Raw genomic sequence first — 52,963 nt, 5'->3', positions numbered from 1 at the left:
TTATCCCTGCACCGCCATTCTTTGCTTCTGTCCAGGCCCGGTTCATCCGCTCATTAGGCCAATTATTATTTGCCGTATTTCAATCCTTAATCTTGTCCCACGGCGTGGAACGGTCATAGAAGGTATCGCACAGTTTGAATTCACTATCCTTGAAAAAACAACCGTTGTCCTCCATCGTATCGCGAACCGTCATTTTGGCTAGATCCATCATATTATGATCCCGGCTGAGGTGGGCAAGATACACTCGCTTCGTATCCCCTGTCATCAGCTCGCTGAGCGCATCTCCTGCCGATACATTAGACAGGTGGCCCATATCGCCGAGAATGCGGCGCTTGGTATTCCACGGATACCGTCCCATTCTCAGCATTTCAATATCATGATTAGCCTCAAGCACGAGTACATCGGAGCGGTCTATTGCTTGTTTCACCTTGTCACTCACATATCCGAGGTCTGTAGCTACGCCCAGCTTCTCATCTCCATCATAGAAGCAGTAGCCTACCGGCGCCGCAGCGTCATGCGAAATCTCAAAAGGCTCCACTCGCAGCGTTCCGAAATCCTTCACCTCGTGGCTGTCCAGTACAATCCGGTTTTCCTCTGCAATCTTGCCGACTGAACGGTTGATGGCTTCCCAGGTCTTCTCATTCGCATAAATGGGAAGATTATATTTACGAGCGACGGCACCGAGTCCTTTAATATGGTCTGAATGCTCATGGGTAACGAGAATCCCGTCAATCTCCTCTCCGGACATATCCCGCTCCTTCAGAAGCTCATCAATTCGCCGTGCACTCAGCCCGGCATCAATCATCAGTGTCGTATCCTCATTCCGAACAATCGTGGCGTTGCCCGTTGAGCCGCTCGACAGCACGGAAAATGATATCCCCATAAGTCTGTTACTCCTTTGCTTTCTCGGTCTTGGTTGTGAACACATCTCCACTTATCCCCTGGACGTAAATCATCTCTCCACTATCCAGCGTAAATCGCCATGCCGGAGCTGCAAATTCAACATCCGTATTAAACATCTGTCCGTAATAACCAAGCTGTATATCCTTGACTGCCGATTTTGGCGGAATGAAATTCCGCTCGATAAGTGTCCCTAACGCTTTCGAAGCAGATAGCACCTTCTGTTCCTCCATATCGCTGGTGGATTGAATTTGCAGCTCCGGGCTCCGGAAATATTCAATCCTCTGGCTCTCATGGAACAGCTCCAGCTCCACATTGAACAGCGGCCACTCTCCAAGAACCAGTGGACGAAACACAAAAGCATTCTCCTTATCGGACGGCGGATCATGACGATACTGCTTCATATTCGGTATTTGTCCCTCCAGCAGGCTGATCAATTCCTTCTGATCCGAGTAGATCAGCTTCGTTTCTACAGAATTGTTCAGCTTCACCGGCTTTCCTTGCTCCGGAAGACTGTAGGAAAAGGCAATCTTCGGCAGCTGAGGTGTTCCTGAGGGAATCGGGCTTAACACCTGGATACGGTTCTCTTCCATAATTCGCTGTGTATTTTCAGGCAGAGAATTAAAGCCCGGATTGGAGCCGGCCTGCTCCCTGTAATCAATCCACAGCTGGTAACCCAGCACCAGATTCAGAAGCAGGAACGCGTAGATTAACACATTTTTAGCCCGTCCCCAATCCATAAGCTTCCCTCCTTTACCTTCCATCGTAATTTTAATCTACTACCTGCATGCTTCCGTTCGAGAGCTGAACGCCCCATGCAGGCTTGAGCCAGAGTCCCGTCTCTTTTAATATCGGTAAATATACCGGCTCTACATCTACGACCCTCATGTTTCCAGCCAGTATGCCCAGCTTCTCCTGCAGCTCCTCTCCGGCAGGCAGCTTCACAAGCTTCTTCTTCAGCTCTTCCGACTTCACATACAGCAGGGAACGCTCATAGGAGGTCACGGTTCCATTTTGAAGCTCCACCTTCATGGTTCCAAAATGGAAGTCCGCTGTATTTAGAATCGGGTACCCGCGGTGGTACTGCTGAAACTCTACCAGCGTCAAGCCTTCATTGTCTTCCGATTGGTTCACCCGGTAAGAGCCGTTCCAGCCGCCATGCTGATTCACAAAATCAACGGCTGACAACACATCTTTACCCGGACTGCTCTCACCCGATGGCGGCGCCGCAGGATCTGTATAGCTCATCCAGTTCTGTCTTTCATCAACCTGGAGGCTGCGCTTGCTGTCTGTATAAATTTCAGAGCCATCCCGCTCCTGTATATTCCTTGTGATGCTCGGATCGAAGAATAAACTCCGCTGCATCTGCTCCACCGTGTACATATCGATGGCAAGCTCTACATTTACCATATTTAGCGGTTGCTCCGGTATATACAGCGATGTTCCTTCGAGCATGGTGTACGGAACCCAGTCCTGTCCAAAATCCACCAGCTGGTGAATATCCTGCACGGTCAGGTCAACCTGGGCAGCCTCATAGACGACACCGCCCTCGGTACTGAAGAAGAGCGCATGTACCTTAGGCTCTCCATCAATGCTGTACACCCATAATTTATCAATATTTTCTCCTTCGAACAGAGAATCGGGCTTGATCTGCATCACTTTCTGAAGCAGCGTTACCGGCATGCCGGAACCAAAGCTCATCTCAATCCCTTTACTGCTGGACCGGAGCTTGGACCAATCCATATTGTTCACCGTGCGCCGCTGAAAGCCCTCAAATTCACGGCCCTTAAGCCGATTATAGACAAGATCATAGAACATCTGGTCCGGGTAGAATACCGTATGCTTGTCCTCGCCCATATGAATGATCATTTTCTTCGGATAAATCAGGTTTTCCACCTTCTCATCCGGACCCATCGTCTCTGTCTTGATGTATGCATTCTCGGTTCGCGCAACAGACTCGCTGCCAGGGAGGCGATAGATAAGGAAATAACTCTGAACCAGGCTGCCCAGCACCAATACAAGCAGAATGGCTGTCTTTATTCGCTCTTTCATTCCGTCGCCCCCCCTTCATCATTCAGAGGCAGCGTAAAAGTGACCTTCGTCCCTTTTTCAAGCTCGGATTGGAGGGAAATGGACCCGCCATGTACTCGCACAATTTCCCGGGCAATGGACAGACCCAGCCCTGTACCTCCCATATTTCGCGTCCGTGCTTTATCAACCCTGTAGAATCGTTCAAAAATCCGGTCCAAATCCTTCTTGGGTATGCCGATTCCTGTATCTTCTACGGATAATGACAGCATGCCATCCTCCGTGATGTCGGCCTCCATCGTAATCGTGCCTCCGTCAGGCGTATATTTAAGTGCGTTCGAAATCAGATTGTCGAGCACCTGATCAATTCCATCCCGGTCAAGCATCGCCGTGGATACTCCAGGCTTCGCGTCAATAATCGTATGCACATTTTTCTGCTGCATTTGAAACGAGAACCGGTCCTCTACATCCTCCAGCATTTCGACTATATCCACCCGCTGCTTGCGCAGCGCACTTTCCTTGGAATCCATCCTGGACAGATGAAGAAGATCGGTGACAAGCCGAATCATCCGGCCTGTCTCATTCTGAATGACACCAACAAAGCGCGGACCCATCTGCTTATCCTCCAGCGCTCCATCCTCCAGCGCCTCGGTGTAGCTCTTAATCGTCGTGAGGGGTGTCCGCAGTTCATGTGAGACATTCGCAACAAACTCACGGCGGGAAGCCTCCAGCTTCTCCTGCTCGGTAACGTCCTGCAGCACTGCAATCGTACCGGTAATGCCGATCTCACGGCGATGAATCGGGGTAAAGGTTACCCGCATCATAAAGGGCTGGCCGCTTTCGCCTGGTGTAAACTCCAGCAGCTTCGAATCACTGACGCCGCGGGCCAAGGATTCTGCTTCGATCTCCGAAAGCCCCAGCAGGGGACCGATTTCACGGCCGGCAAGCTCTTCCCCCTCCACGCCAAGCATCTGTCCTGCACGGCGATTCATGAGAATAATACGGCCCGCCTCATCGGTAGCAATAACCCCGTCACTCATATTCGTAAGAATCGAAGCCAGCTTCTCCTTCTCTTCTTCATTCTGGGAGAGAGCTTCCCGAAGCCGGCTTGTCATATAATTAAAGGTCTGGCTCAATTGCCCGATTTCATCGCTTCCGAATACCGGCGTCTTCTCTGTAAAGCGCCCTTCGGCCACGGCTCTTGCATGGCGGGTCAATTCCTTGATCGGATGGGTTATGGTATGGGACAGAATGACCCCAAGCACCGCCGTCAGGCCAAGAGCCAGCAGTATACCGGATATAAAAATACTATTAATCCGCTGCATGGTTCCATACAGCTCGCTCATGCTTGCTACGATATAGATCGCACCGACGATTTTTCCATTGTGTATGACTGGCTTGGCGACCACTTTCTTACGGGTGCCGTCATCGTCAATGATATATTCCTCATTATCTACAATGCCCTGAAGCGCACGGCTGACGACCGTCTGGGTATTCTTATTGCCGACATAGTCCGCATGAGATAACAGCGATGTTGTCAGCACTTTACCCGTGGCATCCAGCACCTGAATTTCGGCCCCGTCCATATTGAACAGGTTGCTCACCATAACCTGCAGGCTTTCTTCCGGGTTCTCATCCGGTTCACCGCCAGCGAGCGTCTTGGCTGCAAGCACAGACATCAGCTCCGCCCGCTCCTGCAAATCCGTCGTAAAGTTGCTCGTTAATGAATTTTTCATCGCACTTACGAAGTAAACACCGATCAGCTGCATCGCAATCAGGATCAGCAGCACATATATAATAATGACCTTCGCCTGAATCGTGCGGAAGAAGGACAACCACTTCATTACAGCCCTCCACTTTTAGGACTGCGCATTAAATAGCCAAGCCCCCGCCGGGTCAAAATATACTCCGGCTTGCTTGGATTCTCCTCAATCTTCTCACGCAGCCGGCGGATCGTCACATCAACCGTACGGACATCGCCGAAATACTCGAAGCCCCATACGGCCTGCAAGAGATGCTCCCGTGTCATGACCTTGCCGGCATTCTTGGCTAAGTAATAAACAAGCTCATACTCCCGGTGCGTCAAATCCAGCGCTTCCCCGCTCTTATATACCATATACATATCTGTATCTATAAATAGTTCAAACAATCGCAATCCTTGCTTGGCTGCTTCAGACGAACCGTTGTTATCCGCTGGGATATCGGTCTTATGCTGCCGCCGCATCTGGGCCTTCACCCTTGCCAGAAGCTCTCTTGTACTAAACGGCTTGGTTACATAATCGTCAGCACCAAGCTCAAGCCCGAGCACTTTATCGATTTCGCCGTCCTTGGCCGTAAGCATGATGATGGGAATATGCAAGCCAGCCGTCCGAACCTCGCGGCATACATCCATTCCGTCTTTACCAGGCAGCATCAGGTCGAGCAGCATCAGATCCGGACGCTTTGACAATGCAATCTCAACTGCACTGATCCCGTCGGAAGCGCAAATCACCTCATAGCCTTCTTTTTCGAGATTAAACTTCAATATATCAGCGATGGGCTGTTCGTCATCCACCACCAGAATGGTTCCCTGCATATCGCTATTCACCTCATACTTTCGCTTAAAAGATCTTCTCTCTATTTTATCATACCTGAGGTACCGGTACATCCACCTGCCGAAGTATAACCATCGATTCTAATCAATTTTGCATATACAGCTCTCAATAAATAACATGGCCGCCCCCATATCAGGAGCGGCCATGTTAACTAAGTTATGATATATGAACCAATTATGGCTTATGTCATCATTAGTAAGCCTAGTATAACACAGGTTTATAAATATTTCATTGGATTTAATTGCACACCATTTTTACGAATTTCAAAATGGAGATGTATGCCTGTTGAGCGCCCCGTACTGCCCATAATACCAAGCTTTTGGCCTTGGCCTACCGATTGGCCGCTGCGTACCGCAATACTGCTCATATGACCGTAAAGCGTCTGATATCCATTGCCGTGATCCACGATTACGGCATTTCCATAAGTCCCTTTCCGACCGGCAAATACAACCTTGCCTCCGGCTGAAGCCATAATCGTACGACTGCCAACCATATCTGTTCCTTCATGGGTGCGGCCCCAGCGCTGACCGTAAGAGCTTGTTATCCGCGCACCGCTGACCGGCCATGCGAACATACGTCTTGATGAAGAAACTTTCGCTTCTGCTCCGGATGTCGTTACCACCCTTTTCTTCACTTCGACTTTTGTTCCCTTATATACAACCTCTGGCAATGCTTCCTTAACCACCTGCTGACCTGTCCACTGCTTGGAGACAACCTTGCCATTCTCCTTGGTTACAACATAGCTAACCATCTTCTCGCCATCGCGTCCCGGACGAACAACCTTCCGTTTGCCCTTCGGTAATTCAGCGCTCTCGCGAACAATCGTCTCGGGCTTGCTTGGCATCTTCTCGGTCACCGTTTCAACCGTGCGTACCGTTAATGGAGCTACCGGTCTGCTTAGCTCAAGCTCGGCACCGATTTGAAGATATTTCTCCTGAAGGCCGGGATTCAGTGCAATAACCTCGGCACTCTTCATACCGTGAGCCTTGGCAATAGAAGAAACGGTATCCCCTTCTTTTACCTTATAAGTAACGGGTTCATCCTTCGTAGCTGTCAGTGCTTTAACTGCTTTTTCCACATCCAGCACTTTGTTCGGATCAGCCTTCGTATTCGCAAGGGTAAGCTTCTCTTTCACTTCAACTGACTTTACTTGTGCGCTGTCATCAGCTGACGTCTTTTTATAAGAAACGGTTCTAATTTTCGGGCTTGCCTCAGCAGCCGCCGGTGCATATTTCGCCTTCGCTGCTTCAATTGCCGCTTGAGCTGTCCGCTGGTCCTTAACAATGGCTACTGTCTCACCGTCAACCTTCAGCTCAACGCCACGGGCGTATGCCTTCAGCATCCCATCCAGCTTCGCAAGGGTCTCTTCACTCTGGACAACCGGCTTGAAACCCCGGTCAGCCTCCGATCTGATCCCATCCGTGTTCAGTACCATCTGCGCATGAGGATACTTTTCCTGGTAGGCTTTCTGCTTCTGTTCAAACAGCTTGTCCAGCTGTTCATCATCCTGAATCGTACCAATATTCTCACCGTTTACATATACGTGATAAAACGATACGGTGTTTGCATTTACGTATTCACGACCTACGAAAAATAATGATCCTGCTATAAGCAGCGTACCTGTCGGAATCAAAATCCATTTACGGGAAGGAAACCAACCTTTTTGTTTTGTTTCTGTCTGAGTGTCGGATTCATGTCCAGAGTTTTCGTTATCGTTGGCAGCACGGTCAGCTTTAAGTACGTTTTTAACGCTGTCATACCACCTCGTAAATTTAAAACCTTTCATGCTCTTCTCCTTTTTCAGCCCTCAATCCCTATGTACGCTCATTCTATGTTGTCGATTCTCATTGAGCAGACAAAATTAAGTTTTGCTGTAGCTTATTATTCATCATACTATAATCCGCTAAAAGGTTTCAAAATCTTAACCTTTTCAACACTAATTAACTGTAACACAGCTTTTACAGTCCTTTCAAGTCTGGTTAAAGCAGAAAAAACCCACGCGGGACGTGGGTTTTGGCGATTTTCCTGAAATTGTTGTGTTTCAAGTTATGACTGAATGTTTACAATTCAAAGCCTGCAAGCCTTCATGGGATTACTTCTGAAGCATCGTCATTAATTTCTCGAACTCTTCTTTGCTTAAATATTGGGAGATTCCCTTCTCTATCTCATCCAGCTCAACTGCGGTTAATCCATCCTCCATTGAAACCGATATTTTTTGCATAATCTCTTGCGGCAGCTTGGTCATCAATAGTGTGAAAATTTCCTCTTTCTCCTGAGTCGTAAGGCTGCTCTTCTTATCCACCATCTCGTCTGGAGTCATCACGATCTGCTGCTCAACCGCCGATTCATTTATACTGTTTCCCATTACAGGCAACGAATTATCCGGAGGAGTATCTCCATCCACCTCCCGGTTAACTTCCTTTGGATCAGTCCCATCCCCCTCTGAACCCTTCCTGCCTGATTCTTGTGGTTCCTGCCTCGTCTTGCCCTCGCCCGAGGTATTCATTCCGAAAAAGCTTTTCATAATCCCCGCTGCCCCAAGCGGCTGCCCTTCCAGCTGTATATTAAAGCTGGCGAGCACGGATTGCAGATAGGCGTTCACGACAATTCCTGTCGTTAAGATTGATAGTGTACTAACCAGCACGGCCGTAAGGCTTATTTTAAGCAGCCATTTCATCAGCTTCATGCTCTCCACCTCCTTCTAATGCATGGCCCGAATTGATATCGTTATCATGACTTCCTTATTCAGTATGGACGGCATGCCGGAGGTTCAACCTCTTAAATTGTCTCATTTACCACTTTTTTATAACACTTAAGACTGTTATTTATGTAATTTTGGGTAAAACCAGGCTCGTGCTATGATGACTATGATTCACCATTTTTCATAACATTCGAGGAGGCAATTCCATTATGGTTAACATTCTTATTGCAGACGACGATTCCCACATACGGGAACTGCTCCGGTACCATCTTCAGCTCGAGGGCTATGTTGTATTCGAGGCATCTGATGGTAAGGAGGCTTCTGCATGTCTAGCCAAAGAACATATCCATCTGGCCATTGTCGACGTCATGATGCCGAATAAGGATGGGTATCAGTTAACCGAAGAAATCCGGAATGACTACGATTTTCCCGTAATTTTATTAACAGCCAAAGACCAGCTCCTCGATAAAGAAAAAGGCTTTGCCGTGGGCACGGATGACTATGTCACCAAGCCTTTTGAACCGAAGGAGTTAATATTCCGCATTAAGGCTCTGCTGCGCCGTTACCAGATGGTTAGTGCAGACAAGATCCACCTTAACAACACAACGATCGACCGTAAAAGCTATGAGGTATACGGGCACGACAAGGTGCTGATGCTCCCCATGAAGGAGTTTGAACTGCTGTCACAGCTTGCAAGCTATCCGGATCGGACCTTTACCCGGGAAGAGCTGATTCAGCTCATTTGGGGCTCAGACTTCGATGGGGATGACCGGACGGTAGATGTACATATCAAGCGGCTCCGGGAGCGTTTTGCAGACCGAAGTGATGATTTCACCATCCGTACGGTGCGCGGAGTCGGCTATAAACTGGAGGCTGCGTCCAAGTGAAGACTTTATATTCACGAATCGTCATTACAACAATATGTATTATGGTGCTGAGCAGCCTTATCGCGTTCATCTTGTCGAATGTGTATTACCAATTTAATTTGAAGCCTTATAATGACCAGAAGATTACTGCAATGGCCTATGATATTCAGGAATTTTATAAGCAAAACCCGGACATTGATGTGGAAAATTATCTAGTACATATAGGGAAGCTCGGTTATCAGATATATCTTGTAAGCGAGGATGGCCAAGGTGCCTTCTATGGCGGGGAATTTAGAAAAAAAGAGATCGCTCCCGGTATCGTGCAGCAGGTTACTCACGGTGAAACTTATCATGGTGTTCTGAACTTTTCATCCAATCTGTTCATTACCGGTTTCTTTGATAATGATCTGAAGAATTCCATCGGCGTGCCGATCGTTATCGATGGCGTTAATCATGCTCTCTTCCTTCGGCCAGATGTAACCGTCCAGTTCGGTGAAATGCGGATTTTCTTCTCACTCATTCTGATCATTTCGATCCTGCTGAGTATCTTCCACGTTGGTATCATTACCAACTATATCGTGGAGCCGATTGTGCGTCTGACGGATGCCACCAAGCAAATTTCGCAAGGAAAATACGATCTGAAATTAAATGTAAAAAGAAGAGATGAAATCGGGCAGTTAGCAGATCATTTCTCTCATATGGCGAAAGGTCTTGAGCAGCTGGAACAGATGCGTCAAGAATTCGTATCCAACGTGTCCCATGAAATCCAGTCGCCGCTCGCCTCCATTCAAGGCTTCTCTCAGACGCTGCAGACATCCGAGGGGCTTTCAAGTGAACAGCGCCAGCACTATTTATCGATTATTGAAGATGAAAGCCGGCGCATGTCTCAACTAAGCAAGCAGCTGCTCATGTTAGCCTCCCTTGATAAAGAGGAGCATATTTTAGAGAAGACAACCTTCGATCTGTCTGCCCAGATCAAGCAGGTACTGTCCGTTACGGAATGGAGCTGGCGCAGCAAGGATCTCGCGATTGATATGGAGCTTCCTTCTCTGTTTATATACGGAGATCAGCAAATGCTGCATCAGGTATGGATGAATCTGATCACGAACGCCGTGAAATTTACCGATGCCGGCGGTACCATTTCGGTGCGTGTGTCCAGACATGACGATATATGCAAAGTGGAAATTTCGGATACCGGCATGGGGATTTCCAAGTCCGATCTTCCTCATATTTTTAACCGGTTCTATAAAGCAGACAGCTCCCGTAACCGGAAGGAGACTAGCACCGGACTTGGCCTATCCATCGTGAAGAAGATTGTGGACCTCCATCAGGGACATATTGAAGTAAAGAGCGAACCAGGCAAAGGAACGACATTCTTCGTTACCCTCCCTATTATTTAGCAATTTTTTCATCACCCTAGTTCATGTTCCATTCACATTGCGCTCCTATACTGTACTCACAGCCAGGATCCTTATGGTTCCTTGGCAGAGTTTACAGAAGTGGAGTTGAAGCAATCATGTTTCTTGCCTTACGTGAGCTTAAACATGCCAAGATGCGTTATTTACTCATCGGATTCATTATGGTTCTGATCGCATGGCTTGTTCTATTCGTAACCGGTCTGGCTCAAGGGTTAGCGTCAGATAATGCGTCTTCCATCCAAAATATGAAGGCCAACCATCTTGTCATACAGAAAGAAGCCGATAACCGGCTGAACCGTTCCATTCTGACAGAGAAGGATTTCGAGGATATCCAGAAGTACACCGGTGATGATTCCATCACCCCGCTCGGTGTTCAGATGACGACGGTCACCCGCAGCAACTCTACTGCCAAAGTGGACGCTGCCCTCTTCGCCATCGATACGAACCGGATGCTTGCACCTGAAGTGGTGGAAGGCTCGATGATCAGCGAAGAGAAGGCTGACGAAATTTTGGCTGACCGTTCCCTTAAGGAAGAGGACTTCAAGCTGGGTGATCAAGTAGTCGACCAAACTTCTGGCAAAACCTTCACCATCGTAGGTTTTACAGAAGGCCAATCCTTCAGCCATGCCCCCGTTCTGCATATGAACTATAAAGGCTGGGAGTCGATTCATACGGCGGGAGCCGGCCGCGGATTATTCTTTAATGCGATTGCTCTTACCGCGAGCAGTGAACAGGCTGATGCGCTGAATGAGCAGTTCCCGGGCGTTGATGTTATTACTAAAAAGGATGCGCTGCAGGGTATTCCGGGCTTTAAAGAAGAGCAAGGCTCCCTTACGATGATGATTGCGTTTCTGTATATCATTGCCGCCTTTGTGTTAGCCGTATTCTTCTATGTTATTACCATTCAAAAAATGAACCAGTTCGGCGTTCTTAAAGCCATCGGTGCACAAACAGCCTTCTTGGCTAAGAACCTTATTTCGCAGGTCCTGCTTCTATCGGTTGTCAGTCTGGTTATTAGTATCGCACTTACCTATGGTGTAGCGGCTATCATCGGCAGCGGGCTTCCGTTTGTTCTTTCACCATCCATGGTTCTTCTTACATCCGGACTGTTCCTGCTCGTATCACTGATCGGGTCGCTGTTTTCTCTTTACCGGGTGATCAAAATTGATGCGATTGAAGCGATTGGGAGGGCTGAATAATGCGTAATAAGTTAGTACTTGAACATGTCAGCAAGGAGTTTGGAGACGGCGATACATCGGTAAAAGTGCTTGATAATGTGTCGCTGCAAGTGAAGGCAGGCGAATTCGTAGCGGTTGTCGGACCCTCAGGCTCTGGTAAAAGCACCTTCTTATCCATCGCAGGTGCACTCTTATCGCCGACCAAAGGACGGATTATAATCGGGGACCAAGAAGTCGGTAAGCAATCCGCGAAGCAGATGAACAAGATTCGCCTTGATCATATCGGATTTATTTTTCAATCATCAAACTTGATTCCTTATTTAACGGTTCGTGATCAACTCCTGCTTATTTCGAAGCTGGCTGGAAATCCGAAGCGTACGAGTGAAGAACGTGCAGACCATTTGTTAAAAAGACTTGGCCTTACGCACCGCTCGAATGCTTATCCGGAAGTCCTGTCAGGTGGGGAACGTCAGCGTGTTGCCATTGCACGTGCATGGATGAACAATCCTGAGCTCATTCTGGCGGACGAGCCTACAGCAAGTCTCGATTCGGAACGAGGGCGGTCTGTGGTACAGATGCTTGCAGACGAAGTAAAGCTGCATCAGAAAGCCGCTGTCATGGTAACCCACGATTTGCGTATGCTCGATTTATGCGACCGTGTCATTTATATTGAGGATGGCAAGCTTTCAGAACAACCGATCCAGCACTAACCAGAAACAGGCCGGACTTCTTCTCAATGAGAAAGTCCGGCCTGTTTCATGTTTACACCAAATGAAGCCATATACAATCGCAGCAAGCGGTTTCCGCAGGATCCCCAAATCCATCATACATCTACCTATGCCGCTTGCCGCCCTGTAATTATGCTCTTCAGCGTTTTACTTATTTAGATAGAAACCAATAAATGAAGCCGATGTTAAGCGCTTTCAATTTTTGAAAGGCTTGCTCCGGACTTATGATTCGATTATATCCTAATATATAACAATTAAGGGGATATATTTTTACTTATTACGGATAAATATCTCTATTCTCTGAAAAAAAGAAGCCTGCTCACTTTCGAGTCAGGCTTCTTCTAAATTTGATAGATTAATAAATTGGGCGTACTTGATTCGTCTGTTCGCGATTTCGGCCTACAGAGAAGATTGAAATCGGAATTCCTGTCAATTCCGACACACGCTCTACATAACGGCGTGTATTCTCCGGAAGATCCTCAAGTGTTCTCGCACCCGTAATATCCTCACTCCAGCCCGGAAGCTCTTCATATACAGCCTCACACTCGGCAAGCATTTTCAAGCTGGCAGGATAATGGGTGATCTCCTCACCGCGATATTTGTAAGCCGTACAAATCTTCACGGTCTCCAGGCCGCTCAGTACATCCAGCGAGTTCAGAGACAGACCCGTGATTCCGCTGACACGGCGCGCATGGCGCACTACAACACTGTCGAACCAGCCTACACGGCGGGCACGGCCAGTAACTGTTCCATACTCATGGCCCTTCTCACGGATATAATCACCGATCTCGTTGTTCAGCTCCGTCGGGAACGGTCCGTCACCAACACGTGTTGTGTAGGATTTAGCTACACCGATTACCTGCTGAATTTTCGATGGACCTACGCCGGAACCGATACATACACCACCCGCAGACGGGTTCGAGGATGTAACGAACGGATACGTACCTTGATCGATATCCAGCATAACACCTTGTGCACCCTCAAAGAGCACCTTCTTGTCTGCGTCGATCGCATCGTTTAGCACAACGGATGTATCACATACATAACGGCGAAGCTCTTCGGCATAAGCAAGGTACTGTGTTAGTGTCTCTTCTACATCCAGCTCTTCTCCACCATACACCTGCTTGATGATATTGTTCTTCTCTTTCATCATATGACGCAGCTTCAGCTCGAACTCCTCAGCATCCATCAGGTCTGCGATCCGGATACCGTTACGCGCCGCTTTATCCATGTAAGCCGGGCCGATTCCTTTACGTGTCGTACCAATCTTGTTAGGACCTTTCCGGTCTTCTTCAAGCGCATCAAGCACCATATGGTAAGGCATAATGACATGCGCGCGGTCACTGATGACCAGATTATCAGTGTCAAATCCGTTATCATGAATATATTTAATCTCTTCAAGGAGCGCAGCCGGATTAATAACCATGCCGTTTCCAATCACGCAGCTCTTTTCTTTATAAAAAACGCCGGATGGAATCAAGCTAAGCTTGAACTTTTTCCCGTCAATCAGAATTGTATGCCCCGCATTGTTACCGCCTTGGTAGCGGGCTACCACGTCAGCGCTCTCCGCCAGGTAATCTGTGATTTTCCCTTTTCCTTCGTCTCCCCATTGCGTTCCCACAACGACTACCGTTGACATATTCATTCCTCCACCCGGTGATTCAATCGCCTGATTCAATCACCTATATAGTCAGTCTCACTTTTAAACTCAAAACCATACAACTTTCACACAACAAGCTGCCTCGCCAGAGGCATTAATAGTGTAACAGCCCCTTTTTTTAAAGTCAAATAAAAAAACGAACAATCGTGATGGTGCATGTACGATTGTTCGTGATTGAGTCAGCTTATGTTCGGAAATTCATCCGAATTGAGCCTTAGTTGTATGAAATTAAAGGAATAAGACTAACCGGCGGCAAAAGCATCCGCATGATTGCGTTCGTAATTGACGAATTTATTGAAGTTTTTCAGGAATACCAGCTCTACCGTACCTACCGGGCCGTTACGCTGCTTGGCGATAATAATCTCAATGATGTTTTTCTTTTCCGTTTCCTGATTATAATAATCATCGCGGTACAAGAACGCGACGATATCGGCATCCTGCTCGATTGAACCGGATTCGCGCAAGTCACTCATCATCGGGCGTTTATCCTGACGCTGCTCAACACCCCGGCTAAGCTGGGACAGAGCGATCACGGGCACTTCCAGCTCACGTGCAATCTGCTTGAGTGTACGCGATATCTCTGATACCTCCTGCTGGCGGTTCTCGCCGGCCTTACCGCGTCCATGGATCAGCTGAAGGTAATCGATCAGAATCATGCCAAGTCCCTTTTCTTTCTTCAGACGACGGCATTTCGCACGAATATCGGCAACCGTCACACCCGGTGTATCATCGATATAGATCTCTGCCTCCGAAAGAGCAGCAATGCCCATTGTCAGCTTCGACCAATCCTCATCACCCTTAAAATCACCCGTACGCATAACCCCTGCATCAAGGTTAGCCTCGGCACAGATCATACGCTGAACCAGCTGGGGCGCGGACATCTCCAGACTAAATATCGCAACGGTCTCTTTAGCCCGGATGGCCACGTTCTGTGCGATATTCAGAGCGAACGCTGTTTTACCTACGGAAGGACGAGCGGCCACAATGATAAGGTCACTGCGCTGGAATCCGCTTGTCATCTTATCCAGATCAACGAACCCTGACGGAATACCAGTTGTGTTTCCCTTGTTCTGATAAAGTCCCTCCACCTTATCGAACACTTCCATCAAGACATCGCGAATCGCAATAAACCCGCTGCCGGTACGGCGATTGGATATTTCCAGGATGCGCCGCTCGGCTTCACTCAGCATACCGGATACATCTTCCCCACCTGTATATCCTTCACTAACAATTTGAGTTGCAGTGCGGATCAGGCGACGGAGCATCGATTTTTCTTCGATAATCTGAGCATAATATTCTACGTTAGCAGCTGTAGGTACACCATGAGCAAGCTTTGCCAAGTAACTGACGCCGCCAACTTCCTCCAGCTGCCCTTTATCTTGAAGCCGGGAGGTGAGTGTCACCAGATCGATCGGCTGGCTCTCTTCTCCAAGCTGCACCATAACCTCAAAGATCATCTGATGCGACTTATCGTAGAAATCCTCGCTCTTCACCCGCTCCATCGCTGTAATCAGCGCCTCGCCTTGCAGCAGTACAGCACCTAGTACTGCCTGTTCTGCTTCGAGATTCTGGGGAGGTATCCGATCGAAATATTCTCCTCCCATTCTATTCCTCCGTGATTTGAACCTTGAGCGTTGCCTTTACTTCATGGTGAAGCTTTACAGGCACCTGTGTCACGCCTAAATGGCGGATCGGTTCGCTCAATTCAATTTTTCGTTTATCTATTTTAATATTCTGTGCAGCAAGAGCTTCTGCAATTTGCTTGCTTGTAATGGCACCGAACAGACGGCCGCCCTCTCCGGATTTAGCCTTCAAGGTCACGGTCATTTCTTCAAGCTGCTTGCCAAGAGCAACCGCATCTTCCTTCTCCTGCTGCTTGCGCTTTTGCTCGGATGCATTCTGCTGCTCTAGAGTTTTCATGTTACCTTCTGTAGCAGGACGAGCTACACCGCGCGGGAACAAGAAATTCTGTGCATATCCTTCAGATACTTCTTTAACCTGACCCTTCTTGCCTTGGCCCTTCATATCTTTAATAAAAATTACTTTCATTCAAATAACCCCTCTTTCGATTCAATGTCTGCGAGTACTTCCAGCAGCGCGGCTTCCGCTTCTTCCATTGTCATATCCAGCTGCACAGCGGCATTCGTTAAATGACCGCCGCCGCCCAGACGTTCCATGACAACCTGGACATTCATGCGGCCCATGGACCGCGCGCTAATTCCTATCTGACCGTCAGACCGTTCACCAATGACAAAGGAGGCCTGAACATCCGTCATATTTAACAGCATATCCGCCGCTTGGGCAATGAGCAGCTGAGGAATCTTATCCCCCTTGTGTGTCACTGCAAGTGCGATATGACCATATACCATTCTAGCATGTTTTACAATCTCAGCCTTAGCTATAAATTCTGTCAAATCTTCTTTTAACACCCGTTGAATCATCATCGTGTCCGCACCGTGCCGTCTAAGGAACCCTGCGGCTTCAAATGTCCGCGATCCGGTATGCAGCGCGTAATGCTTCGTGTCTACTGTAATGCCTGCCAAAAGCGCCGTAGCTTCCAGCGGAGACAATGACACCCTGTCATGTATATACTGAAGAACCTCCGTTACGAGCTCACAGGTCGAGGAAGCATACGGCTCCAAATATACAAGGACAGCATCATTTATAAATTCTTCTCCACGGCGATGATGATCGATCACGACTACCCGGCTCGCCTGTTTTACAAGACGCGGCTCCATTGTCATCGAAGCTTTATGCGTATCTACCACCACAAGCAGGGTATGCGGAGTCAGCATTTGCATGGCTTGTTCCGGCGAGATGAATCGACTCATTAAATTCTCGTCCTTCCGAACCTCATCCATAATTCGTTTTACCGACGGATTGATTCCCTCCAGCACGATATGAGCCTCAACATTATACAGCTGTGCAGCTTTTAGTACGCCGATTGAAGCTCCGATGACATCCATATCCGGCATTTTGTGTCCCATAATCACGACACGGTCACTTTCCTGCATGAGATCCCGCAGCGCATGCGAAATTACACGTGCACGTACCCGCGTTCTTTTCTCAACAGCGTTGGATTTTCCGCCATAAAAGGACAGCCGTTGTCCTGCTTTAACCGCAGCCTGATCGCCCCCGCGTCCCAGAGCCATGTCCAGACTGGACTGAGCCAGCTGTCCCAGCTCTGTAACGTCATCGGAACCAAATGCGAGACCTACACTCAAAGTCAGCGGCACCTTGAGCTCGGCGGTCATTTCCCTGACCTGATCCAGTATAACGAACCGGCTGTTCTCCAGTGCATCCAGAGCCTTCTTGTTCAGCATCATAAGATACCGTTCTGAAGAAAGTCTGCGTAAATAGACGTTGAACTCACGCGCCCAGTCGGTAACCTCACTGCTTACCTTGGCAATCAGCGCCGTCCGCTGCTGATCATCCATCCCCTGAGACGCTTCATCTACGTTATCTAACATCAGAATACCGATCGCCAGACGTTCTTCCTCATAACGCTTTCTAAGCACAACAAGCTCCGTAATTTCATCCAGATAAATAAGCCGCTCTTCCGGTATGATGGTAGCTCCGTAATATTGCTGATTATGGCTAATTTCCAAGCGTATTTCTTTCGGGCAGCCTTCTTTGGATTCCCGCTTCTCACGCATTACGTCTGTCAGTTGAGGAAACAGATCATGCAGCGGCACTCCGACCAAAGTCTGTTCAGGGAACATATCTACAATGAATTTGTTATGCCATTCAACGGTCTTATCCTCACTGTAAAGCACGATGCCAAATGGCAGAACGCTGACAGCTTCCCCTTCCACCCTGTGAATACGAAATGATAAGCCGCCGATATATTCCACCAGATCACTGCGGAATTTCATTTCAGCCCTTAGCATGACGTACCCGCTTGCAATAGCAAGCAGCACCCCCAGGATGCCGAGCCATGTATTATAAATAGATATACCAATGACAAGCAAAAGCACTAATGCAAACGCCCAGACGGTATGATAGCCGTGCCAGCGTTTCTGAAGAAATTTAGGCATGACTATCACCCTATCTTTTTTTATTACTAATGGATTGTCTTAGCGGGAACACCAGATCCAAAATACCGAGAATAATCATCGGCGGGAAAAACACGATCGGAATTGCCGCCAGGAATGGAACAATGGGATGCCATTTCTTCTCATGTGTTAAATAGAAGAAGAAACCGAGCGCCTGGATCATGAAGCATATCTGCAGCAGCGGCATCGCATTGAATACAATCATATCAACAAATCCGCTGCTTGAATCTTTACTGGCATAACTCATGATCATAACAATCAGGTAATACCAGATCAGCGACCGCGGCATTTTCCATTCACGGGCTTTCTTAAGTGCAGGCACAGAATACCCCATGCTGTTCAGAATTGGACGAGCCAATGCATGCGTAATGACGGTCATCAGGAAAGAACTGATAATAAGCGCAAATGGAATCATTTGCATTGTTCTCTCACTAAGTGCATCAAGCATCTCCGGAGTCCAGACCATCTGGCCTGCGATTCCGCTGTCTAATCCCATTTGTTCCAGCGGTGCTGTGGTCAGCTTCACGATCTCATCAACGTATGTTGAAAGATTAAGCTGAAAAAATGCCGTACCGATCATAAGAAGCAGCAGCATTTCTAAGAGAAATGTTGACATCCCCATTTTCAGAACGCGCATAGCCGGGGCCCGCTTCCGGTACCCATATCCCATAACGAGACCTGGAATTAAGAAATAAGCCCCCATCAGCACATATATCGGATGAATTATTCCAACAATCAGCCAGACGGGGAGAATGTGAAGAATAAACGATCTTACATTTTGTACCGTAAACAGAATTGCAACCGGCAGAACCAGCAGAAAAGCCGTCAATATCGAAAACGGTGTTAATAACGAAAGCAGCAGTAGCAAATAAATAACGCTCCAAACTACGGTTGTAAAGCGCTGTTTCAAATGTGTTCACCTCTTACGCAAATGTTCTTCTAGCGTGGAAATGTCTTGATACCAATCCTCCAGTTGATGTCCTTCCTGCCTATGCTTTTTCAACTTTTCAATCAAGAGATCATCCAAATCCCGATAAGACACGCCAAGCCTGCGGCCTAGTATGTAAGAACTCATCATCAGACTGGCCAGACTGTCGCCAACCTTTGCTGTGCTTCCTTCCCACAGCGCTTTGAACAATCGGGAAACGTTATCGACTACTTCGGTCTTCAGCCACTCAATTACTTTGGCGCGTTTAGCCACATCCAAATCCTTTGGCGTATTTGACAAGTCCCATCTCTCCCTGAAAAAGCTTTATTCTCCATTATAGCACAAATGCCTGACACCCACACTAATGCCCCCCGGTAGAGGACTGTCCCAATCTTCTCCGCAGAACAAGCCTGCTTCGCCAATAAAAGCGATGGCAGGCTGGTGTGTGAAATGCAAGGCAAATATTCCAGATGCTTAGGCTACCCCTCAAGAGCTTATTGTTTCCTCCCGGGACACGAATTTTTCGCAATATTCGATAATTTGACTCCGTCTGACGATCCCGATAAATCGGTTCATATCATCCACAACAGGTACGAAGTTTTGCACTTTAGCCAGATTGATTAAGTCTTCCATGTTGGATTCAATCGAAACTGGCTTGTTATTCATGCGAAGCGGAACATCTTTGAGCAGAAACTTTGAAGCATTCTCAAATGTAATCTTTCCATTTGAATTTTTCATGTACCACAATAAGTCACCTTCGGTCACCGTTCCGGCATATTGCCCGTTCTTATCCAGGACCGGCACCGCCGTGTAACGATGATACTCCATCCGCTCCAGTGTCTGCCGCAGCGTGGAATCCATCGTTAAACAGATAACCTCCTGTTTCGGCAGCAAAAAAAACGCGATATTCATAACTATGAATCCTCCTTATGAGCGTAAAGCATAAGACCCGTCAATTGAAACCACTTTCGTATATTAGATAGCTATGCTGTAAAACATGTACTTCATGAGCCGTTTTGCAAGCGCTTTATTAAATAATACGAATTCAACAGTGAATCGTTCCATAAAGGACACAAAATCAGCAGCCAGGCAAACCAGACTGCTGATTGATTAAGATTAATACTTTGCCTGATCCGGATATCCGGAGTCTATTTATATATTCAGAATTTTCAGAAATGATTGCACTTGGGATTACTGATTTGAACTGTCGGACTTCTCCGGCTTCATAAGCTGAGCCTCAGGAGTGTTCGGATCCATCCAGTTATCAATCATCTGCTGTGAAAACTTAACATCTTCTTCATCAGCATCATTGTAGTAAACACCATTCAGTCTCATGCCTTCACCCATAATCGTATAGCTTGTCATTTCCGGTTTGCCGCCGGTTAAAAGCTGCTTGGCTAAGTCAATAATAAACTTAGGCTGCATGTTTGTCTGGAAGTTATCTCCCATAATTTCGATCAATTCAGGCACTTTTCCGATCTGGTCAATCTGCATCAACCGCTTGGCCGCTGCATCCAGGAATACCTGCTGGCGCTTCGTCCGATTGAAATCACTATCTTCACGGTAGCGAACATAGTTGAGTGCCTCTTCACCGGAATAGATCGGTTTGTTCGCTTTTATGGTGAATTTCTCATGGTCCTTACCTTTGTTCACAATATCCTTCCCGATAGGCAGCTCTACACCGCCCATAGCGTCAACGACATCCTTTAAACCCTGGAAGTTAACGGAAGCATAATAATCAATCTCCTCATCAAGGAAGGCTTCCATTGTGTCTTTAGCCATCTCATGACCACCAAAAGCAAATGCGTGGGTGATCTTGTCTTTTTTGCCTTTCCCCACAATATCCACGTAGGTATCACGAGGTACAGAAACGAGCAGAACATTCGATTCTTTCGGACGAACTACCGCAAGGATCATCGTGTCCGAACGGGATGGCTCATCTTTCCGTTGATCACTCCCAAGCAGCAGGACACTAAACGGCTTGCTTTGAAGTACAACAGGCTCAGGTGCCTGGTCACCCTTCAGCGGTTTATAAGTCTTCTCAAGTGAATTTTCAACCTTCTCAGACATAAATAAATCGAATGCAAGTACGGCAAGCTGTGCACGGAAGAGATAACCGAGGCCTCCCACCAGTATCACTGCAGCCAATGTAATATATAATATTTTCCTTTTCATGAATTGGATTCCTTCTTTTTTTATAAAATAAAAGCATATTTATATGAGGTAAACCATGGATAGCAGAAGTAACTGCTGCCTGTTAGCTCGCCTCCTTTCTTTATTAAACGGTTAAACGTACTCCTGACGCATAACCGAGTCCTGTTTCATACACAGGGGGAGAAGCAGCACATGGTCTATTGTAAACCAGACGAATGCTTTCTGTGAAGAGCTAGGTAACTGTTCAATAAAACTATCAATTTTTGTTAAACTCTTAATGAGAATTTTAGATTTATAGGATATAAAAAAAGAGCCGCTAAGAGGTCCCTATACATGGAACCAGGCACTCAGCCGCCCTTTTAAAGATATCGTCCTGGAAAATCCATAATCAAACAACTTCCGAGTCTCCTCAAATCGCGCCTCCGTGCTCTTCGTACCCATGACAACAGCGATAAGACGCTTCCCGCCCTTCTGCGCCGTTCCCGTAAAGCAGTAACCCGCTTTCTCCGTAAAGCCTGTCTTCAAGCCGTCTGTTCCTTCATAGGAGTAGGGACCAGCAAGTGAAGGAAGCATCCAGTTCGTATTGCTTAAATACAAGTCCCGCCCTTTCAGCTTCATCTGTGTTTTACTCGATGTATTTAGAATTTCAGGATGATTATGAATCAGATGGGCCGCAAGCCTCGCCGTATCTTCGGCTGTCATGCGTGTCTCCCGGTTTGGATCCGTGGCTTCTTCTTCACTTTCTTCTGCCTCCAGCCCAGAAGCATTAACGAAATACGATTGGCTGGAAAGCCGGATCTCCTTAGCCTTCTGATTCATTCGTCTTACAAAGGCCTCTTCCGTACCGGCAAAATGTTCCGCAAGTGCCACAGCTGCATCATTAGCCGAATAAACAGTCATGCTCTGGAACAGCTCTTTTACCGTGAGTGTTTCCCCTTCCTTGAGCGATAAGCGCACGCCACCAACCTGGCTGGCATTTTCGCTGATCGTCACCTTATCTCCCCAGCTATGGAGTCCTGCTTTAATTTCATCCATAATAATCAGTTCCGTCATCAGCTTTGGCATATTGGCAGGAGGTAACGGCACATCACCATTCTGATCCAATAAGATCTGGCCTGTAGTTAAATCCATCAGCACCACTGCGAGTGCATCCACTTCCGGTTTCATTGCGAATCGTTCCACGTATCTTGTCATTCCTAAAGTTACAGAGATGATCATCACTACGCACATAACAAACCAAATCCAACGATTTTTTATCATATGTATGCCCTCCATCTTATTAGACGGTTTAAAGGGCCATTTGGTCTGCATTTTTTCAAAAAAAATTTTTATTTTCCAATAAAAAACAGCGAACAGGTGTCACCTGCCGCTGTTATAATCGTTTTTCATTATTAGTAAATTACGCATAATGACATGCTACAAAATGATTGTCGCCCATATTGCGATATTCCGGCACCTGCTGCTTGCACAAATCCGTCGCTAATGGACAGCGAGTATGGAACTTACAGCCTGATGGCGGATTCGCCGGGCTTGGAATATCGCCCTTCAGAACGATTCGATCACGCTTGTAAAGCGGGTCCGGCACTGGCACTGCGGATAAAAGAGCCTTGGTATAAGGATGAAGCGGATTACGGAACAGCTCCTCCTTCGGCGCCATCTCCACCATAGAACCCAGATACATAACACCGATCCGGTCACAGAGATGCTCGACAACACTAAGATCATGAGAAATGAACAGATATGTGAGCTGCTTCTCTCTCTGCAGATCGCTGAGCAGATTAATAATCTGAGCTTGAATAGATACGTCAAGAGCCGAAACCGGCTCATCCGCAACGATGAACTCCGGGTTCATAATCAGGGCCCGGGCAATACCGATACGCTGGCGCTGTCCACCTGAGAATTCATGCGGGAACCGGTCATAATGATAATCGGCCAGGCCACAAATTTTCAAGGTTTCGATCACACGCTCTTTAAGCTCCTTACGACTCACTAAACCGTGGTCAAGCAGGGCTTCACCAATCGCTTCACCAATCTTGATTCTCGGATTCAATGAGCTGAACGGATCTTGAAAGACAATCTGCATTTTTTTACGCATTCCGCGCATTTGTGATTTGGATAAATCATGAATATCTTGTCCATTAAATATGACATTTCCATCCGTTTTCTCAAGCAGACGGAGGATAGTCCGGCCAATTGTGCTCTTACCGCAGCCGGATTCTCCAACGAGTCCGAAGGATTCACCGCGATTAATCGAAAAGCTTACACCGTCAACAGCCTTTACGTTACCAACGGTCCGTTGAAATACCCCGCCTCTAACGGGGAAATATTTCTTCAGATCGTTTACTTCGATCAGTGCTTGACTCATTTCTGTTTACCCTCCTCTTCATACAGCCAGCATGCGACCTTATGGCCATCTGGGTCGAGGCCAAGCGGAGGTTCTTTCTCAGTGCATATCTTCATGCAAAATTCGCATCTGTCGTGGAAATGGCAGTTGTTACCGAGTTCAATCGGATTAGGTACTTGCCCCGGTATGGAATACAAGCGGTCCTGTTTCTGGTTTATGACTGGTTTAGCCTTTAAAAGGCCCTTGGTGTACGGATGCTTTGGGTTCTGGAACAGCTCAATCACAGGAGCCTCTTCAATCACTTTACCGGCATACATAACAACTACATAATCGGCCATTTCCGCTACGACACCAAGGTCATGCGTTATTAGCATTATCGAAGTATTGAACTTCTTCTTAATATCACGCATCAAGTCCAGAATTTGTGCCTGAATCGTAACATCAAGTGCTGTGGTTGGCTCATCGGCGACGATCAATTTTGGATTACAGCTTAGAGCAATCGCAATCATGATCCGCTGCCGCATTCCGCCGCTCAGCTCATGCGGATAGGAATCGTAAATTTTCTCTGCGCGCGGAATTCCAACCAGATTGATGAGCTCAATCGCACGAGTCCGTGCTTCTTTACGCGTTACCAGCTGATGCAGCATGATCGGTTCAACGATCTGCTCTCCAATCGTAAGCACCGGGTTTAGCGATGACATCGGCTCCTGAAAGATCATCGCAATCTCGTTGCCTCTGATCATACTTATATCCCGTTTATTCATTTGGAGAAGGTCTTTTCCTTCAAACAGAATTTCCCCTCCAACAGGAGGTACCTCAAGCAAACGCATGAGTGACATTGCCGTCACACTTTTTCCGCAACCGGATTCACCAACTACGCACAGCGTCTCGCCTTCACGAATGGTAAAGCTGACATCGTCAACGGCTTTCACTGTACCTGCGGAGGTATGAAAATGCGTTTTTAAATTGCGGAATTCAACTAAATCTTTTGCCATTGTCGCATCTCCTACTTCTTCATTTTAGGGTCAAGTGCGTCGCGAAGCCCGTCCCCGATCAGATTGATCGCTACAACGGTTATCAATATACACAAACCTGGCGGGATCCACAGCCACGGTCTCTCGCGGAAGTCAATCAGACTGTTCGCGGAAGAAATCATGTTCCCCCATGACGGAGTTGGTGGTATAACGCCAACACCCAGGAAGCTTAGTGCTGATTCAGAGATAATGGCAGAAGCCACACCGAGCGTTGCAGTGACAATTATAATAGGAACGGTATTTGGCATCAGGTGGCGGAAAATTTTGCGACGATCCCGAAGACCGAGCGCTTCCGTAGCTTGCATGAACTCCTGTTCACGCAGCGTCAGGATTTGACCGCGTACGAGACGGGCGATCGTCGTCCACCCCAGAATACCGAGAATGAGCATCAAGAAATATATCCGATCCTTCGGGTCAACCTTTAAGTCAGATAAAATGGCACCCAGAATGATCAGGATTGGCAATGACGGCAGTGACATAAAGATATCAGCGGCACGCATAATAATCGTATCTGTAAACTTGCGGTAGAAACCTGCCAAAGCGCCCAATGTACCGCCAATAATCAGGGAAATGCCTGTTGCTACTAAACCAACGGTTAGAGATATCCGGCCAGCAAGCATGAGACGAAGCAGGACATCCCGTCCAAGCTTATCCGTACCAAGCCAGTGATCAGCACTCGGTGAAGCATTCTTGTTTTTGACATCGTACTGCTCAAGCTCATATGGCGATATCATCGGTCCAAAAATACAGAACAACGCCATAATAACCAATATAAAAAGTCCGATAACGGCCAGTCGGTTACGGGTGAATCGGCGAATTGCGATTCTCCACGGGGAGTCCGGCTGCTTGGCTGGGACTTGTGTATTCATATCAAGAGGTGCAGCCTCCAGGGACAATATAATCTCCTCCTACTTTAAACGGATTCTTGGATCTGCGGCTCCGTACAGTACGTCGGAAATCAGGTTTCCGATCAATGTCAGAACAGCCAGGAAAATGGTGAAGCCGAGCAAAAACGGATAGTCGCGAACGCTGATTGATTCCAGGTAAACCTGACCAATACCTGGCCATATAAATACCTTTTCCAGGATGATGGCACCGCCGAACAATGCCGGCAATTCAAATCCCATCAGTGTAATGGCAGGCAGCATCGCATTGCGGAGCGCGTGTTTGAAAATAACCTTGCGCTCATTCAATCCCTTAGCCCGTGCGGTTCTAATATAATCCTGACGGATAACTTCCAGCATGCTTGTCCGGAAATAACGAGTCAAGCTACCTGTACTGAGCATGGTTAGAACGAGGACTGGCATGAAGGCATGTTCTGCAACATCCAAAATATATCCGAGTCCTGTTGCTTTTGAGCCGGCTGTCGTCATACCGCCGACAGGGAACCAACCCAATTCCAGCGCAAATACTTTGATAAGTAAGAGACCGATAAAGAATGAAGGTAGAGACATACACAAAAAGACGAGCAAGGTCACTATTTTATCAAATAGTGAATATTGGAACTTGGCCGAGAAGACCCCGGCGAACACAGCTATAATCCAACTGAGAATCAAACTGATAAAAGCGATGAGAAATGAATTCCATACATAGTTACCAATAACCTTGGTAACCGGCTGTTTATGTTGGAGGGAATCCCCCATATTTCCTGTAACCATGTGTCCAGCCCATGTCAAATAGCGTTCTACAGGCGGCTTGTCTAAACCGTAAATAGCCCGAAGTTCGGCTTTTTTCTCAGCCGTCATACTCGGACTGTTCTTTGCGGTGATATAATCACCTGGCACCATAGCGGATATGGCAAAGACAAGTATGGATATCCCGATCATGGTCGGGATCATCTGCAGCAGCCTCCGGATAATGTACTGCTTCATAATATTCCTCCCGGCGTATAAGTGGATATGCCCAGCTCGAGTGAGCTGAGCATATCTTTCCTGATGTTATTGTTGAAGTTCAACTTGATAGAGACTCAGAGTGAAGTCTTTATAAGCTGTAATATCGAATCCTTTTACGCGGCTGTTGATTGCCCAAGCATCACGTCTTTGGTAAAGGAACAGGTTAGGCAGGTCTTTGTTCATTTCTTGGTACATTTGCTTGTAGATGTCTTTACGTGCTTCAACATCCAGCGTCACTTTACCTTTTCTCATGAGTTCATCAACCGTTTTGTTGGAATAACCTGTGTCATTCTGTGCACCTTTAGTGATGTATACGGTGTTATCTGGATCTGCAGTCAAGCCCCATGCAGCGAAGAACATTTCAAACTCGCCTCTGTCCTTCTTATCCATAATTGCGTTGAAATCAAGCGTCTCAGCTTTAACTTCAATACCTAAATCTTTGTAGTTAGAAGACATGATTGGAAGTAACGCTTCTACAACCGGGTTATCTGCTGTTGCAGAGAAATCGATGGTAAACTTCTCGCCGTTCTTCTCACGAATGCCGTCAGCACCGGCAACCCAGCCTGCTTCATCAAGAAGCTGCTTAGCTTTTTCTGGATCGAAATCATAAGGCTCGATGTTCTCATCTGTGAAAGCCCAAGATACGCTGGACTCTGGAATGTTAAGCGGGTTAGCGTATCTACCATAGATCGCTTCAACAGTATCAGCACGGTTCAAGCCGTACATCAGAGCTTGGCGAACCTTTTGATCTTTGAACTTATCAAGATTGTGGTTAAATGCGATATAACCATAACCGTTTGTTGGGAAGATGTTGAGGTCGAGGAAGCCAAGTGACTTCACTTCTTCCACATTGTCTTCACTTACACTAATCATATCCATATCAATTTCGCCGGATTGCAGCATTGGAAGTCTTGTTTCTTCTGTTGTCGTTTTGAGAACAACGTTTTGGACTTTTGGTGCGCCTTTGAAATAGTTAGGGTTAGCTTCAAGTACCACTTCTTGACCTGGAGAGAACTTTTTCAAGATATATGGACCGCTGCCCAGTGGCTTGTCATGCAATGTTTTCAAGGAATCCATGCTTCCTCTTTTGAAATCCTTACCGTAGTAGTGCTCAGGAAGGAAAGCAACCTCTCCCAAATAATCACGAGTAAGAGCTGTAGCTTCGCTTACTTTAATTTCAACGGTTTGATCATCAATGACTTTAACACCGGAAATTTCGTCCGTTTTACCGTCATAATACTCTTGACCGCCTACAATTTTCATAGACATGATGTCGGATTCGCCATCATACGTTGGATCGTGCAGAACTTTAAGAGCGAACACGTAGTCTTTAACCGTCATCGGCGTTCCGTCCGAATAAGTCACGCCTGGCTTCAGCTTAAACGTATACGTCAAGCCATCCTCGGAAACCTCAGCGCTTTCAGCCAAGCTTTCCGTGTATGTTCCGTCACCGGACACTTGCAAGAACGTATCGAAGATAATATCCGCAACCCATTTGTCATAAGAAGTTTGCCAGAAGAGTGGGTTGAACACACCTTTTGGTGATGTCGTACCAATGATCAGCGTATCCTTACGATCTAAAGCTGTTTGTGGATTTGCTGATGGATCTTGAGCTTCGAAATAACCTTGGCTATCATCTTCACCTTCACCTGCAGGAGGAGCTTCTTCTTTATCTTTGCCCTCTTCCTTGCTAGGAGTTTGTTGACCTGCTTCTTCCCCTTGTTTTGGCTCTTCAGCCTTGCCGCCGGAACATGCTGCCAAGACAGAGATGGCAAGCAACATGATTACCAGCAATAGCGACATTCTTTTCTTCATGCTAATCCTCCTTCTAAAAATGTTCTTGCATATAAATTATTAGGACAATTTAGAAATTATCCTTAAATAATTACAGATGGATGAATCTAGGATGTATGCAGCATGCTGTAATAGGCTGGTAGTCTGCCAATAAATATACCATTGGTCAATTAGTACCAAAATGTTTAGCAATATCTTCTTGTAAGTAAAATTAATGTTATGATACGTGTAAAAATAGGTGACGTCAATTACTTTTTCATATTTTCCTCAAAAAATATGTTTGCTAATAGCCGTTTGCGGTTAAATTAATGAGTTATCTTAGAAATAATTACGGATATTTTTTGTAGAATTAATGGTAAAACTGTTTTGACTTTTATGTTATTTCCATAAATATTCATGATCAGAGGCAAAAAAACATTTTATATGTTAGGAAACATAACATTAATACTGGTTATTTTGTCGCATGATCGCTTTCCTGCATTAAAATAACGACTCTAGGTCATATTGAGGGGAAGAAGTCTGACTTCATATCTTCTCTTTATGCTTAACTAACTTATTTCATGTAATGTTATTTAATGATTCCATACAAAAAAAAACAACCCGATGATAGATCGGATTGTTTATGAACTGCAGAAACCTGCTCAAATAATGCAAACTTTTATTCTTATGCTACAAATTTTTAACCCAGGCTAATTTAAGATCCATCTCTTCTATACACTGCTCATGGTCATGATCATCATTGGCTACCATAGGTGTAACAGGATAAATTCTCATGGCCTCCGTGTGGGTTTTGAGTAATGGCTGCAGATTGTTTAGGCCTTTTGTCTCCGGGTTCAGCCAGGTCTCTATATCCTCTTCCGATAAGATTGCTGGCATGCGCTCCTCAAACTCCCGAATAAATATATTTGCTTCAGTCATGAGCATGGTACAGGTTACGATCTTCTCACCACTGGCATCCCGCCAAGTCTCATACAACCCTGCAACTCCGAACAGCTTATGGTTTGGTGATACTACCCTGACAGCATAACTCTTCTTCCCTACCGTTCTCCAGTAGTAAAATCCGTTGCTTGGAATGATACATCTCTGAGTGTCCATTATTTTTCGGTAGGTTGGGTTTTGATCCACTGAATACAGATTCGCATTTACTGCATCTCTTCCCCAGTATGGAACCATTCCCCACCGGAGCTCATCAAGCACCTTCTCTCCCTGATCATGAAGTATAACGGGGGTATTTTGCGTAGGGCTAATGTTGTACCGGTTTTTATAATAGTACATTACTCTGCTAATCCCGAAATGCCTGCTAATCTCATCTATTCCAGCGGACATGGAAAACCGTCTGCACATCATCAATCCCTCCTTTTCCTTATCGTTTGGATAAATGAGGAATTTTATGCATAATAGTTTGTTTCCTGAGAGCGGACATGTGTTCATCAGATTATGTAGGACATAAATGAGCTAGACTGTATTCAGGTATTCTTGTTTCTACATTAACTTATTGTATGTCTTATCTGAGAGGACAACTTCTCTTCTGCTTTTCTATTTTTTGCTGGCATTCAGATAGAGTTATTCTCCATAATATTGGTCGCTATATAAATAGGAAGAAATTCTTTACCGAATTGAAAAATGCTTCTTACGTTACGCCATCAAAAATATTTGTTATGTAGTTTACGCATGGACACCATCCATATACAGGAGACAATCTTATCTATCCGTACGTGTATATATCGACGTTTTATCCATGATTCACAGTTTAATAATGTGCGTGTAGGGTGGACGATGTTTTAGCCACTGATTCAAGAGTATCCTACTCATACAAAAAAAACAGCCCAGCCTTTTCAGGCTGAGCTGCTTTCGATCTACAGACTACTCTGTAGTATATGGAAGCAATGCGATTTGACGGGAGCGTTTGATCGCAATCGTCAAGGCACGCTGATATTTTGCACTAGTTCCAGTCACACGACGTGGCAAAATTTTGCCGCGCTCGCTGATGAACTTCTTGAGCAAATCAGTATCTTTATAGTCAATGTGAGTAATTTTGTTTACAGTGAAGAAACAAACTTTACGACGCTTGTTACGGCCACCACGGCGTGCTGGGCGCTTGTCGTTATCTCCGCCTTCTCTTTGCTTAAAAGCCATGCTTTGTCAGTCCTTCCTTATTAAAATGGCAAATCATCATCCGAAATATCGATCGGTTTTCCTTCGTCAGAAAAAGGATCCTGATTGTTGCGCGAGTAATTGTTGTTTCCACGGTTTCCGCTGCTGCTTCCTCCGCTAAACGATGATTCCTCACGATTTCCGCCGCCTCCGCTGCTATCACGGTTCGATTCCAAGAAACGGACATTATCAGCAATAACTTCAGTCACGTATACACGTTTACCTTCGTTATTCTCATAATTCCGCACTTGAATGCGTCCTTCCACAGCCGTCAGACGGCCTTTACGCAGATAGTTGGCACACGTTTCAGCAAGCTGTCTCCAAGTAACGACCGGAATAAAATCCGCTTCGCGTTCCCCGCCTTGTGCGGTAAACGGACGATCTACAGCAAGCGTAAACTGTGTAACCGCTACTCCTGCTGGCGTATAACGCAGCTCTGGATCCCGGGTTAGCCGGCCGATCAAAATAACACGGTTCAACAATCTAATCCTCTCCTTAGAACGAATTCATTACAAAATCCCTCGGTCTTAGGCTACGTCATTCGTAATGAGATAACGAATTACTTCGTCAGAAATCTTCATGAGACGCTCAAGCTCAGCGATAACTTCAGGTGTACCATTGAAGTTTACCAGAACGAACACGCCATCACGGAATTTCTTGATCTCATACGCAAGACGGCGTTTACCCATTACGTCGTGCTTTGTAATTTCTCCGCCGTTGGAGATGATGCCTTGGAATTTTTCGACTGTAGCTTGAACAGCTTCTTGCTCAAGGTCTGGACGAATAATGTACATCACTTCATATTTGCGCATATCTTTCACCTCCTTATGGACTTCGGCCCCTAATCAACGTTAGGAGCAAGGAACGAGCGTAAACTCGCACCATAACAATATACCAGAACGGGTGATCGGATGCAAGTTTTGATATTAATCAAAATAAAACAATTCTTCATTTTTTTATCCCGTACCATTTTTAAAATCTAATCCACTTCCCTCACGCCTTCTCCTGTTACTGATGTTCATATCCTCTCCATAATGTGCACAGTCACCTGTACCGGGTTTAGCCTTCTCTTCCGCCCTTTCCCTGCCATGTTTCCGGACATTGAAGCACACCCTAGAGAGGCAGTTCATTTTAAGCGGAGGAGGATTCTGAACAATGGGTGAACGCAGTGAGTTCCATAGTGGAGAAAAGGCTCCAAACAATGGTGTGTATATCGAAGTCGGCGTACGTGACCACATTATGGGGATTGAAGACCCCCAACAAGTAAAGTTAAGACGTGGAGATCCATTTCCTGATAATACGAACGATGACAGGGTATGGGTAAATAAACGCCGGGTACAGCCAAAGTAAATAAATTCATGCAAAATCAGTCCTTTTATAATCCCGTAAGAATAGCTTTCCCCATCATATATGGTTAAACCAATTCCCAGGTTCAAAAAAAAAATGAAACTCACATGTATAACAATTCGAATATGGAGCATATTATGATTAGGCGGTGCAATGAGAGAGGTGTGGTTCCGTTGGACAACGCAGCTGAATTACCGATAGGGTCTTACTTTGCACGGGTAGCAAGCGGAGGGAATTAGCAACGAGCTTGACCATTACGGACAAGTAAATGGCTGACAGACCAACATTCTTGCGATTGTGTTAGCTTGAGATTCTAATTCACAACACCGCCTAACCAGTGAAGGGCCCGAAAGGGTCCTTCTTTTTTCTTATCTATATGCAATATGAAGCCTTGATTTTAATTAAGATCCTTCAAGATCTCATGTAGATTTGAATCAACGAAAAAACCTTTATAAAGCACATTCCCACTACTTTTAAAAAACGGAACTTTTGTAGTAACTTCATCTTGGCCTTGAAAGATAAGCAAGCATTCTGGGCCCTTTTCGAAAACCATTCGTTCTGCACTTTCACGTTTAGAGCTATTCATTCTATTTATGATTTGTTCAATGATATCCTTATCTCTAATTGTAATTTTCAATTTTTCGGACTTATGAATATCTTCATATACTTGCACGGACTGAAACTCACCTTCCATTAACATGTCATTATTTGCTCCAGTACAGGATGTGCTTGCTAGTCCCAAGCAAATAATAATGACGGCAATCATAGCTTTATGCAGCGTAATCACTCCCTTTTACATAAAGCGCAGTTAATCCAAAATAAGTTACATGTCGATCACCCTCAACTCTGATCCGCGAACGCGAATAAATAAAAAACACCCCCTACGCGATAATCACGTAGAGGGTGTATCCGAATCAGTAAGGTGCTTAGGACTTAGCCAGCACATTACCGTATGTATTTCGATCAGCCTTGAATCACGTATCGTACTAAAAACCGTATAACAGCGGGCTTTAACGATAGGTGGCGGAAAGGGTGGGATTCGAACCCACGCACGCCTTGCGACGCCTAGCTGATTTCGAGTCAGCCCCCTTGGGCCTCTTGGGTACCTTTCCGCAGCAATAGTGATTATAACATGCCTACGTAACCAGGTCAATACTTCTGCTATCACCTGGCCTGTTGGAAGTTATCCCTGAACAATTTCATCATCAACTGCTGCTGATCTCAATACCTTCTTCATGTTTTTCTCGAACTTCGCACGCGGGATGAGCACGCTGTGCTGACATCGTGTACACTTTATCCGGATATCCATCCCCATACGAATGATCTCCATTTCGTTATTACCGCAGGGATGGGGCTTTTTCATTTGAACTATATCCCCCAATTGAAATACCTTGCGTTCCATGCCTGCTCCCCCTTCGCATTCACATCGATTATATTGATATCTATTCTATGCATTTCAGAGCAGTCTAACAAGTTATATCTTTCATCCTTGGGATGATTGGCGTAATTCCTCTGCTTCCATAGCCTGTTTGATATCCTTTAATATTTCACGTTCCGTAACTTCCCTTGCATTCGGGTGACATTCAGCTGCGATACGCACTACATATTCGGAGGTTGTTAAAGATTGAATTCCAAGCACTTCAGGGTCCTGCATTAATTCAGGACGACGCTGTGATATTCCTTTCAATGCTCTTTGTATAAGTGCTATGGTCTCGTTGACACGCTTCTCATTCTTAACCGGCAAGTCTACAAGTGCAAGTGAATTCGATACAGAGTAATTCGTTACACTCGTTATTAATCCGTTAGGAATGATATAGGTTTCTCCATTCAGCCCTCTGATCCGGGTTGTACGAAGCCCTATAATCTCCACTGTACCTCTGAATTCCCCGCTCTTAATAACATCGCCTACAGCAAACTGATCCTCGAGTATAATAAAAAATCCAGTTATTACATCTTTCACCAAGCTTTGTGCACCAAAACCGACTGCCAGACCAAGCACACCCGCACTCGCAAGCAGAGGCCCCAGCTTGAAGTTAAACTCGGCTAAAATAATTAATATCATAATAAAATTGCATACAAAAGACGTAATATTCTTAAGCAGCTCACCAACGGTAGTAAATCGCCGCGGATTCATGCTGATTCTACTTTTCTCTTGCCTTAACAGGAATTGATCTATCATTTTATAAACAATTCGTATAATGATACGCGTCAATAGGAATATAGCCAGAATTCGAATCGCAGCTGTTGCTACACCCATCCACATATCAACATTGGTTATCCAATTCCAAAACTCTTCACTCAACTGAAATGCTCCTTCCACTGCTTCTTCCGCTTTCTCCGGTATGCCTTCATCAGATTCACTCACAGTATAAACCTCCCAAACTTGCTTTAGATGCTTATATATATCATGTTGTCGTCCCGCATAAATATGCCCCGGATCTCAACCCTCTCCTGAGTGATGATATCTTGAACCTCATTTAACGCGGCAGGCGGGAACTGAATTGATAATGCACAGCCTGCTGTAATCTCTTTTGGCGTTGGAAACAGATCTATTTCGATCTCCGCGTATTCCAGAAGCATCTCAGTCCTCAGTGCCTGCTGAGTGGAATCAAAAGCGATCAGCATCATACCTGACACATTACATTCCTCCATTATCTCTTCATACTCCTGTACCCTTGCTTCAATCTATCAATGAATAGTTTATGTTCATTTGCCCTTCGGGAAGTATAAAAACCTCCATTCGTCCATATACTGATACTATCATTCGCAGACGAAAGGAAGATTCTATGAGCCGCTTATCCAAACAAACCTCCCAGCAGGAGTTTTCAAGCTTAAAAATACCACATACGGATCCCGAAATCCATTCTGCTATTGTTCATCGTCTGCTCTATCATCTGTCTTCAGGCGTGAAGCACCGCCCTTTAATTATTGTGTGTATTGGTACAGACCGTTCAACCGGTGATTGCCTTGGCCCGCTCGTCGGCACGTCTCTCTCACGTTACAACAGCTCGCTTTTTCATTTATATGGAACACTGGATGAACCGGTCCATGCGATGAATTTAAAAGAAAAGCTGGCTATGATTTACGAACAGTATGAGAACCCTTTTATTATTGGAATTGATGCTTGTCTCGGCCAGTCTGCCAGTGTGGGCTCTATTCAAGTATCTGAAGGCCCTCTTCGTCCTGGTGCAGGGGTACATAAAGAATTACCGCCGGTTGGCGATATCCATGTTACAGGCATCGTCAATGTCGGCGGCTTTATGGAGTACTTCGTATTACAAAACACACGTTTGAGTCTTGTCATGCGTTTATCTGATATTATTGCAAACAGCCTATTCTCTGCCATGAAGGAATGGAATCGTTCTATCCTTCTTTCAGCGCAAGATCTATAGCCTTTCTTTCCTCCGGGGACAATGAATGCTTCGATTCACTTTTTTCGAGCGGTTTAGCATAGACGAATGAGCTTTCACGATTATATAATCCGGTGAGCACAAGTCCATCACCTTCATCACTTACAATGGCAATTGAAAAGCTCAGATCATTTCCCCGTTCTCCAAAAGCATTATAGCGTACAATACCCGTCTTCGTCTTCACCCTCTTTAAGGTATCAACAGCCTGGTTGAGACGAGAGCGCTGACTTCCTTGTTCCTCTTCGATTGCATCCATTTGTATTTTCAGATTGAGGAGCAGTGTCTCCAAATCTTCCACTCCAGTGCCGGCCATCATTGTATCATATTTGCGTCGCATTTTACGCAGCTTGCTGCCCTGTACAATTACGGTCATCCACAGGATCAAGATCAGGGCAACCATCCCGACAACAAACCAATGAATTTGCTCCATGATCAATTCATTTAATTCAGACATACGTTCTTCATTCCTTCTCCTCAATCTTCATCAATAGATCAAGCCTGGATTTTAGCCAAGGCCTCTACCATAATATCAACATCTTCTTTACTCGTCCATATCCCTACACTGGCTCTCACAGCGCCAGTATTTTCTGTGCCTGCCGACATATGTGCCAGTGGTGTGCAGTGAAACCCCGCTCGTACTGCAATACCATATTCTCGATCCAATTTAAACGCAAGTTCTGATGCATCCCTATTTTCCACTACAAAGGATACAATCCCCGTTCTTGGCTCACCTAATTCGGGGCCTAACATTTTCATTCCCCTTACAGAAGCCAGTCCTTCCATCATGCGCTGTGTAAGCTCCCACTCATGACGGTATATATATTCCGGTGTCCATTCTAACACTTTTCTCACACCGGCATCCAGGCCAGCATAGCCTACAACATTAGGAGTCCCCGCCTCATACCGGTCCGGTCTTACACTCGGTTGATCAATAGCTTCAGACTGACTGCCTGTCCCCCCATGCATTAAAGGCTCTACATCTATATCAGGCGAGATATACAGCCCCCCTGTCCCTTGTGGTCCGAGGAGTCCCTTATGGCCTGGAAAAGCCAGCATTCCAATCTTCATTTCCTCAACATCAATAGACAACATGCCAGCGCTCTGTGCTGCATCCACAAGAAGTATTGCCCCATGGGATGCCGCAAGCTCCCCTATATTTTTGATCGGGAGAATAGAACCAAGCAGATTGGAGCTATGATTGCAGACCACAAGTCGAGTCTGATGATTAAACAGCCCCTCCACCTCTTTCAAATCCACCTGACCATTCATAGTCACGGGAACATAATCCACCTTTATTCCGATCGTCCGCTTCAAATACTCTAACGGCCTTCTGGCTGAATTATGTTCAACCATGGTTGCAATTACATGATCTCCTTCACGAAGGAACCCCTTGATTGCTAAATTCAACGCCTCTGTTGTATTGCCAGTTAGTACAATATCATTCGGGTTATTGACATTAAACAATTGAGCCAGTGCTCTGCGCGTGTTATAAAGCACTCTTGATGCGTTCAAGGCCATGCGATGGCTTCCCCGTCCCGGATTAGCCCCTGCGACTTCCATCGCCCTCTTCATAGCTTCCACCACCTCTGGAGGCTTTGGCCATGAAGTGGCCGCATGATCCAGATAAATAACTGAACCCATATCAGCCCCTCCTTGAATTGACTAAACATAACGTTCAATCCGGTTCGATACGATGCTATATTATATAACCATTCACATTCTTTTTATCTTCGAATTAAAAAAAGACATGCCCTGTTCCCTCAAGGAACACCGACATGTCTTTCTCCATCAAGATGTGATATCCCACAATTATGCCATTATAAATTCCTTTGAGCATCTCCGGCACGCAGTTCAATCTTATAGCATACTACTGCAGCAGCTCAAGCAAGCGTTCCAAATCCTGTTTGCTGTAATAGTTCAGCTCAATCTTTCCTTTATCTTTATTATGTTTTATTTTAACGGTGGTTTTAAAACGTTCGCGAAGATTTTCCTCCACATGATCAATATATGGATCTCTTTTCTTCACTTTCACTTTATCTTTATCCTGAGATTTACGATCCAGGTTCTTCACTGCTTCTTCAAGCTCACGCACACTCCACTCTTGCTCCACGCATTGCTTCGCCAATTGCTTTACGAGAACAGGATCCTTCAAGCCTACGATCGCCCGCGCATGTCCCATGGATAATGTTCCACGTGAAACATTCTCTTTAACTTCATCAGGCAAAGATAACAGTCTTAAGAAATTGGCAATGTGTGAACGCGACTTACCAACCTTCAAAGACAGCTCCTCTTGCGTTAGGGAAAACTCTTCCATAAGACCTTGGTAAGCAACAGCTATTTCCATAGCGTTTAAGTTCTCACGTTGCAGGTTCTCGATCAGGGCAATCTCCATTACCTGTTGATCTGTAAATGAACGAACTACAGCAGGTACGGTAGCCTTTCCGCAATATTGTGATGCCCGAAAACGACGCTCCCCGGCAATGATCTCATATCCTTTAAGAACACTTCTTACAATAATCGGCTGAATTACGCCATGCTGCCGAATAGATTCAGCAAGCTCCTGGATCGCTTCTTCATTGAACGTTTTCCGAGGCTGATACGGGTTCGCCCGCAGCTGACTAATTGGGATATCAACAACCTTATCATCCTCATGAATAGATAAGGAAGGAATAAGTGCATCCAACCCTTTTCCTAAACGTTTACTCATAAGAGATCACTTCCTTTGCCAACTCCAAGTATACTTCCGCACCTTTTGAACGAGGATCGTATGTAATGATCGATTGTCCATGAGAAGGCGCCTCGCTCAAACGGATATTTCTAGGGATAATGGTTTTGTACACTTTTTCTTGAAAATACTTTTTCACTTCTTCAATGACCTGGATTCCCAAGTTGGTTCGCGCATCAAGCATCGTAAGCAGTACACCTTCAATTTTGAGAGATGTATTCAGATGCTTCTGTACCAACCGCACCGTATTTAAAAGCTGGCTCAACCCTTCCAACGCATAATATTCGCATTGAATCGGAATAATGACCGAGTCCGCAGCCGTTAGTGAGTTAATGGTAAGAATACCGAGTGACGGAGGACAGTCGATCAGAATATAGTCGTAATAGGGTTTCACCAATTGGAGGGATTTCTTCAGCCGCACCTCACGCGAAATCGTTGGGACTAGCTCGATTTCCGCACCTGCTAATTGAATAGTAGCCGGAATAATATCTAACCCATCGATGTTCGTTGAATTAATCGCATCCTTAGGATGAACCTCATTAATAATGATATCGTAAATGCAGTTCTCAACATCGGCTTTATTAATGCCGACACCACTGGTCGTGTTCCCTTGGGGATCAATATCCACCAAAAGCACCCGTTTGCCTAGTGAAGCCAGTCCAGCGCCCAGATTGACGGAGGTTGTAGTTTTACCTACCCCGCCCTTTTGATTAGCTATGGCAATTGTTTTAGACACTCATTTCACCTCAATGTAGGAAGACTCTTCTAAGTAGACTTCAATAGATGATATACAGTAGATAAGCTGTATATTGCACATTTGGATATTTACCGTCCTGCTAGGGACAGTAATTGAACGGTTAAGCGCAATCCGCTGGGTTCGGACACGAAACCATTTTTTGAAGATTCAAGAATGTTTGCTCCAAAAAATGCCGTCTGTCTTCCTAGGAGGTTCATGCTAGAGATGCTTCTTAGGTCAACAGAAAAAGTGGCAAAAAATCACCACTCCCACGCTTTCATGTCATACGTTCTTAACGTTTGGGAATTTTAATGACGATCTCGTAATGGTCCTCGTGATCATTTTCTGTCGTTTTAATAGCCATACCCGAACCTGAAACCATATCAATGGATTGACGAATGGTGTTTAATGCAAGCCGCACATCTTTACTATAAGAGATCCGCTTGGCTTTCTTCACCGTCGTTACTTCTTTATAAAATGCCACACGAGCTTCCGTCTGCTTCACATTCAATTCTTTAGCAATTACTTCAGCCAGCAACTTCAATTGCGTTTCTTCATTATCAAGAGATAACAACGCACGAGCATGACGCTCTGTAATTTTCCGTTCCATAAGCGCCTGCTTCACTTCTTCCGGCAGCTGCAGCAGTCGAATTTTGTTAGCAATGGTGGATTGGCTCTTACCGAGTCGCTGTGCAAGACTCTCCTGCGTCAGCTGGTGAAGATCAATCAGCTTCTGATAAGCGACTGCCTCTTCAATCGAAGTGAGACCTTCCCGCTGTAAATTCTCAATCAGCGCAATCGATGCCGCTTGGGAATCATTAAAATCACGAATGATCGCAGGAATCGTATCCAAACCTAGCTTTTTAACCGCACGCCAACGACGCTCACCGGCAATAATCTCATATGCGCCATTACGGATCCGAACGACAATCGGTTGAATGACACCATGTGTTTTAATCGTCTGAAGCAGTTCATCGATCTTATCATCATCAAAAACCGTACGCGGTTGGTATGGGCTGCTAACAACCTCATCCACCGGGATTTGCCTCACTTCATCCCCGTTATTTCGTTCCGCCGCTAAGCCAAACAACTTCGAAAATTGTTCTTTCATTCCGTATATTACCACCTAATTTCATGATAGCACGATAATACCCACGCCTCTATCCTGTACTGGAAATGCAACGATTCGGTATCCGGCATGAACAGCGAAGTTACCCTGTTCGTTAAGAACAGCATTCTTTTAAGCCTTAGACCTAATCTTTGCGAAGCAGGCATTACCTTGCATAAAACATTACATTTACTCATGACATCAGCAAAAAAACGGACCGGTTTATGTCCGTCCTCTATCATCTGGTTCTACGATTCTATTCTACCACTATTTGTTCTATAATCCTATTCTACAAACTCACCATTTTTTCCTGCAATTTTAGTATTTATACACAAAATCCTCTAGAATACGATTCTTATAAAGCAGATCTTTAATTGGGTAAAATAAGACATTCATGCTGACCTGAACCGAATGATTGTTTGAGTTTGAATTGATATTATAAAGCATAGTAATCTACATTCTATAAACTTGCTCACTCTTCTTTTGTGTTGGAATATGACTTGTCGTATAAACAAAGAAAAAAGGAATGTTTCACGTGAAACATTCCTTAAAGAGTACTATGAATGATCTGTTTTAAATAAGTGGTGTTCTCGAAGCTGTTCCTGCTTTGCGTGGATATTTTGATGGCGTTGGTCCTTTTTTATCGATCACAACAATATGCCGGTCTGACTCCTCCACAGGAAGCTGGAACGAGTGCACCTTATGAAGCGCACCTCTTAACTCCTTCAAGCTGCGAGCAGCCTCTTCAATCTCTTCGGCTGGGTTGCTTCCCTTCATTGCTGCGAATTGCCCACCTACCTTTACAAAAGGCAGACAGAATTCATTCAGAACAGCCATACGGGCAACTGCACGTGCTGTAACCAGATCAAAGCCATCACGATATCCGTGTTTGCGAGCCACTTCCTCTGCCCTGCCGTGCAGTAATTCAACATTCTCAAGCCCGATCGATTCTGCAACATGCTTCAGGAAATTAATCCGTTTGTTGAGCGAATCGACGATCGTTAGTTTAATATGAGGAAAACAAATTTTTAACGGAATGCCAGGAAACCCGGCACCTGACCCGATGTCAGCCAATGATCCTACCTTTTTAAGATCCACATAAAAGGCAAGACTGATCGAATCGTAAAAATGTTTCATATACACCTGATCACGTTCTGTAATACCTGTCAGGTTCATTTTTTCATTCCACTCAACCAGTATTTTGAAGTAATTCTCGAACTGGTCCAACTGCTTATCATTTATAGTAATACCGCGCTCTTCGAGGCGATCTACAAAGTCCTTTTGAATCGAGTCCATAACTGGGTTTATCCTTTCGCTGCGGTCACCCGGTTGTAATGCTCCAGGTAAACCAGAAGAATAGAAATGTCTGCTGGAGTAACTCCACCAATACGCGAAGCCTGGCCGATCGATATCGGACGGATTTTGTTAAGCTTCTGTCTTGCTTCTATAGCCAATCCATGAATATCATCATAGACAATATCCGCTGGAATCCGCTTCTTCTCCATCTTCTGCAGACGCTCCACATGACTGAGCTGCTTCTCAATGTATCCGGCATATTTAATTTGAATTTCGACCTGCTCCTTCATTTCCTCATCCAAATCAAATGGGGACGGAGATAAGGATTCAATCATGGCAAAAGTGATCTCAGGCCGGCGCAGGATCGTCAGCAGATTGCTTCCATCCTGGATTGCTGCAGATCCTGCAGCTTCGAGCATTTCGTTCACCTCAGAAGGCTTCACTTTACATTGACCAAGACGCTCTTTCTCCTGCTCAACGAGTGATTTTTTGCGGAGGAACTGCTCGTAACGTTCTTCAGAAATCAGTCCGATCTCATGACCAATATCCGTTAAGCGCATATCAGCATTGTCATGACGGAGAAGCAAACGGTATTCTGCGCGAGAAGTAAGCAGACGATAAGGTTCATTCGTTCCTTTCGTCACCAGGTCATCGATCAGAACACCAATATATCCCTGGGAACGATCCAGGACGACCGGTTCCTTACCCTGAACTTTGCGTGCTGCATTAATACCTGCCATAATTCCTTGACCTGCTGCCTCTTCATAACCGGATGTACCGTTGATTTGTCCAGCTGTGAACAATCCTGGCAGGCGCTTCGTTTCAAGCGATGGCCACAACTGTGTTGGAACCATCGCATCATATTCAATCGCATAACCGTTACGCATGATTTCTGCTTTTTCAAGTCCCGGTACGCTGCGGAGAATCGCCTGCTGAACATCTTCCGGCATACTTGTAGAAAGTCCTTGCACGTAATATTCCTTTGTATTCTTCCCTTCAGGCTCCAGGAATATTTGGTGCTTGGTTTTATCCGCGAATCGTACTACTTTATCCTCAATGGAAGGACAATAACGAGGACCTGTTCCTTCAATGACACCTGAGAACATCGGTGCACGGTGAAGATTATCATTAATAATCTGGTGTGTCTCCACCGAGGTGTATGTTAACCAGCACGGAAGCTGCTCATTATCTGAAGATTTGGTTTCATAAGAGAAAAATTTTGGTTTCTCATCGCCTGGCTGAATCTCGGTTTTCGAAAAGTCGATCGTATCTTTGTGCACACGCGGAGGTGTACCCGTCTTGAATCGAACCAGATCAAATCCTAGCTCCTTCAAGTTCTGGGCCAGCTTCACAGAAGGCTGCTGGTTGTTAGGTCCGCTCTCGTACATGAGCTCACCCATGATGATTTTACCGCGCAAATAGGTTCCTGTTGTCAAAACAACGGCTTTAGCACGGTATTCTGTACCTGTCTGTGTAACAATACCAACACACTCTCCATCTTCAACCACAAGGCGGTCGACCATACCTTGACGAAGAGTTAGCTTTTCTTCCTTCTCCATCGTTTCTTTCATAGTATGCTGATAGGAAAACTTGTCAGCTTGGGCACGCAGTGCATGCACAGCCGGGCCTTTCCCTGTATTCAGCATACGCATTTGAATAAATGTCTTATCGATGTTACGGCCCATCTCGCCGCCTAACGCATCGATCTCACGCACGACATGCCCTTTCGCCGGTCCGCCAATCGACGGATTACAAGGCATAAATGCAACCATATCCAAGTTGATCGTAACCATCAACGTTTCCGCACCCATACGGGCGGATGCCAAGGCAGCTTCACAGCCGGCATGACCTGCGCCAACAACAATCACGTCGTAGGTACGCCCTACATAACTCATGGCAAACCCTCCTGTTTTCATGTTTATATATTGAACTCCAGCTTATTTTCCAAGACAAAATTGCGAGAATATCTGGTCGATTAGCGAATCGCCAACCGCTTCCCCTAAAATCTCACCAAGCTGCTCCCATGCAAGCCGTACATCGATCTGAATCATATCAATCGGAATGTACTGATCCGCTGCTTCATAAGCATCCATCAGAGACTTTTTAGCTTTCTTGAGCAGAGCAATATGCCGAACATTACTCACATATGTTAAGTCTCCGCCCTCTATCTTACCACTGAAGAACAGGCGAGAGATAGCATCTTCCAAACGATCAATTCCTTCTTGCGCCTTAACAGACATCGGAACAATCAGCTCATCCGGATAAAACCGGCGGACAATGTCCATATCCAGCTGAGACGGTAAGTCCATTTTATTCATAATTACAATGCATTGTCTACCGCGTATTTGTTCCATCAGTTCCAATTCATCTTCATGTAACGGCTCGTTAGCGTTCAGCACAAGCAGAATCAGATCCGCTTCACTTACAGCGTGCTTCGAGCGCTCAACCCCGATTTTCTCCACCACGTCCATCGTCTCCCGGATACCTGCCGTATCCAGCAGCTTGAGCGGAATATTGTTGATCGTAACGAATTCTTCAATGACATCCCGTGTTGTCCCCGGGATATCCGTCACAATGGCTTTGTTATCATGAGCCAGCGTATTAAGAAGTGACGATTTACCCACATTCGGACGGCCAACAATCGCTGTTGTTATTCCCTCACGCAAAATCTTTCCTTCTTGAGCGGTCTTAAGCAGCTTATCAATCTCATCCATAACGAAGCGGCTCTTATCCTTGATAAACTCAGAAGTAAGTGATTCCACATCATGCTCCGGATAGTCGATATTCACTTCAATATGTGCCAAGGTTTCCACCAGGGTATGACGCAGATCTTTAATTTTGCGGGAAAGTGTACCTTCCACCTGTTTCAACGCAACCGAGAAAGCACGGTCCGATTTCGACCGGATCAAATCAATAACAGCCTCTGCTTGAGACAAATCAATTCTTCCATTCAAAAAAGCACGCTTGGTAAATTCCCCGGGTTCAGCAAGGCGGATATTTTGTTGAAGCAAAAGATCCATCACCCGCTTCACCGCAATCACACCGCCGTGTGCACTGATCTCAACCACATCTTCTGTCGTGAATGAGCGCGGCGCTCTCATCACGGTGACGAGAACCTCCTCCAGATTGTCCCGGCTGACCGGGTCCATAATATGCCCGTAATGAACCGTATGGGAATCCGCCTCGGTTAATCTCGTCTTACTCTTGAAAATCTTCTCTACTTCCATTATTGCTTCGGGACCGCTGACGCGAATAATCGCGATACCTCCCTCACCAACCGCTGTTGAAATCGCAGCAATCGTATCACTCAACATGAAATTCACCTTCTTCTACTCATCATTTATGGTGGTAACAAGCTCTTTAACGCTTCAATAAAAAACAATGACTCCCTACTACCGCCCAGGAGTCATTGCGTCATATATCTTTACTGCTGCTTCAAGGTAATTACGATCCGGCGATTAGGTTCCTCGCCCTTACTGTACGTCTTCACTTGAGCATGATTTTGTAATCTAAAATGAATAATCTTACGCTCGGCTGCCGGCATTGGCTCAAGTACAACCTCTTTCCGTGTCTTCACGGCACGTGCAGCCAATCGATCAGCCAGCTCCTCGAGCGTTTTCTTACGTCGTTCACGGAAATTCTCGGCGTCCAGGATAATCCGGACGTAATGATCAGAATAGCGATTCGCTACGATATTAACCAAATACTGCAGAGCATCCAGCGTCTGGCCTCTACGCCCAATCATGAGTCCGAGTCCGCTGCCGGAAACATGAAGGGTCGTAAACTCCTTGCCATGCTCCACATCTACAGAGACGTTAAGCCCCATAGCCTTTCCCGTTTCAATCAAAAAGCTTACCGCTTCACGGTAAGGATCTACTTCCTTACGTTTAACAGCATCCTCATTCTTGTCTACAGATAAGCTGGCAGTCTCGTCTTTCTCTGAGACCAAGGTCGCCGATGCCTTCTGTACTTCAAGTGTAGGGGCTGCCTGCTTAACGGAGGCAAAGTCTTGATTAAGCTTCTCGCCGCCGGTACTGACGGAGTTAAGCGTAAGCTGAACTTTAGCTTCCTTTACTCCGAACAGCCCCAGGAATCCTTTTGACGGCTGACTCAGAATTTGAACCGATACCTGGTCCCGACTTACACCCCAATGGGCTAGCCCTTGCTCGACAGCATCCTCAACGGTTTTTCCTGTTGCGACGATAGTACTCATCTCGACTTTTTAGCTCCTTTTTTACCTTTTTTCCCGTTCTTAGGCCCTTTGCTTGGACCTTTGCTTGGACCTTTGCTTTGACTTGTGCTTGTGCTAGTGCTTGCTGTTTTCACATTGGCAATAGCTGCATTCTTGTCATTGTTGCGGTATAAAAAGTAGTTCTGAACAATGGTGTACAGGTTACTGTAGAACCAGTACAGCGGGAGCGCTGCCGGGAACTGGAACGACATCACGAAAATCAGAACCGGATATACGAACATCATGAACGTCATCATCCCTTGTTGAGGCGATGGGTTCATCTTCATCATCATTCTGGTCTGGAAGTACGTAGTGAACGCCGCCAAAACCGGCAAAATAAACATCTTGTCCGGTTCTCCGAGCTGCATCCATAAGAATTCATGCTCACGGAGAAGACCGTTATAGTAAATTGAATGATAAAGTGCGATAAAGATCGGCATTTGAACCAGCAGAGGTAAACAACCGGCCATCGGATTTACCTTGTTCTCCTGGAACAACTTCATGGTCTCCATCTGCGCTTTTTCAGGATTATCTTTATATTTCTCACGAATCTTAGCAATTTCAGGCTGAATCGCTTGCATTGCTTTCGAGCTTCGTACCTGCTTCAGTGTCAGCGGCAGGATCAATGTACGAACGATAAGCACCATAATCAGAACAGCTAAACCATATTCACCATTAAACCAAGTAGCAAATGTATCCAGAGCCCATGTGAAATAGTACACGACGTTACTCTGCCAGAAGCCACCATTTTTCAAGTCATCTATGGTACGCATCTGTTCTTCAGCCGGTGCACACCCAGATAAAACAGCCATTGCCATGACTAGCAAAGCTGTGATGAGGAACCATTTCCCTCGTCTTGTCTTCGTTAGCGACACTTCAAAACCCCTCTCTTAACATCCATTCCACGGTAAATCATAACATATTTGTATGGACAAATAAACTCAAGCTCAACCCTTCTTGGGTTTTAAAAGTGATGACTTCCGCAATACATGCAGCACGCTCTTCTCAAGCTCCTGATAGCTCTTGTTCAGCGCACCTTTTCTGACAATAAATATCAAATCAATATGGTCAATAATCTCATGCTGATGATGACGGACAATTTCCTTCACAAGCCGTCTCATCCGGTTGCGGACCACGGCATTGCCTACCTTTTTGCTGACCGACACCCCAGCCCGAAATTGCTCCACATCTCTTTTGCGAGACCAATACACCACAAATTGATGATTGGCAAAAGACTTCCCGTGTCGATAAACGCGGCTGAAGTCAGCCCGGTTTCGTAAACGCAGTTTTTTTTGCACCAGTCTCTCCCTGCCTGCCTCGGATCATTGGATCCATCGCCTTGTGGCATCTCACGGCATTTCTTCCTATATATAATAGTATGGTCATACCGCAATAGCGATAAACGACTCATCTAAAACTCATCATCAAGCACCAACCCAGCTCTATTACGAAAAAAAGACCACCTCGGTGGTCTTCGTGGCATCGTGGCACAAATTAAGCGCTCAATACTTTTCTGCCTTTTTGACGGCGGCTAGCCAAAACTTTACGTCCATTCTTGGAACTCATTCTTTTACGGAAGCCATGGTTCTTTTTACGTTTGCTCACGTTCGGTTTGAAAGTCTGTTTCATGATCTGTTGCACCCCCTTAAAGGAATCTGAATCTTTCCATATAACAAGTAGAAACGGTTCACCATGTTCATGGTCGTTTCTGCGGGAAATATAAGAAAATTGGACACCTTAGAATTTCTTATATTTTGAATAAAAACATTTTTACACTCACAGAAAATGCCTTTATATATTTAATCATAATCACCCATAGAAGTCAATCCAAACTTCCTTTATCATCCTACATAAGTTTTCCACAGGCTTGATATTGGATTCACGGATTATCGAATCATTTTCGAATAATTATCCCCATGTGGATAATTATTTTTTTTGTTATTTTTCATCCGTTGCTTTTAGGCATCATTCATATACGGATCATGTCTACTCTATGTTTACAGATATCATCATAAGGAGTAATATATTTATAGAATTAAGTTGTATACAAGTATACAATTTGGAAGGAGTTAAATTTATTTATGAAAATCGGTCTGATCGGCCTTGGAAAAATGGGTTTTAACCTGATGCAAAATCTGATTCGTCATGGTCATGAGGTCGTTGCATACGATGTAAACTCCGAGCTGGTTCAGCAATCGGCAGACCACGGAGCTGTAGGCGTTTCTTCCCTGGAAGACATGGCTGCTAACCTTTCAGCCCCTCGTATTGTATGGATGATGGTGCCTGCAGGGCATATCGTCGAATCGGTCATCGGGTCGATCACTCCCCTGCTGCAGCCAGGAGACATTTTGATTGACGGCGGAAACTCACACTATAAGGAATCCATTTCACGCGCAGAGATACTCTCCGAGCAAGGAATTCACTATTTTGATGCAGGCACATCCGGCGGGATGGAAGGTGCACATAACGGAGGCTGCTTCATGATTGGCGGCAACCGTGATGTCTTTACGATCATTGAACCCCTATTCAAAGATATGGCTGTCGAGAACGGATACTTGTATGCTGGAGAAAGCGGCAGCGGCCACTTTTTAAAAATGGTGCACAACGGCATTGAGTACGGCATGATGCAGTCCATTGCGGAAGGCTTTGAGGTGCTTGAGAAAAGTTCCTTCAACTATAACTTTGAAGATGTAGCCCGTGTCTGGTCTAACGGTTCTGTAATCCGCAGCTGGTTAATGGAGCTGACCCAGAGCGCTTTTTCCAAAGATCCGAAGCTCGAGGGCATTAAAGGTGTCATGAGATCATCAGGTGAAGGCAAGTGGACCGTAGAAACTGCTCTTGATCTGCAGGCCAGCGCGCCAGTGATTGCGATGTCCCTGTTTATGCGTTACCGCTCGTTGGATAATGATACGTTCCATGGTAAAGTCGTTGCAGCCCTTCGCAATGAATTCGGTGGACATGCTGTAGAAAAATCGGAATAGCCTTTAGGCTTGACCTTGCCCTATCTGCCCCGTTAAAGGACCACTCCATGGAGCGGCCCTTTCCGGGTATAATAATATAATGACCATTAGATATTTGAATGGAGATCATAGTCATGAAGTATCCAGCAACCTGGCTTCAGGGAGTCTCCCTCGGGGAGGCCATTACATGTGAATTACGGCTTCAGATCATTAACGGTACCATCAAGCCTGGAGAGAAGCTGTCGGAAAACCGCATTGCACACGCTTTCGAGGCAAGCCGCTCTCCCGTGCGCGAAGCTATGAAAACGCTGTCTAATGAAGGGCTGATACGGCTTGAGCGTATGGGCGCTGTTGTGATTGGATTATCGTTAAAGGATGTGGAGGAACTTTACGATGTCCGTTATCTGATCGATAGTTTTGTACAAGCCCATGTCTTCAAGAATCCGCATCCGGATCTGACGGGTCATCTAGAACAGATTATTGACCGGATGGAGCTCGCCGCCAAGCACCGGGATGCCATTGAATTCTCTTATCAGGATCTTTCTTTTCACGAAAAAATAATTAAGGAAGCGGGCCATAAGCGTATTTTTCATCTGTGGAAAAGCATTCGCCCTCTTGTCATGACGACAATGCTCATTACAACAGAGCAGATATTCAGCAGCGGTGAAGACAAAATCCGCTATGTAATCGATAAACACATCAAACTGGTACAGGAAATGAATTCTTTCGATCCGCAGCGGATTCAAACGGCGGTTCAGCATTATTTTGACGATTCACGCGCCACCCTTTATCAAGCTTTCCCAATGGATAGCAGCACCTTAGTATGATCGATTTCACATCATCCAAACCTAAGAGTGGGTACATATTTGTATAAATGAAACCTAGCCATTAGACTGAGTTCGAAGCACCTTATGTGGAAAGAAGGTATGCCTTTTGGATATGCTGAACTATATGATTGGTGTCGATATTGGAACGACCAGCACGAAAGCTGTGCTGTTTACGGAGAATGGAAAAATTATTGCCAAATCAGATGGCGAATACCCGCTTCACACCCCGGCTCCCGCTATTGCAGAGCAGGATCCGGATGAAATTTTCAAAAACGTAATCGCCTCGGTTAAAGGTGTTATGGATGCCAGCGGCATCAGGCCGGAGCAGGTCCTATTCGTCTCCTTCAGCGCCGCCATGCACAGCGTCATTGCGGTGGATGAAAACGGGAAGCCGCTGACCCGGTGCATAACATGGGCTGACAACCGAAGTGCGAAGTGGTCTGCACGGCTCAAAAAGGAGCTTGGCGGCCATGAACTTTACTTGCGTACCGGTACGCCAATCCATCCGATGTCACCCATCACAAAACTGTTATGGATGCGTCATGAGCAGGAAGATTTGTTTAACCAAGCTTCCAAATTCATTTCGATTAAAGAATATGTCTACTATCAATTGTTTCATCAATATGTGGTTGATCATTCAGTTGCTTCATCCACAGGGCTGTTTAATCTGAATACGTTGACCTGGGATGAAGAGGCTTTGAAAATCGCCGGTATTCAAGAAGATCGCTTGTCTGCCCTGGTGCCTACTACACACATCATGACAGGGCTGGATCAGAGCTTCGCGGATGCGATGGGTCTCTCCCCCTCCACCCCATTTGTGCTGGGGGCAACCGATGGCGTCCTGTCCAACTTGGGGGTTAATGCTATTCACCCGGGTGTGGTTGCAGCAACCATCGGAACAAGCGGGGCTATTCGAACCGTCGTGGATAAACCTATGACCGATCCTAAAGGGCGTATTTTTTGCTATGCTCTGACAGAGGACAAATGGGTTATCGGCGGGGCCGTAAATAATGGCGGCATGATCTTCCGCTGGGTTCGCGATCAGCTTGCCGCTTCGGAGGTCGAAACTGCCAAGCGGCTTGGTATCAATCCATATGACGTCCTGACGAAGATTGCAGAGCGTGTTGCCCCCGGCTCTGACGGCCTTCTGTTCCATCCTTACTTAACCGGAGAGCGGGCTCCTTTGTGGGACCCGAACGCTCGCGGCTCCTTTTTTGGACTGTCCCTGAATCACCGAAAAGAGCATATGATAAGGGCTGTGCTGGAAGGCGTCATTTTCAATATGTATACTGTCCTGTTAGCCATGGAAGAACAGATGGGCACACCCACCAGAATCCATGCGACAGGAGGATTTGCACGCTCTCCAATATGGCGTCAGATGATGGCGGATATTTTTGATCAGCAGGTTATTGTGCCGGAAAGCTATGAAAGCTCCTGCTTGGGCGCTGTTGTACTTGGTCTTTATGCCACTGGCAGAGCCGATTCGCTGGATATCGTGGCCGATATGGTCGGGGCTACGCATGAACACCAGCCAATCGATGATCATGCGGTTGCATACAAAGCGCTTCTGCCGATCTTTATCCGTATTTCGCGTAAACTGGAGGAAGATTACGAGGCAATTGCCGAGTTCCAGCAAAAATTCATAAAGCAGTAGCACCTGACTGTCTTATATCGTAAACACGCCGCTCCGAATGGAGCGGCGTGTTTTTTATATCATGATGTACCCCCTCACTAATGCCCTCATAAAAATCCTGTTGGAGGGAAAAAGAAAAAGTTACCCACAGGCAAATTTCCATAAGCATTTTTTCATTCCCGTCAAAAGAATACAACCTCCTTCAAATCCCGAGAACAACCTGTGCATAATTTTTCCCGTTTTGTTGCCTATGATGTCGAAACCTGAACAGATTATAAACAATATATAGTGGTGTGAATAAAAATTATGCACAACGTCTTGAATTTGTGGATAAAATCTGTTCACGCATTGAAAATAAGCCTTTCTTTTGCTATGATGATATTACTTTTGGATGTGAATATGTGAATGAACCCTTAATGTTATCAACAGGCTGTGGATAAAGTTGTGAACAATTTCAATTTATCCATAGTTTTTTGTTTTCACAAGAGTCTAGTATTGGGGATAAATCAACATTATTCATTTTCTTTCGACATTTCCACTCATGGCTCTAGCCACATTTGGAAGATTTAAAGGAGTGACAGTTTTGGACAGCCATACTTCCGAATTATGGCAGCAAATATTATCGATTATACAAACCAAGCTGAGCAAACCCAGTTTTGACACTTGGTTTAAAGCCACTAAAGCATTGACGCTGAATGATCACTCCGTTGTCATTTCCGCTCCAACGACATTTGCGGTGGAATGGCTGGAAAGCAGATATACGAAATTGGTCAGCTCGACGGTGTATGAAGTTATGGGAAAGCAGGTTGAGGTACGTTTTGTGATTGAAGAACCCAAAACGACCGAGCCCGCACCACAGCAGCCGTCTCCGCCCCTGCAGGTATCTAGCGATGAAATTCAGTCCCATATGCTGAATCAGAAATATACGTTCGACACCTTCGTAATTGGATCAGGCAACCGGTTTGCCCATGCTGCCTCGCTTGCCGTTGCCGAAGCTCCAGCGAAGGCTTACAACCCGCTGTTTCTTTATGGCGGTGTAGGACTCGGTAAAACGCATCTTATGCATGCGATCGGGCATTATATTTTGGAGCATAATCCCAGCAGTAAAGTGGTTTACATCTCGTCTGAGAAGTTCACGAACGAATTCATCAATTCGATCCGGGACAACAGAGCAGAGAGCTTCCGTAACAAATACCGGAACGTTGATATTCTGCTTATTGACGATATTCAGTTTCTGGCCGGTAAAGAATCAACCCAGGAGGAATTCTTCCATACCTTCAATGCGCTGCATGAAGAGCGGAAGCAGATCATTATTTCCAGTGACCGTCCTCCAAAAGAAATTCCAACGCTTGAAGAACGGCTTCGCTCCCGCTTCGAATGGGGCCTGATTACCGATATTCAGCCGCCGGATCTGGAGACCCGGATCGCTATTCTCCGCAAGAAGGCAAAGGCTGAGAATCTGGATATTCCGAACGAAGCAATGATGTATATCGCCAATCAGATCGATACGAACATCCGGGAGCTGGAAGGTGCGCTTATACGCGTCGTTGCCTATTCCTCGCTGACGAATCAGGATGTAACGACACATCTTGCCGCTGAAGCACTGAAAGATATTATCCCTTCAAGCCGTCCGCGAATGATTACGATTCAAGACATTCAGCAAAAGGTTGGAGAGTACTATAATCTGCGTATGGAAGATTTCAAAGCTCGGAAAAGAACGAAAGCTGTCGCCTTTCCGAGACAGATTGCCATGTACTTGTCCCGCGAGTTGACCGATTATTCGCTTCCTAAGATTGGGGAAGCCTTTGGCGGCCGGGATCATACGACGGTTATTCATGCCCACGAGAAAATCTCTCAATCCCTAAAGAATGATCAAGAGCTCTTTAAAGTTGTTAACAACCTTACGGAGAAAATCAAAAATCCATCCTGAACAAGTTCAAAGCCTATGCACAATCTATACACATGTGGATAGGCTTAATTTTATGCCCTTTCTTGGGCTTATCCACATATTCAGTGCCCCTACTACTGATACTATTAATAATTAATAAATAAATATCCATAAAGAAGGCATAGCATAACCGGCGCTGCCGGCATGAAAAACCCTTCTCATTTATCGCAAGGAGTGAAGCCCATGAAGATCAGCATATTAAAAAACGTTTTGAACGAGTCAATCCAGCACGTTTCCAAAGCGATTTCCAGCAGAACAACAATTCCTATCTTGAGCGGTATTAAATTAGACGTGAATCACCAAGGTGTGACCTT

Annotated in this window: 51 protein-coding genes, 1 tRNA gene and 1 pseudogene; 11 read left to right on the top strand and 42 right to left on the bottom strand. The window is 45.8% G+C overall.

What is annotated here, in order from left to right; genetic code table 11:
* Nucleotides 1–79: 79 nt before the first annotated feature.
* The 7 genes from BN1234_RS19645 to BN1234_RS19615 all read right to left on the bottom strand — a co-directional run bounded on the left by BN1234_RS19645 (nucleotide 80) and on the right by BN1234_RS19615 (nucleotide 8,208).
* Nucleotides 80–883 carry an MBL fold metallo-hydrolase gene (locus BN1234_RS19645; RefSeq protein WP_054958333.1) on the bottom strand — a complete coding sequence of 268 codons (804 nt, stop codon included), beginning with the start codon at nucleotides 881–883 and terminating at the stop codon, nucleotides 80–82.
* Nucleotides 884–890: 7 nt separating this feature from the next.
* The gene (yycI, locus tag BN1234_RS19640; RefSeq protein WP_054958332.1) at nucleotides 891–1,640 is read right to left on the bottom strand and encodes a two-component system regulatory protein YycI; all 750 of its coding nucleotides are present in this window, start codon (nucleotides 1,638–1,640) and stop codon (nucleotides 891–893) included.
* A gap of 31 nt (nucleotides 1,641–1,671) precedes the next feature.
* Entirely contained in the window at nucleotides 1,672–2,952 is a 1,281-nt protein-coding gene (locus BN1234_RS19635; protein WP_054958331.1) for a YycH family regulatory protein, read from the bottom strand.
* The gene (gene walK, locus BN1234_RS19630) at nucleotides 2,949–4,772 is read right to left on the bottom strand and encodes a cell wall metabolism sensor histidine kinase WalK (protein ID WP_054958330.1); all 1,824 of its coding nucleotides are present in this window, start codon (nucleotides 4,770–4,772) and stop codon (nucleotides 2,949–2,951) included. The genes BN1234_RS19635 and walK overlap by 4 nt, the downstream gene beginning before the upstream one ends.
* Nucleotides 4,772–5,503, bottom strand: a complete 732-nt coding sequence (gene yycF, locus BN1234_RS19625) for a response regulator YycF (RefSeq protein WP_054958329.1) — start codon at nucleotides 5,501–5,503, stop codon at nucleotides 4,772–4,774. The genes walK and yycF overlap by 1 nt, the downstream gene beginning before the upstream one ends.
* Nucleotides 5,504–5,739: 236 nt before the next feature.
* Nucleotides 5,740–7,308 (bottom strand): M23 family metallopeptidase, encoded by a 1,569-nt coding sequence (locus BN1234_RS19620; RefSeq protein WP_054958328.1) that lies wholly within the window; start codon nucleotides 7,306–7,308, stop codon nucleotides 5,740–5,742.
* Nucleotides 7,309–7,614: 306 nt separating this feature from the next.
* On the bottom strand, nucleotides 7,615–8,208 hold the full coding sequence (locus tag BN1234_RS19615; RefSeq protein ID WP_054958327.1) for a hypothetical protein: 594 nt from the start codon (nucleotides 8,206–8,208) through the stop codon (nucleotides 7,615–7,617).
* A gap of 224 nt (nucleotides 8,209–8,432) precedes the next feature.
* Between BN1234_RS19615 and BN1234_RS19610 the strand changes: the two genes are divergently transcribed.
* From BN1234_RS19610 to BN1234_RS19595, 4 genes are all read left to right on the top strand, one after another.
* The gene (locus BN1234_RS19610) at nucleotides 8,433–9,110 is read left to right on the top strand and encodes a response regulator transcription factor (RefSeq protein ID WP_054958326.1); all 678 of its coding nucleotides are present in this window, start codon (nucleotides 8,433–8,435) and stop codon (nucleotides 9,108–9,110) included.
* Nucleotides 9,107–10,489: a HAMP domain-containing sensor histidine kinase gene (locus BN1234_RS19605; protein ID WP_054958325.1), complete on the top strand. Its 1,383-nt coding sequence runs from the start codon at nucleotides 9,107–9,109 to the stop codon at nucleotides 10,487–10,489. The genes BN1234_RS19610 and BN1234_RS19605 overlap by 4 nt, the downstream gene beginning before the upstream one ends.
* A gap of 116 nt (nucleotides 10,490–10,605) precedes the next feature.
* Nucleotides 10,606–11,706 (top strand): ABC transporter permease, encoded by a 1,101-nt coding sequence (locus tag BN1234_RS19600; protein WP_054958324.1) that lies wholly within the window; start codon nucleotides 10,606–10,608, stop codon nucleotides 11,704–11,706.
* Entirely contained in the window at nucleotides 11,706–12,395 is a 690-nt protein-coding gene (locus BN1234_RS19595) for an ABC transporter ATP-binding protein (RefSeq protein WP_054958323.1), read from the top strand. Before BN1234_RS19600 ends, BN1234_RS19595 begins: the two co-directional genes overlap by 1 nt.
* Before the next feature lie 373 nt (nucleotides 12,396–12,768).
* On the opposite strand, the gene BN1234_RS19590 is transcribed toward BN1234_RS19595, so the two are convergent.
* The 18 genes from BN1234_RS19590 to rpsF form a co-directional block, all read right to left on the bottom strand.
* A complete protein-coding gene (locus BN1234_RS19590; RefSeq protein WP_054958322.1) occupies nucleotides 12,769–14,052 on the bottom strand; it encodes an adenylosuccinate synthase in 1,284 nt (427 codons plus the stop codon).
* Between the two features lie 263 nt (nucleotides 14,053–14,315).
* Nucleotides 14,316–15,677 (bottom strand): replicative DNA helicase, encoded by a 1,362-nt coding sequence (gene dnaB, locus BN1234_RS19585; RefSeq protein ID WP_054958321.1) that lies wholly within the window; start codon nucleotides 15,675–15,677, stop codon nucleotides 14,316–14,318.
* Nucleotide 15,678: 1 nt separating this feature from the next.
* Nucleotides 15,679–16,122 carry a 50S ribosomal protein L9 gene (gene rplI, locus BN1234_RS19580; protein WP_054958320.1) on the bottom strand — a complete coding sequence of 148 codons (444 nt, stop codon included), beginning with the start codon at nucleotides 16,120–16,122 and terminating at the stop codon, nucleotides 15,679–15,681.
* Nucleotides 16,119–18,110: a DHH family phosphoesterase gene (locus BN1234_RS19575; RefSeq protein WP_054958319.1), complete on the bottom strand. Its 1,992-nt coding sequence runs from the start codon at nucleotides 18,108–18,110 to the stop codon at nucleotides 16,119–16,121. The genes rplI and BN1234_RS19575 overlap by 4 nt, the downstream gene beginning before the upstream one ends.
* 10 nt (nucleotides 18,111–18,120) lie before the next feature.
* On the bottom strand, nucleotides 18,121–19,038 hold the full coding sequence (locus BN1234_RS19570; RefSeq protein WP_054958318.1) for a DUF2232 domain-containing protein: 918 nt from the start codon (nucleotides 19,036–19,038) through the stop codon (nucleotides 18,121–18,123).
* A gap of 6 nt (nucleotides 19,039–19,044) precedes the next feature.
* Nucleotides 19,045–19,356 (bottom strand): MazG-like family protein, encoded by a 312-nt coding sequence (locus BN1234_RS19565; RefSeq protein WP_054958317.1) that lies wholly within the window; start codon nucleotides 19,354–19,356, stop codon nucleotides 19,045–19,047.
* Between the two features lie 186 nt (nucleotides 19,357–19,542).
* Complete coding sequence (locus tag BN1234_RS19560; RefSeq protein WP_054958316.1) at nucleotides 19,543–19,968, bottom strand: CBS domain-containing protein; 426 nt, start codon at nucleotides 19,966–19,968, stop codon at nucleotides 19,543–19,545.
* 279 nt (nucleotides 19,969–20,247) lie between these two features.
* Nucleotides 20,248–21,231 (bottom strand): LCP family protein, encoded by a 984-nt coding sequence (locus tag BN1234_RS19555; protein ID WP_054958315.1) that lies wholly within the window; start codon nucleotides 21,229–21,231, stop codon nucleotides 20,248–20,250.
* A 306-nt stretch (nucleotides 21,232–21,537) separates the two neighbouring features.
* On the bottom strand, nucleotides 21,538–22,470 hold the full coding sequence (locus BN1234_RS19550; protein WP_054958314.1) for a D-alanyl-D-alanine carboxypeptidase family protein: 933 nt from the start codon (nucleotides 22,468–22,470) through the stop codon (nucleotides 21,538–21,540).
* A 139-nt stretch (nucleotides 22,471–22,609) separates the two neighbouring features.
* Complete coding sequence (locus BN1234_RS19545) at nucleotides 22,610–23,575, bottom strand: ABC transporter ATP-binding protein (RefSeq protein WP_054958313.1); 966 nt, start codon at nucleotides 23,573–23,575, stop codon at nucleotides 22,610–22,612.
* Complete coding sequence (locus BN1234_RS19540) at nucleotides 23,572–24,549, bottom strand: ABC transporter ATP-binding protein (protein WP_054958312.1); 978 nt, start codon at nucleotides 24,547–24,549, stop codon at nucleotides 23,572–23,574. The genes BN1234_RS19545 and BN1234_RS19540 overlap by 4 nt, the downstream gene beginning before the upstream one ends.
* 11 nt (nucleotides 24,550–24,560) lie before the next feature.
* Nucleotides 24,561–25,457 (bottom strand): oligopeptide ABC transporter permease, encoded by an 897-nt coding sequence (gene opp4C / locus BN1234_RS19535; protein ID WP_170308088.1) that lies wholly within the window; start codon nucleotides 25,455–25,457, stop codon nucleotides 24,561–24,563.
* 39 nt (nucleotides 25,458–25,496) lie between these two features.
* Nucleotides 25,497–26,459 (bottom strand): ABC transporter permease, encoded by a 963-nt coding sequence (locus BN1234_RS19530; RefSeq protein ID WP_054958310.1) that lies wholly within the window; start codon nucleotides 26,457–26,459, stop codon nucleotides 25,497–25,499.
* 66 nt (nucleotides 26,460–26,525) lie between these two features.
* Complete coding sequence (locus BN1234_RS19525) at nucleotides 26,526–28,295, bottom strand: ABC transporter substrate-binding protein (RefSeq protein ID WP_054958309.1); 1,770 nt, start codon at nucleotides 28,293–28,295, stop codon at nucleotides 26,526–26,528.
* Nucleotides 28,296–28,943: 648 nt separating this feature from the next.
* On the bottom strand, nucleotides 28,944–29,618 hold the full coding sequence (locus BN1234_RS19520) for an SOS response-associated peptidase (protein WP_054958308.1): 675 nt from the start codon (nucleotides 29,616–29,618) through the stop codon (nucleotides 28,944–28,946).
* A 519-nt stretch (nucleotides 29,619–30,137) separates the two neighbouring features.
* The gene (gene rpsR, locus BN1234_RS19515) at nucleotides 30,138–30,410 is read right to left on the bottom strand and encodes a 30S ribosomal protein S18 (RefSeq protein WP_006207333.1); all 273 of its coding nucleotides are present in this window, start codon (nucleotides 30,408–30,410) and stop codon (nucleotides 30,138–30,140) included.
* Nucleotides 30,411–30,430: 20 nt separating this feature from the next.
* Complete coding sequence (gene ssb, locus BN1234_RS19510) at nucleotides 30,431–30,910, bottom strand: single-stranded DNA-binding protein (protein WP_054958307.1); 480 nt, start codon at nucleotides 30,908–30,910, stop codon at nucleotides 30,431–30,433.
* Between the two features lie 45 nt (nucleotides 30,911–30,955).
* Nucleotides 30,956–31,240: a 30S ribosomal protein S6 gene (gene rpsF / locus BN1234_RS19505; protein WP_054958306.1), complete on the bottom strand. Its 285-nt coding sequence runs from the start codon at nucleotides 31,238–31,240 to the stop codon at nucleotides 30,956–30,958.
* Between the two features lie 343 nt (nucleotides 31,241–31,583).
* Between rpsF and BN1234_RS19500 the strand changes: the two genes are divergently transcribed.
* Nucleotides 31,584–31,778 (top strand): YjzC family protein, encoded by a 195-nt coding sequence (locus BN1234_RS19500; protein ID WP_054958305.1) that lies wholly within the window; start codon nucleotides 31,584–31,586, stop codon nucleotides 31,776–31,778.
* Between the two features lie 394 nt (nucleotides 31,779–32,172).
* Here BN1234_RS19500 and BN1234_RS19495 read toward each other — a convergent pair whose 3' ends face one another.
* From BN1234_RS19495 to BN1234_RS19475, 5 genes are all read right to left on the bottom strand, one after another.
* Nucleotides 32,173–32,475: a hypothetical protein gene (locus BN1234_RS19495; RefSeq protein WP_054958304.1), complete on the bottom strand. Its 303-nt coding sequence runs from the start codon at nucleotides 32,473–32,475 to the stop codon at nucleotides 32,173–32,175.
* Nucleotides 32,476–32,796: 321 nt separating this feature from the next.
* A tRNA-Ser gene (locus BN1234_RS19490) sits at nucleotides 32,797–32,887 on the bottom strand.
* Between the two features lie 71 nt (nucleotides 32,888–32,958).
* Nucleotides 32,959–33,177: a DUF951 domain-containing protein gene (locus BN1234_RS19485; RefSeq protein WP_054958303.1), complete on the bottom strand. Its 219-nt coding sequence runs from the start codon at nucleotides 33,175–33,177 to the stop codon at nucleotides 32,959–32,961.
* A gap of 81 nt (nucleotides 33,178–33,258) precedes the next feature.
* Nucleotides 33,259–34,140: a mechanosensitive ion channel family protein gene (locus tag BN1234_RS19480; RefSeq protein ID WP_054958302.1), complete on the bottom strand. Its 882-nt coding sequence runs from the start codon at nucleotides 34,138–34,140 to the stop codon at nucleotides 33,259–33,261.
* A 23-nt stretch (nucleotides 34,141–34,163) separates the two neighbouring features.
* Nucleotides 34,164–34,403, bottom strand: coding sequence for a putative Se/S carrier protein (locus BN1234_RS19475; protein ID WP_054958335.1), 240 nt, complete (start codon nucleotides 34,401–34,403; stop codon nucleotides 34,164–34,166).
* Nucleotides 34,404–34,561: 158 nt separating this feature from the next.
* Here BN1234_RS19475 and yyaC point away from each other — a divergent pair, with 158 nt between their 5' ends.
* Nucleotides 34,562–35,167, top strand: coding sequence for a spore protease YyaC (yyaC, locus tag BN1234_RS19470; protein ID WP_054958301.1), 606 nt, complete (start codon nucleotides 34,562–34,564; stop codon nucleotides 35,165–35,167).
* On the opposite strand, the gene BN1234_RS19465 is transcribed toward yyaC, so the two are convergent.
* From BN1234_RS19465 to rpmH, 12 genes are all read right to left on the bottom strand, one after another.
* On the bottom strand, nucleotides 35,139–35,639 hold the full coding sequence (locus BN1234_RS19465) for a DUF4446 family protein (RefSeq protein ID WP_054958300.1): 501 nt from the start codon (nucleotides 35,637–35,639) through the stop codon (nucleotides 35,139–35,141). The genes yyaC and BN1234_RS19465 overlap by 29 nt on opposite strands.
* A 38-nt stretch (nucleotides 35,640–35,677) precedes the next feature.
* Nucleotides 35,678–36,826 carry an aminotransferase class V-fold PLP-dependent enzyme gene (locus tag BN1234_RS19460; protein WP_054958299.1) on the bottom strand — a complete coding sequence of 383 codons (1,149 nt, stop codon included), beginning with the start codon at nucleotides 36,824–36,826 and terminating at the stop codon, nucleotides 35,678–35,680.
* A 226-nt stretch (nucleotides 36,827–37,052) separates the two neighbouring features.
* Nucleotides 37,053–37,892 carry a ParB/RepB/Spo0J family partition protein gene (locus BN1234_RS19455; RefSeq protein ID WP_054958298.1) on the bottom strand — a complete coding sequence of 280 codons (840 nt, stop codon included), beginning with the start codon at nucleotides 37,890–37,892 and terminating at the stop codon, nucleotides 37,053–37,055.
* On the bottom strand, nucleotides 37,885–38,646 hold the full coding sequence (locus BN1234_RS19450; RefSeq protein WP_054958297.1) for a ParA family protein: 762 nt from the start codon (nucleotides 38,644–38,646) through the stop codon (nucleotides 37,885–37,887). Before BN1234_RS19450 ends, BN1234_RS19455 begins: the two co-directional genes overlap by 8 nt.
* Before the next feature lie 292 nt (nucleotides 38,647–38,938).
* Nucleotides 38,939–39,757 carry a nucleoid occlusion protein gene (gene noc, locus BN1234_RS19445; RefSeq protein ID WP_054958296.1) on the bottom strand — a complete coding sequence of 273 codons (819 nt, stop codon included), beginning with the start codon at nucleotides 39,755–39,757 and terminating at the stop codon, nucleotides 38,939–38,941.
* 570 nt (nucleotides 39,758–40,327) lie between these two features.
* Nucleotides 40,328–41,050 carry a 16S rRNA (guanine(527)-N(7))-methyltransferase RsmG gene (gene rsmG, locus BN1234_RS19440; RefSeq protein ID WP_054958295.1) on the bottom strand — a complete coding sequence of 241 codons (723 nt, stop codon included), beginning with the start codon at nucleotides 41,048–41,050 and terminating at the stop codon, nucleotides 40,328–40,330.
* Nucleotides 41,051–41,058: 8 nt separating this feature from the next.
* Nucleotides 41,059–42,945 (bottom strand): tRNA uridine-5-carboxymethylaminomethyl(34) synthesis enzyme MnmG, encoded by a 1,887-nt coding sequence (mnmG, locus tag BN1234_RS19435; protein WP_054958294.1) that lies wholly within the window; start codon nucleotides 42,943–42,945, stop codon nucleotides 41,059–41,061.
* A gap of 42 nt (nucleotides 42,946–42,987) precedes the next feature.
* Complete coding sequence (gene mnmE / locus BN1234_RS19430; RefSeq protein WP_054958293.1) at nucleotides 42,988–44,364, bottom strand: tRNA uridine-5-carboxymethylaminomethyl(34) synthesis GTPase MnmE; 1,377 nt, start codon at nucleotides 44,362–44,364, stop codon at nucleotides 42,988–42,990.
* A 110-nt stretch (nucleotides 44,365–44,474) separates the two neighbouring features.
* A complete protein-coding gene (gene jag / locus BN1234_RS19425) occupies nucleotides 44,475–45,263 on the bottom strand; it encodes an RNA-binding cell elongation regulator Jag/EloR (RefSeq protein ID WP_054958292.1) in 789 nt (262 codons plus the stop codon).
* On the bottom strand, nucleotides 45,260–46,156 hold the full coding sequence (locus tag BN1234_RS19420) for a YidC/Oxa1 family membrane protein insertase (protein ID WP_054958291.1): 897 nt from the start codon (nucleotides 46,154–46,156) through the stop codon (nucleotides 45,260–45,262). The genes jag and BN1234_RS19420 overlap by 4 nt, the downstream gene beginning before the upstream one ends.
* Nucleotides 46,157–46,228: 72 nt before the next feature.
* Nucleotides 46,229–46,579 carry a ribonuclease P protein component gene (gene rnpA, locus BN1234_RS19415; RefSeq protein WP_054958290.1) on the bottom strand — a complete coding sequence of 117 codons (351 nt, stop codon included), beginning with the start codon at nucleotides 46,577–46,579 and terminating at the stop codon, nucleotides 46,229–46,231.
* A gap of 196 nt (nucleotides 46,580–46,775) precedes the next feature.
* Nucleotides 46,776–46,910: a 50S ribosomal protein L34 gene (rpmH, locus tag BN1234_RS19410; protein ID WP_054958289.1), complete on the bottom strand. Its 135-nt coding sequence runs from the start codon at nucleotides 46,908–46,910 to the stop codon at nucleotides 46,776–46,778.
* A gap of 452 nt (nucleotides 46,911–47,362) precedes the next feature.
* Here rpmH and gnd point away from each other — a divergent pair, with 452 nt between their 5' ends.
* From gnd to BN1234_RS22035, 5 genes and pseudogenes are all read left to right on the top strand, one after another.
* Nucleotides 47,363–48,262, top strand: a complete 900-nt coding sequence (gnd, locus tag BN1234_RS19405) for a phosphogluconate dehydrogenase (NAD(+)-dependent, decarboxylating) (RefSeq protein WP_054958288.1) — start codon at nucleotides 47,363–47,365, stop codon at nucleotides 48,260–48,262.
* 113 nt (nucleotides 48,263–48,375) lie between these two features.
* Nucleotides 48,376–49,068 (top strand): GntR family transcriptional regulator, encoded by a 693-nt coding sequence (locus BN1234_RS19400; RefSeq protein WP_054958287.1) that lies wholly within the window; start codon nucleotides 48,376–48,378, stop codon nucleotides 49,066–49,068.
* 112 nt (nucleotides 49,069–49,180) lie between these two features.
* Nucleotides 49,181–50,722, top strand: coding sequence for a gluconokinase (gene gntK, locus BN1234_RS19395; protein ID WP_054958334.1), 1,542 nt, complete (start codon nucleotides 49,181–49,183; stop codon nucleotides 50,720–50,722).
* Between the two features lie 562 nt (nucleotides 50,723–51,284).
* Nucleotides 51,285–52,631, top strand: a complete 1,347-nt coding sequence (dnaA, locus tag BN1234_RS19390) for a chromosomal replication initiator protein DnaA (RefSeq protein WP_054958286.1) — start codon at nucleotides 51,285–51,287, stop codon at nucleotides 52,629–52,631.
* A gap of 201 nt (nucleotides 52,632–52,832) precedes the next feature.
* Nucleotides 52,833–52,963 (top strand): annotated as a pseudogene (locus BN1234_RS22035) (DNA polymerase III subunit beta); the annotation flags it as partial.

It is taken from the genome of Paenibacillus dakarensis (genome assembly GCF_001373415.1).
GTDB classification, from domain to species: domain Bacteria; phylum Bacillota; class Bacilli; order Paenibacillales; family Paenibacillaceae; genus Paenibacillus_AQ; species Paenibacillus_AQ dakarensis.
This window is presented reverse-complemented; position numbering and strand designations above follow the sequence as displayed.

Coding starts and splice junctions, on each gene's coding strand:
- BN1234_RS19645 (WP_054958333.1), bottom strand. CDS start 883: ATGGGGATATCATTTTCCGTGCTGTCGAGCGGCTCAACGGGCAACGCC.
- yycI (WP_054958332.1), bottom strand. CDS start 1,640: ATGGATTGGGGACGGGCTAAAAATGTGTTAATCTACGCGTTCCTGCTT.
- BN1234_RS19635 (WP_054958331.1), bottom strand. CDS start 2,952: ATGAAAGAGCGAATAAAGACAGCCATTCTGCTTGTATTGGTGCTGGGC.
- walK (WP_054958330.1), bottom strand. CDS start 4,772: ATGAAGTGGTTGTCCTTCTTCCGCACGATTCAGGCGAAGGTCATTATT.
- yycF (WP_054958329.1), bottom strand. CDS start 5,503: ATGCAGGGAACCATTCTGGTGGTGGATGACGAACAGCCCATCGCTGAT.
- BN1234_RS19620 (WP_054958328.1), bottom strand. CDS start 7,308: ATGAAAGGTTTTAAATTTACGAGGTGGTATGACAGCGTTAAAAACGTA.
- BN1234_RS19615 (WP_054958327.1), bottom strand. CDS start 8,208: ATGAAGCTGATGAAATGGCTGCTTAAAATAAGCCTTACGGCCGTGCTG.
- BN1234_RS19610 (WP_054958326.1), top strand. CDS start 8,433: ATGGTTAACATTCTTATTGCAGACGACGATTCCCACATACGGGAACTG.
- BN1234_RS19600 (WP_054958324.1), top strand. CDS start 10,606: ATGTTTCTTGCCTTACGTGAGCTTAAACATGCCAAGATGCGTTATTTA.
- BN1234_RS19595 (WP_054958323.1), top strand. CDS start 11,706: ATGCGTAATAAGTTAGTACTTGAACATGTCAGCAAGGAGTTTGGAGAC.
- BN1234_RS19590 (WP_054958322.1), bottom strand. CDS start 14,052: ATGTCAACGGTAGTCGTTGTGGGAACGCAATGGGGAGACGAAGGAAAA.
- dnaB (WP_054958321.1), bottom strand. CDS start 15,677: ATGGGAGGAGAATATTTCGATCGGATACCTCCCCAGAATCTCGAAGCA.
- rplI (WP_054958320.1), bottom strand. CDS start 16,122: ATGAAAGTAATTTTTATTAAAGATATGAAGGGCCAAGGCAAGAAGGGT.
- BN1234_RS19575 (WP_054958319.1), bottom strand. CDS start 18,110: ATGCCTAAATTTCTTCAGAAACGCTGGCACGGCTATCATACCGTCTGG.
- BN1234_RS19560 (WP_054958316.1), bottom strand. CDS start 19,968: ATGAATATCGCGTTTTTTTTGCTGCCGAAACAGGAGGTTATCTGTTTA.
- BN1234_RS19555 (WP_054958315.1), bottom strand. CDS start 21,231: ATGAAAAGGAAAATATTATATATTACATTGGCTGCAGTGATACTGGTG.
- BN1234_RS19550 (WP_054958314.1), bottom strand. CDS start 22,470: ATGATAAAAAATCGTTGGATTTGGTTTGTTATGTGCGTAGTGATGATC.
- BN1234_RS19545 (WP_054958313.1), bottom strand. CDS start 23,575: ATGAGTCAAGCACTGATCGAAGTAAACGATCTGAAGAAATATTTCCCC.
- BN1234_RS19540 (WP_054958312.1), bottom strand. CDS start 24,549: ATGGCAAAAGATTTAGTTGAATTCCGCAATTTAAAAACGCATTTTCAT.
- opp4C (WP_170308088.1), bottom strand. CDS start 25,457: ATGAATACACAAGTCCCAGCCAAGCAGCCGGACTCCCCGTGGAGAATC.
- BN1234_RS19530 (WP_054958310.1), bottom strand. CDS start 26,459: ATGAAGCAGTACATTATCCGGAGGCTGCTGCAGATGATCCCGACCATG.
- BN1234_RS19525 (WP_054958309.1), bottom strand. CDS start 28,295: ATGAAGAAAAGAATGTCGCTATTGCTGGTAATCATGTTGCTTGCCATC.
- BN1234_RS19520 (WP_054958308.1), bottom strand. CDS start 29,618: ATGTGCAGACGGTTTTCCATGTCCGCTGGAATAGATGAGATTAGCAGG.
- rpsR (WP_006207333.1), bottom strand. CDS start 30,410: ATGGCTTTTAAGCAAAGAGAAGGCGGAGATAACGACAAGCGCCCAGCA.
- rpsF (WP_054958306.1), bottom strand. CDS start 31,240: ATGCGCAAATATGAAGTGATGTACATTATTCGTCCAGACCTTGAGCAA.
- BN1234_RS19500 (WP_054958305.1), top strand. CDS start 31,584: ATGGGTGAACGCAGTGAGTTCCATAGTGGAGAAAAGGCTCCAAACAAT.
- BN1234_RS19495 (WP_054958304.1), bottom strand. CDS start 32,475: ATGTTAATGGAAGGTGAGTTTCAGTCCGTGCAAGTATATGAAGATATT.
- BN1234_RS19485 (WP_054958303.1), bottom strand. CDS start 33,177: ATGGAACGCAAGGTATTTCAATTGGGGGATATAGTTCAAATGAAAAAG.
- BN1234_RS19475 (WP_054958335.1), bottom strand. CDS start 34,403: ATGATGCTGATCGCTTTTGATTCCACTCAGCAGGCACTGAGGACTGAG.
- yyaC (WP_054958301.1), top strand. CDS start 34,562: ATGAGCCGCTTATCCAAACAAACCTCCCAGCAGGAGTTTTCAAGCTTA.
- BN1234_RS19465 (WP_054958300.1), bottom strand. CDS start 35,639: ATGTCTGAATTAAATGAATTGATCATGGAGCAAATTCATTGGTTTGTT.
- BN1234_RS19460 (WP_054958299.1), bottom strand. CDS start 36,826: ATGGGTTCAGTTATTTATCTGGATCATGCGGCCACTTCATGGCCAAAG.
- BN1234_RS19455 (WP_054958298.1), bottom strand. CDS start 37,892: ATGAGTAAACGTTTAGGAAAAGGGTTGGATGCACTTATTCCTTCCTTA.
- noc (WP_054958296.1), bottom strand. CDS start 39,757: ATGAAAGAACAATTTTCGAAGTTGTTTGGCTTAGCGGCGGAACGAAAT.
- rsmG (WP_054958295.1), bottom strand. CDS start 41,050: ATGGACTCGATTCAAAAGGACTTTGTAGATCGCCTCGAAGAGCGCGGT.
- mnmG (WP_054958294.1), bottom strand. CDS start 42,945: ATGAGTTATGTAGGGCGTACCTACGACGTGATTGTTGTTGGCGCAGGT.
- mnmE (WP_054958293.1), bottom strand. CDS start 44,364: ATGTTGAGTGATACGATTGCTGCGATTTCAACAGCGGTTGGTGAGGGA.
- jag (WP_054958292.1), bottom strand. CDS start 45,263: ATGAGTACTATCGTCGCAACAGGAAAAACCGTTGAGGATGCTGTCGAG.
- rpmH (WP_054958289.1), bottom strand. CDS start 46,910: ATGAAACAGACTTTCAAACCGAACGTGAGCAAACGTAAAAAGAACCAT.
- gnd (WP_054958288.1), top strand. CDS start 47,363: ATGAAAATCGGTCTGATCGGCCTTGGAAAAATGGGTTTTAACCTGATG.
- BN1234_RS19400 (WP_054958287.1), top strand. CDS start 48,376: ATGAAGTATCCAGCAACCTGGCTTCAGGGAGTCTCCCTCGGGGAGGCC.
- gntK (WP_054958334.1), top strand. CDS start 49,181: ATGCTGAACTATATGATTGGTGTCGATATTGGAACGACCAGCACGAAA.